The organism is Brevundimonas sp. UBA4553, from assembly GCF_002387245.1.
GTDB lineage: Bacteria > Pseudomonadota > Alphaproteobacteria > Caulobacterales > Caulobacteraceae > Brevundimonas.
The window spans coordinates 109527-166619 of record NZ_DGLD01000001.1 but is presented as its reverse complement, the minus strand read 5'-3'; the positions used below and the strand labels follow the sequence as shown (position 1 = coordinate 166619).

Genomic DNA, 57093 nt, shown 5'->3' with positions numbered 1-57093 from the left:
GCCGGCGGCGGCGCCGGACCTGGGTCCCATCGACGCGATCAAGAAGGCCGCCTTCCTCGACCGCGGCTCGGCGCCGGGCGGGCGCGGCTCGACCGAGTGGCGGATGGCGGAGATCCCTTCGGCCAACCTGCACGGCACGGCCAGGGATCTGGCGCGGATGATGGCGATCGTCGCGGACGGCGGGGCGCTCGATGGTCGAGCGGTCCTGTCGGAAGAGACGCTGGCTCAGGCGACGCGCGAACGCATCCACGGCCAGGACCGGGTCCTGCCCTATGTCATGAGCTGGGCGGCGGGCTTCACCCGCAATGAAGGGCTGAACGTCTTCGGGCCGAACCCGATGGCGGCGGGGCATTGCGGTTGGGGCGGCTCGATGGCCTTCGCCGATCCCGACGCCCGGATTTCAGCCGCCTATGTCATGACGCGTCAGTCGCCGCATCTGATCGGCGATCCCCGCGCCCTGCGGCTGATCGAGGCGCTCTACGCCGCGCTGTAGGGCGACCGGATTGCACGGCGCCGCGAAAAAAACAGTGCAAATGGTGCAATGAAGGTCAGCGCCCCTCTTCCGTCCGGAGAGGGCATCACAATGAGCGGGCGGACGATGTCAAAGACCGTCCCTAGTCTGGCGCAGGTTGCGGACAGGGCGAGCCGAATGGGGTCTTTTTCCTGCAATCCCTGAAATTCGTTGAGATCGGTCCCTCACGTCATGCGCAAGGTCCGTGTGATCGCCTCAGGCGTCGGGGCCCCAGGCCAGCTGATCATGGACGATGCGCCAGCCGTCTTCGGTGCGGCGCAGGACGCGGGTGAAGAGGCCCCGGTGGGTCTTGCCGTCGCGGCGCATCACCACCCGGCCCGAAACCACCGTGGTGTTGACATCGAACTGAAGGGTTTCAAACCATTCATAGGTCATCTGGCCCAGGCCGCCGGGCTGGGCGGCGCGCGCCTGCAGGGCCGCGCGCACGGCGTCAGGGCCCTTGACCGGCGTGTCGCCCAGGAAGACCAGCAGGGGCTCGTCCGCCACATAGGTGGCCATGACCGCCTCAACGTCGCCCGAGGACCAGGCCTCGGCGGCGGCGTCCAGGGTGTTGCTGACGGCGTCGAAGGTCTCGGCCGTGGTCGGCACCGCGACTGGCGGCAGGACCGCAGCGGGCGCTTCCGTCCGGGCGGTGCGGATCACTTCGTCGCCCTGCGTCCCTATGCTCTGGGCGCAGGCGGTCGAGCCGGTCGTCAGGGCGACGGCCACGACAAGGGAACGGGCGAGGACGGCGAGGGAACGTGCGCGGATCATCCCCCCTTCTAGGCTGGAACGCCGTCCAAGCTCAACGCGGACGGCGCGTGGCGTCATCCAGGGCCGCCATGCGGTCCTCGGCGGGATCGTCCAGCAGGCCGGGTTCGGGCGCAACGATGGTCTCGGCGGTTCGGGCGCCGCGCCGGACCTTGACCACCGCGCCGACGGCGAAGACCACGGCCCCCAGCCAGATGAAGGCGAAGGAGGCGATGCGCAGGGCTCCGAGCGCCTCGCCCTGGATCATGCCGATGAAGAAGACGATGGTCGGGGCCAGGAACTGCAGGAAGCCCATGCTGGACAGGGGCATGCGCCGCGCCGCCCAGGCGAAGAGGGCCAGGGGAATGACCGTGGCCGGACCGGCGAACAGCAGCCAGAAGGTGGCGGCGGGCGAGGCGGTGAAATGGCCCTGCCCCGTCATCTCGATGAAGATCACCCAGGCCAGTCCGGGGGCGGCCAGCAAGAGGCATTCCATGAAGAGCCCGGTCTGTGCGTCGACCGAAACGCGCTTCCTGATGATGCCGTAGCCCGCGAAGCTGAAGGCCAGCAGCAGCGACACCCAGGGGGCGTGGCCGAGGGCCAGGGTCTGCAGCACCACGCCGACGGCGGCCAGGGCGATGGCGGCGGTGCCGAACCGGTCGATCCGTTCACGGAACAACCAGGCCCCGGCGGCCATGTTGAGCAGGGGGTTGAGGTAGTAGCCGAGCGAGGCGTCCAGCGTCCGCCCGTTGTTCACCGCCACCACATAGGTGGTCCAGTTGGTTGCGATCAGAACTGCCGACAGGGCCAGCCAGCCCAGAACCCGGGGCTGGCGGAAGACGGCGACCACCTGGGTCCACTGGCGCGCGACGAGCACCAGCAGCAGAGCCCACAGCACGCCCCAGACGGCGCGGTGGCCCATGATTTCCCAGGCGTCGGCGCCCTGATGCGCCATCTGCTGGAAGACCAGGGGAATGAAGCCCCAGAGCAGGTAACAGCCCACCCCCGCCATCAGGGCGGCGCGGGCTTCGGACGAGGACTGGGAGGAGGACGCGGTCACCGGGCGGACCTTTCGGCCTCCGCCGCGCCAAGCGCGACGGAGACTTCAAGAGAAACACAAAGCCCCTCAAGCAGCCCCGCGCCGCGCGCGGGGCGTTAGGGGCCCCTTCTTACACCGTCAGGCTGCGGTAGCCGCTGGACGGGGTGATGACGCCGGTCTCGTCCAGCAACTGGGCGATCTGGACGGCGTTCAGGGCCGCGCCCTTGCGCAGGTTGTCGCCAACGACCCAGAAGCTGAGGCCGTTCTCGACGGTCGGGTCCTTGCGGATGCGGCTGACGTAGACGGCGTGCTCGCCGGCCACGTCGACCGGAGTGACGTATCCGTCGTGCTCCAGCTTGTCGATGACCAGGACGCCCGGGGCCTCGCGCAGGATCTCGCGGGCCTCGTCCGGCTCGATCGGGCGATCAAACTCGACGGTCACGGATTCCGAGTGGCCGACGAAGACAGGCACGCGGACGCAGGTGACGGTCAGCTTGATCGACGGGTCGATCATCTTGTGGGTCTCGTCCCACATCTTGGCTTCCTCGTCGGTGTAGCCGTCGTCGCGGAAGGAACCGATGTAGGGGATGACGTTGAAGGCGATCTGCTTGGGGAACTTCTTGGGCGTGGCGTCGCCCAGGCCGTAGATGGCCTTGGTCTGGTTCCACAGCTCGTCCATGCCTTCCTTGCCGGCGCCCGACACGGATTGATAGGTCGAGACCACCACGCGCTTGGCCTTGGCCGCGTCATGCAGGGGCTTCAGCGCCACGACCAGCTGGGCCGTCGAGCAGTTGGGGTTGGCGACGATGTTCTTCTTGCGCGCCAGCTTGACCGCGTCGGGGTTCACCTCCGGCACGATCAGGGGCACGTCGTCGTCCATGCGGAAGGCCGAGGAGTTGTCGATGACGATGGGGCCGGCCTTGCCGATCTTCTCGGACCAGGCCTTGGACACCGCGCCGCCGGCGCTCATCAGCACGACGTCGACGGTGGAGAAGTCGAACTGCTCCAGATCCTCGCACTTCAGCGTCTGATCGCCGAAAGCGACCTCCACGCCCTTGGATTTTCGAGAGGCGATCGCGTGCATCTTGTCGACGGGGAAGTTCAGTTCCTCGATGATGTTCATCATTTCGCGACCGACATTGCCGGTGGCGCCAACGACGGCGACGCGATAGCCCATGATCAGAATATCCTTAGAAGGGGCGCTGGGGAGAAAAGCGGTTCTGCATTTGGGTCTTTCGCAGGCGCGAAGCAACCAGTTTTCACCAAAATCCTGCTTCAAGGGGCGTGACGCGCCCTCGCCTTCCCTGATCCGCCCTGTGGGGCTATGCCGCTGACCATGACTTCTCGCATCCGCAACGCCTATGACATCCGCGTCGAGGAAGGCGTCATCGCCCCCGATCCGCAGCAGCTGGAGCTGCTGGCCGAACTGGAACGGCTGGAGACGGATCTGGCGAAGAAGGGCCTGTTCGGCCGCCCGCCCGAGGTCAGGGGCATCTACATCTGGGGGCCGCCGGGACGCGGCAAGTCCATGCTGATGGACCTCTTCTACTCGGCCACGCCCGAGCAGAAGAAGGTCCGCGCCCACTTCCACGCCTTCATGGCCCGCATCCACGACCTGGTGAAACAGTGGCGCGAGGGCGACAGCCGGACGCGCAAGACGGTGTTCGGAACCAGTAAGGGCGACGACCCCATCCCGCCGATTGCGGCCCTGATCGCCTCGGAAGCGCGACTGCTGTGCTTTGACGAGCTGCAGGTCACGGACATCGCCGACGCCATGATCCTGGGCCGGTTGTTCGAGGCCCTGTTCGAAAAGCGGGTGGTCCTGGCGGTGACCTCGAACCGCGCGCCCGAAGACCTCTACAAGAACGGCATCAACCGCCAGCTCTTCCTGCCCTTCATCGATATCCTGCGCGAGCGGTGCGAGGTGGTGGAGACAGCGGGCGCGCGCGACTTCCGCCTGGACCGCATGGCCGGGGCGAAGGTCTGGTTCTCGCCGCTGGACGAGGCGGCGCGGACGGGGTTCGAGACCCTGTGGTCGGACCTCAAGGGCGGCGAGCCCGAGGAGCCGGCGGCCCTGCCGGTGCTGGGGCGTCAGGTGCGGGTGCAGCGCACGGTCGGCGGCATGGCGCGCGCCAGCTTCAGCGAACTGTGCGGCTCGCCGCTGGGGCCGCAGGACTATCTGGCCATCGCCCGGCGTTTCCACACCCTGTTCCTGTCCGACGTGCCGAGGCTCAGCCCCGCCAACCATCACGAGGCGCGGCGTCTGGTGACCCTGATCGACGCGCTTTACGAGGCCAAGACCCGGCTGGTGGTCCTGGCCGAGGCCGAGCCCGAGGCCCTCTACGCCGAGGGCGTCGGGGCGTTCGAGTTCGAGCGCACGGTGTCGCGCCTGAACGAAATGCGCAGCGCGTCCTGGCTGGAGCAGCGGGGCGAGGACGATGAGGCGCCGGAGCCGGTTCACGCCTGACACGGCCGCTCTCCACGCACGAAAAAGGGCCGCATCCGAGGATGCGGCCCTTTCCAATGCAGACGCCTAAGCGCTCAAGCAGCAAGCCGCCGCGCGGCTCGCGTTGGCGCCCTTAGGCCAGCGAAGGCTCGATGTCCTTGCAGGCCTGGATCAGGCCGTTCACCGACTCGACCGACTTGGCGAACATGGCCTTCTCGTCGTCGTTGGTGGTGAACTCGACGATCTTCTCGACGCCGTTCGCGCCGATCAGGGCCGGGACGCCGACGTAGAGGTCGGACAGGCCGTACTCGCCCGACAGCCAGACGGCGCAGGGCAGGACGCGCTTCTGGTCCAGCAGGTAGGACTTGGCCATGGCGATGGCGCTTTCGGCCGGGGCGTAGAAGGCCGAGCCGGTCTTCAGCAGGGCCACGATCTCGCCGCCGCCCTTGCGGGTGCGCTCGACGATGGCGTCCAGATCGGCTTGCGACAGGAAGCCGGCGGCGACGGCGTCCGGCAGCGGCAGGCCGCCGACGGTCGAGTGGCGCACCATCGGCACCATGTCGTCGCCGTGACCGCCCAGGGTCCAGGCGTGGATGTCCTGCACCGAGACGCCGGTCTTTTCAGCCAGGAAGTAGGCGAAGCGCGCCGAGTCCAGCACGCCGGCCATGCCGACGACCTTCTCCTTGGGCAGGCCCGAGAACTTCTGCAGGGCCCAGACCATGGCGTCGAGCGGGTTGGTGATGCAGATGACGAAGGCGTTGGGGGCGTGCTGCTTGATGCCCTCGCCGACGGCCTTCATGACTTTCAGGTTGATGCCGATCAGGTCGTCGCGGCTCATGCCCGGCTTGCGCGGCACGCCGGCGGTGACGATGCAGACGTCGGCGCCCGCGATGTCGGCGTAGTCGTTGGCTCCCTTCAGGGCCACGTCCTGACCGAAGACGGCCGAGGCCTCGGCGATGTCGAGGGCTTTGCCTTGCGGCGTGCCTTCGGCGATGTCGAACAGGATGACGTCGCCCAGCGCTTCGCGCGCGGCCACGTGGGCCAGGGTTCCGCCGATCATTCCGGCGCCGATAAGGGCGATCTTCGCGCGAGCCATACAGGTCTCTCCAGTCGATGTTGCGTGTGCGAAACGGTACTCGATGGCGGGCGGTCTAGACCCGCAGCGGAGCGGGAGCAAGCGTCGGGCGTTGCGCCTTTCGTCGGCCCCTGCGAGGGTCGCCGGATCCAGAGAGACGCGATGACCCCTGCGGAAGACGATCACCAGTACGATGCCCGCGTCCTGGCCGAGGCCGAGGTCTGGCGCGAACGCCAGCTGCGCCGTCCCGGCCTGTGGGACACGGCCACGCGAGCGACGCAGGACCGGATCAACGGGATCATTCCCGAACGGGTGCACCAGATCGTGACCTCGGGCGTCGAGATGACGACGCGAGGCATCCTGACCGGGGCCGAGTGGACCACGGCCAAGCCCCTGCTGCATGGCGATCTGCGGACCCGCGAGGCGCTGATCCAGACCCGCGTCGACCTCTATCGCACCACGGCCAGCGTCGAGGGCGGGGTGGCGGGCGCCGGCGGCTTCCTGCTGGCGGCGGCGGATTTTCCGGCCCTTCTGGCCATCAAGGTCAAGCTTCTGGCCGAGATCGGCGCCCTGTACGGCCACTCGGGCAAGACCCTTCCCGAGCGGCTTTATCTGTTGCGCATCTTCCAGCTGGCCTTTTCCAGCGCCCGACATCGGCCCGAGGCCCTGGCCGCGTTGGAGGCCGCGGGCAAGGGATTGCACCAGCCCGAACGCATCCAGGACTTCGACTGGCGCAGGTTCCAGCTGGAGTATCGCGACTACATCGACCTGGCCAAGATGGCGCAGCTGATCCCCGTCATCGGGGCGCCGATCGGGGCCGTGGTCAACTGGCGGCTGACCACGCGGCTGGCGACGACGGCGATGAACGCCTATCGCCTGCGCTGGTTCGAGGACGAGCATCTGACATGACCGATTTCAAAGCCGATCCCGCTTTCGAGGCCGGGTCCGTCTTCGCCGTCGACTGGCCGCTGTGCCAGGTGCGGCTGCAGGACGACGCTCGCTTTCCCTGGCTGATCCTGCTGCCCCGGGCGGAGGACGCGGTCGAGCTGGACGACCTGACGCCGGCCCAGCGCGCGGCCCTGATGGAGGAGATCGTGCGGGCGGGCGCCCTGGTGCGCGCCCTGGGTCAGGCGGTTGACCGGCCGGTGGACAAGCTGAACACCGCCGCCCTGGGCAACGTCACCCGCCAGTTGCACGTCCACGTCGTCGGCCGACGCCGCGACGACGGCCTGTGGCCCGATCCGATCTGGGGGCGGCCCGGCGCGCTTCGGTTGTCGGAGCCCGTCAAGGCGGCGTTTTTGCGAGCCGTTCGCGAGGCCTGATCAGGAAATTGCGATCCGCGGCGCTTATCCGCCCCGCTTCGTTGACACCCGGCCTTTGCGGTCACTAAAGCCTATCGCACTGCAACCGGGCCTGTTTTTCCACAGGTTTTTTGAGAATCATTCGCATGTCGAACCTTCCCCAGGGTGCGGGCGACCCGACTGGCCGCTACGTCCGCCATCCCAACGGCCACGTCGCGCCGATGTCGCCCTTCACCGACGTCTGGCGGTGGCACGTGACCATGACGGCCTCCATCCTGTTCCGCGTCACGATCGGCGCGGCCACGATCGGCGCCGTCCTGCTGCTGGGCTGGGTCGCGGCCGTCGCGGCGGGTCCCGAGGCCTACGCCAAGGTTCTGGCCTGCTCGGCCTCGCCTTTCGGCCTGTTCATCTGGTTCGGCCTGTCGCTGGTCCTCTTCTCCTTCCTGCTGAACGGCGCCCGCCACCTGATCAACGACGCCGGCAAGGGCCTTGATCTGAAGTCCGCCAATCTGATGGCCAACATCGCGGTCTGGGGCCCTCTGGTCGTGACCGTGCTGTTCTGGGTCGTCCTGTTCGCCGCCGGAAAGGTTTCGCTGTGAGCGCCGCCCCCAAGTTCAAGAACCATGTGAAGATCTCCGAGCGCCACGGCGCCGGCGAGTGGAAGATCGAGAAGCTGGCCCTGCTGGCGCTGATGCCGCTGGGCCTGTGGGTCCTGTCATCGGGCTTCACCCTGGCGGGCGCCGGCTATGAGGCCGTGACCGCCTGGTTCGGAAACGCCCTGAACGCCGGCCTTCTGGGCCTGACCGCCATCATCTTCTTCCTGTTCGCCAGCCTGGCCTGGAAGGTGATCATCGAGGACTACGTCCCCGCGCCCTCGGCCCGGACGACCCTGATCAACCTGTCGAACCTCGTCTTCCTCGTGCTGGCCGCCGCCAGCATCTTCTTCATCGTGCGTGTGGCGATGGGCTCCGCCCCGCTGCCCGCCGGAGTCTGATCCCGTCATGGCTGCTTACGAGCTTATCGATCACGAATACGACGTCGTCGTCGTCGGCGCGGGCGGTTCCGGCCTGCGCGCGGCCCTCGGCGCCGCCCAGCAGGGCCTGAAGGTCGCCTGCGTCACCAAGGTCTTTCCCACCCGCTCGCACACCGTGGCCGCCCAGGGCGGCATCTCGGCCTCGCTGGGCAACATGGGCGAGGACAGCTGGCAGTGGCACATGTACGACACCGTCAAGGGGTCGGACTGGCTGGGCGACCAGGACGCCATCGAATACCTGGTCCGTAACGCGCCCAAGGCCGTCTACGAGCTGGAACACTGGGGCGTGCCTTTCAGCCGCACCGAAGAAGGCAAGATCTACCAGCGCGCCTTCGGCGGCATGACCCGCAACTTCGGCGAAGGCCCGGTGCAGCGCACCTGCGCCGCCGCCGACCGCACCGGCCACGCCATCCTGCACACCCTGTACGGCCAGTCGGTCCGTCGCGAGGTGAAGTTCTTCGTCGAATACTTCGCCCTGGACCTGATCATGCAGGACGGCGCCTGCACCGGCGTCACCGCCCTGCAGCTCGACACCGGCCAGATGCACCAGTTCCGCGCCAAGATGGTGGTGCTGGCGACCGGCGGTTACGGCCGCGCCTACTTCTCGGCCACCTCGGCCCACACCTGCACCGGCGACGGCAACGCCATGGTGCTGCGCGCCGGCCTGCCGCTGCAGGACATGGAGTTCGTGCAGTTCCACCCGACCGGCATCTATGGCGCCGGCTGCCTGATCACTGAAGGCGCCCGCGGCGAGGGCGGCTACCTGACCAACTCGGAAGGCGAGCGCTTCATGGAGCGCTATGCGCCGACCGTGAAGGACCTGGCCCCGCGCGACATGGTTTCGCGCTCCATGACCATCGAAATCCGCGAAGGTCGCGGGGTCGGTCCGAACAAGGACCACATCTTCCTGCACCTGGACCACCTGGATCCCAAGATCCTGCACCAGCGTCTGCCGGGCATCTCGGAGTCGGCCAAGATCTTCGCCGGCGTCGACGTGACCAAGGAGCCGATCCCGGTCCTGCCGACCGTCCACTACAACATGGGCGGCATCCCGACGAACTATCACGGCGAAGTGCTGACCCTGCGCGACGGCAACCCCGACAGCGTGGTTCCGGGCCTGATGGCCGTGGGCGAGGCCGCCTGCGTCTCGGTGCACGGCGCCAACCGTCTGGGCTCCAACTCCCTGACCGACCTGGTGGTGTTCGGCCGCGCCGTCGGCCTGCGCTGCGGCGAGGTCGTGGACAAGAACTCGGCCGTGCCCTCGGCCTCCAAGGCCCAGACCGACGCCCACCTGGCCCGTCTGGACCGCTTCCGCAACGCCTCGGGTTCGACCCCGACCGCCAAGCTGCGCCTTGAAATGCAGCGGGCCATGCAGTCGGACGCCGCCGTCTTCCGCACCGGCAAGACCCTGGACGAGGGCGTGGCCAAGCTGCGCGCGATCGACGCCGCCGGCGCCGACATCAAGACCACGGATCGCGGCCTGATCTGGAACACGGATCTGATGGAGACCCTGGAGTACGACAACCTGATCGCCCAGGCCCTGGTCACCATCGAAGGCGCGGCCAACCGCACGGAATCGCGCGGCGCCCACGCTCGCGAGGACTATCCGGACCGCGACGACGTCAACTGGATGAAGCACACCCTGGCGTGGAAGCGTCCGGGCGAAGGCGTCCAGATCGATTACCGTCCGGTGCACAAGTACACGATGACCGACGACGTCTCGTACATCGAGCCCAAGGCTCGGGTTTACTAAGGGAGAGCAGACAGATGGTTCAACTCACCCTCCCGCGCGGCTCCAAGCCCACGACCGGCAAGGTCCACAAGGCCCCGGCCGGCGCCAAGAACGTCAAGACCTACAAGGTCTACCGCTATGACCCGGAGACGGATTCCGATCCGCGCTGGGACAGCTTCGAGGTCTCGTCCGACGATCACGGCCCCATGCTTCTGGACGCCCTGATCCACATCAAGAACGAGATCGACCCGACCCTGTCCTTCCGTCGCTCGTGCCGTGAAGGCATCTGCGGCTCGTGCTCGATGAACATCGACGGTCGCAACACCCTGGCCTGCACCAAGGGCATGGACGAGTGCTCGTCGCACAACATCACCATCGCCCCCCTGCCCCACCAGCCGGTGGTCAAGGACCTGGTGACGGACCTGAGCCTGTTCTACGCCCAGTACGACTCGATCCAGCCCTATCTCCAGTCCGACGATCCCGATCCGGAGACGGAACGCCTGCAGTCGCCGGCCGACCGCGAGAAGCTGGATGGTCTGTACGAGTGCATCCTGTGCGCCTGCTGCTCGACCTCCTGCCCCAGCTACTGGTGGAACCAGGAAGAGTACCTCGGCCCGGCGGCCCTGCTGCAGTCCTACCGCTGGATCTCGGACAGCCGCGACGACGCGACCCAGAAGCGCCTCGACGACCTCGAGGACCCCTTCAAGCTGTATCGCTGCCACACGATCATGAACTGCGCCCAGGTCTGCCCCAAGGGGCTGAACCCGGCCAAGGCGATCGCCGAGACCAAGAAGCTGATGGTGGCCCCGAGCCGCAAGCGCGCGGCGGCCTAGGCCTTCAGGCTTACCGATCCGAAACGCCCCCGGCGCCGTCAGGCTCCGGGGGTTTTTCATGCCCGTCGTGCGGCGGGGCTTGCCTCCCGCGCGGCCTGGGCTAAGACGCCTGCATGGCCAAGATCACCTACATCGAGCACGACGGGACCGAGCATGCGGTCGAGGTCAAGAACGGCCTCAGCGTCATGGAAGGCGCGATCCGCAACAATGTGCCGGGCATCGACGCCGACTGCGGCGGCGCCTGCGCCTGCGCCACCTGCCATGTCTATGTCGACGAGGCCTTCGCCGCCGAGACGGGTCGCCCCTCGGCCATGGAGGAGTCGATGCTCGACTTCGCCGAGAACGTCGAGCCGAACAGCCGCCTGTCCTGCCAGATCCGCGTCAGCGACGACCTGGACGGCCTGATCGTGCGCCTGCCGCAAAGCCAACACTGAGATGATCGACGCCCGGCTGCTGGACGCGGTCGGGGCCTTGATCAACGCCCATTCACAGCAGGGATTGGCGCGGCCCGGCCACATCCCGCTGATCGGCATCGCCGGGGCGCAAGGGTCGGGCAAGACCACGCTGGCCCGCCTCGCCGCCGAATGTTTCGGTGCGGCGCATCTATCGCTAGACGACGTCTATCTGACCAAGGCCGAGCGTGAGACCAGGGGCCGGGCGGTCCATCCCCTGTTCGCTGTGCGCGGCCCGCCCGGCACGCATGATCTGAGGCTGCTGGAACGGACGGTGGAAGCCCTGCGCGACGCCGGGCCCGACAGCCGAACGCCGCTGCCCGCCTTCGACAAGCTTTCCGACGACCGCCGCCCCGAGGCGCAATGGCCTGTGTTCACAGGCCGCCCGTCGGCGGTCCTGGTGGACGGCTGGTGCCTGGGGGCGACGGCGCAAGGCCAGGCGGAACTGGCGACGCCGATCAATGCGCTGGAAGACAGGCGGGACGGGCAGGGGGTGTGGCGACGCGCCGTCAACGAAGCGTTGGCCGGGCCCTATGCCGACCTGTTCGCCCGCTTCGACGCCGTTCTGTTCCTGAAGGCGCCGTCGTTCGGCGCCGTGCTGGACTGGCGCTGCGAGCAGGAGGCGGAGCTGATGGGCCTGCCGTCCGCCGACCTGCCGCCCGCGCGTCGCGCCGATCTGGCCGTCTTCATTCAGGCGTTCGAGCGGATCAGCCGCCATATGCTGGCCGGCGGGGTGCGGGCGGATGTGCCCTTCGCCCTGAACCTCGACCGCACAGTCAGTCCGCCGGCATCCGGCCGTAGTTGACGGCGATGCGGCCGATCAGGCCCTTGACGATCAGGTCGACCGGCGTGCCCTCGCGATAGTCGCCCTCGGCGACGAAGTTGACGCGGTCTTCCGAGATCAGGCGGTGGATCTTGTTGTGGTCCCGGGGGGTGTTGTCGGGGTCATAGACGGCGATGGAGAAGCCGCCCTTGGTGTGCATCATCTTCATGGTCGGGACGTCGGTGTCGCCGTCGCCGAGAAAGATCATCCGGTCGAACGGGATGGGGCGTTCCTCGTCGGGGATGAAGCGGTTGATGCGCTCGTCGTCCCAGTGGTTGTGCACGCCCTTGTTGATGCGGAACAGGTACTGGGTCTTGGTGGTGTAGTTGACGCCCACCGCCGGCCAGACCGCGACCTCGTCGGCGTCGTAGGCGTACTTGGACGCGAAGACGTGGGTGAAGGCCTCGGCGATGGGGCAGCCCTGGATCATCTCCTCCAGACCGGCGGAGATGATGTAGTGCTCGATCTCCAGGCCGTACTGGGCGCCGAATTCGTTCATGCGGTCGAACCAGCTGCGGTCTCGCAGGCCCTCGAACAAGGCCACGTCGCGGCCGTGGTCCTGCAGCGTCTGTCGCGTGACGGGATTGCCCTGCTCGCGCGCGGCCAGCAGCATCATTTGCATATACATGAGGATGCCGTCGCCGTCGGAGGCGATGGTCCGGGGACGGACGGTCTCGTTCCAGAACTGGGCCGGCGTCATCCCGATCGAGGGGATGAAGCTGACCTCCTGCATATTGCCCCGCGCCAGGGTGCCATCGAAATCATAGATGATGGCGGTCTTGAGCAGGGGGCGGGTGGTGTCGGCCATGGGGACGTCCTAGAGGGCTTGGACAGGCCCTCTAGCACGACATGGGCGAAACATCAGCCCAGCAGCAGTTCCGGGGCCGCCGTGGGGGCCGTGGCCTCAACCGGCAGGTGCAGGATGAAGGCCGCGCCCTTGCCCGGTTCGGACTGAACCTCGGCCCAGCCGCCGTGCAGCTCGACCAGGGCCTTGACCAGAGCCAGGGCCACGCCCGGCCCGCCGCGCTCACGCCGCACGAAGCGGTCGAAGACGTGGGCCTGCAGGTGATAGGGAATGCCCCGGCCCGTGTCCTCGACGCGAATGCGGACCTCGCCTGCGCCGACCTCGGCGGTCAGGGTCACGGCCCCGCCTTCGGATACGGCGCGGCAGGCGTTCTCCAGCAGGTGATCGACGGCCTGACCGATACGTCGAGCATCGGCGCGAACCGGTTTCAGACGGGGCGGACAGGCGACCGTCAGGGCGGCGCCCCGGCCCTCGACCTTGCCGCGCACCTTGTCTGCGCAGGCCTCCAGCAGATCGCAGACCCGCATGTCGCCCAGTGTCAACTCCATCTCGCCCGCGTCAATCTGGGCCATGTCCAGCACGTCGTCGATGGAGCGGGCCAGATGGCTGGCGGCGACACGAATGGCCCCGGCGTGCTGGCGGCTGCGCTCGGGCAGGTCGCCCATGGCCTCCAGCAGTTCGGAATAGCCGACGATGGTGGTCAGCGGCGTGCGCAGCTCATACGAAACGCTGCCGACGAACTCGCGCTTCAGCGCCTGGCTTTCGGCCAGCGCCGCTTCCTTGGCGGCCAGGGCACGCTCCAGCTCGCGGCGGGCGGTGACGTCGGAGAAGGCGACCAGGGTGGCGCCGTCGGGCAGGGGACGCGTCTGCCAGGCGACGACACGGTCGTCGTCGGTGCGGCCCTCGCCCGAGATCGGCACGCGGCTTTCGGGGTCGGGATCGGCGACGCGCGCCTTCAGCCCCAGCCACAGGGCGGCGTCGTCCAGCACCGGGCGGCACAGGGCGGCCACGGCGTCGAAGTCGCCGGCCTCGGCCAACTGGTCGGCGGTCACGCCCCAGAAGGTCTCGAAGGCGTCGTTGTTCAGCCGCAGCCGACCGTCCGATCCGAAGACGGCGACCGCGTCGTTCAGCTTGTCCAGCGTCGCGGTCTGGACCTGGATCTGGGCGTTGTAGCGGCTGCGCAGCTGCAGCTCGTCGGTGATGTCCGAGAAGATCAGCAGGATGCCGCCCAGGGGGTGAGGCTGACGCACCACCCGCAGGGTCCGGCCGTCGGGCAGGGACCAGGAGTCGTCGGGCGCAGCGGTCGCCGCGCCGTAGAAGTCCAGTTCACGCGCCTTCCACCCCGCGTAGTCGATGACCTCGGGCAGCTGGCGCTTCTGGCGCAGGCGGTCCAGCAGCTCGGCATGGGTCGGACGTTCGTCCAGCCAGGCCGGGTCGATGTTGAACAGTTGCTGGAAGGCGGTGTTGTGGAAGGCCAGCCGCTTGGCCGGGCCGAAGATGGCCACCGCGTCGGCCAGGTGGTTCAGGGTCTCGTCGTGGGCCTCGACATGGCGGCGCAGGGTGTCGCGCGTCTCCTCGGCCTCGGTCATGTCGATGGCGAAGGCGATGACGGCGCCACGACCGCCCGCCAGAGGCTCGGCCAGGATGCGCCAGGCGCGGCGGCGACCGTCCGACGACACCCAGCGGAAGCCGTCCTGACGCGCGTTCAGGCGCGAGGCCTCGGCCACGATGAGGTCGGCGCCGCGATCAAAGCTCAGCCCCGTCTCGCGGGCTTCGACCAGGGTTTCGGCGCGGACCTCCGTCAGCCAGGCCTTGTTGGCCCAGACCAGTTGCCCGGCGCCGTCGATCACCCAGGTCGGCGCCGGCGAAGCCTCCGCCAGAGCGCCCAGGCCCGCGTCGGCCGCCGTCTCGGCGCCGCCAAGTCTGGACAGCCGCAGCCAGGCCGAGCCGCCGAGCGCGCGCCCTTCGACCGCCCAGGCGCCGTCTGCGGATTCCAGCAGGGTCTCGAACGCCTCGCCGCGCTCAACCAGCCCCGCCATATGGCCTGTATGGGTTTCGTGCAGGGCCTGAACGATGGCCTCGGCGGCGGCGATGCCCTCGCGTCCCGGCGCCAGAACGGCCAGGGCCTCCGGAGCGCCGAACACCGACTGGGCCCCGCCTTCCGGCGTCAGGGCCAGCCGCACGTCATCGAAGACGTTGAGCGCCCCCTCGCAGGCGGCTGCGTGAGCGCGCTCGCCCGCCAGCCAGGCCTCGACCTCGGCCTCGCGCGCGCCCAGACGCTTGCGCAGCCGCCAGGCCCAGGCGCTGATCGCCAGCGCCAGGCCGGCTGCGCCCGCAGTGGCCACATAGGCGATGTCGGCCTCGGCCATCCTGTCCCCGGAAAATTCACCCATTCGCCGGCCGGCGCCATGCGGACGCCGACCGATTCGCGTTTACCATACCCTGATTGCGCGATTTGCGATGCGGCGAGACGGCCGATTGCGGCGCAGCCGCTCGCGGGCGATATCCAGGGCATGACCCAGACGTGGAACGACCAGTCCGCCCCTTCGCTCGACGACTTCGCCCGCCTGGCCGAAGCGGCCTTTGCTGATCTGCCTGACCTGTTCCGACAGGCGGCCGGCGAGGTGGTGATCCGCGTCGACGACTTCGCCGACGAGGAGACGCTGAAGGACCTGGAGATCGAAGATCCCTTCGAGCTGACCGGCCTCTATTCCGGGGTTCATATCGGCGAGCGGGACGGCATGGGCCCCGCCCCCGAGCCCTCGCGCATCTTTCTGTATCGTCGCCCCATCCTCGACGAATGGTGCGAGCGCGGCGACGTGGGCCTGGCCGAGATCATCGCCCATGTCCTGATCCACGAGATCGGCCACCACCTCGGCCTCGACGACGACCAGATCCACCATATCGAGGACGAGGATTGAGGCGCCCGCCCGCCGTGAGCTAGCGCGAGGGGAAGCCCGTACGATCAAAGCTCGCCTTCTCGCTGTTCGGCAGGATCACCACGGCGTCGAAGGCGTAGATGAAGTCGCGCAGGGCCGCCTGATGTTCGACCGGAACCTGGGCGACGAACAGGCTGGCGGTCGGATGCAGCGCGCGCAGGTCGATGACGACCGGCTGATCCGGGGTGGACGACAGGGGCGCCATCCACGACGGCTCGCGCGTGTGCTCACCCTGCGCCAGGACGTAGACGCTGTAGGATTCAGCGTCGTTGGCGATAGCGAACTCGTGGATGAAGTTTCCGATCGGGAAGGCCTGGTTCGGATTGCGCCCGCGATACATGTGCCAGGCGCCCATTTTGAACAGGGCGCGGGGCGTGCGGCCGGCGGCTTCGGCGGCGCGATACTGGCGCAGGAAGAGGCGCTTCATCAGCGCCTCGCGCACGGTGTTGTTATACAGGCCGACCGGCTCGCCCGCCCGAGCGCGACGGTAATAGGAGTAGATTTCGGCCGAGGTCGTCAGCGTCTCCAGCAGGAAGGCCGCCCGCGAGTCGGGCGCGGCGGCGAAGGCCGTCGTCAGGGCCTGGAGCCGAGGCAGGGTTTCGACGTCCCCATGCAGGAAGGCCCCGAACTGATCGCGCCGCGTCTCGAGAGACCTCACCTGGGTCAGCAGGGTCTCGACCTGAGCGCGCACGGCGGCGTTGGGCGCGAGGGTCGTCAGTTCTTCGAGAAGAGGCTCGGCGCCCTGCACCTGTTCTATGCCCCATAGGTCAGCCACGCCCGCCGCATGGGCCATCAGCTCCAGATCCTGATCCGAGGCGAAGCCGATATGGTTGGGATAGCGACGGGCCAGATCGGCCGCCGCCTCGGCCCTGCCGCGGTTGGCGGGCAGTTTCAGCGTGTCGACGGCGACCGGGTCCACCTCGACCACCAGGGTGTCGAAAGCGCGCCAGTCCCGCAGACTGTCGAACAGGGCCCCGACGAACCTGGGAGTGTCGCGGTCGTTGTGGGTCTCGCCCACCAGGACGAACTGGGCCTTCTGCGTCTGGTCGCGGAGGAAGTCGGCGCCGGGACCGGACAGGCCGCCGTCAAAGGCGATCGGCCGGGTATTGGCCTCAAGAAGGGCCGAAGCCCGGGCGGCGGACGCGGCAGCAGCAGCGGCGACTTCTTCTGGCGTCTTGTCTTGCGCGAGCGCAGACCCGGCCGTGCAGGCGAGGGCGGCCAGGGCCGCGAACATCAATTTCATACTGGAGCGAATCCTGCTGAGCGGGGAGGCGATCCAGTATGAACTCAGGCCCATCGCGAGATCGAACCGAGCTTAGCCATTCGGCCGAACGATGTCATCCGCCGGAAGGATCTAGCCCTCGATCCGCTCCAGCTTCGCTACGAAGAAGCCGTCCACGCCGCCGCGTTCAGCCCATTGCGAGGGCAGGATGCGCAGCCAACCTTCGGGGGTCAGGGCCTCGTCGGGGGCGCCGACCTCGGAGGGGACCGCGGCGACGGTGCGGAAGGCCGGGTTGCGGCGCAGGAAGGCGATGACCTGGGTCTCGCCCTCTTCGCGCTCCAGCGAGCAGACGCAATAGACCAGACGCCCGCCGGGCTTCACCTTGTCAGCGGCGACGTCCAGCAGGCGGTGCTGCACGTCGGCCAGCTTGGCCACCTCGGCGGGGCGGGTGGCGCGCAGCACTTCGGGGTTGCGGCGATAGGTGCCGGTGGCGGTGCAGGGCGCGTCCAGCAGGACGGCGTCGAAGGTGCGTTCGTCCTCCCAGTCTTCCGCCGGGACGGCGACGACCTCGACCGGCAGGCCGGTGCGGTCGAAATTCTGTTTCAGGCGCTTCAGGCGGGCCGGCGATCGGTCCAGGGCCGTGACCTCGGCGCCCGCAGCCGCCAGTTGCAGGGTCTTGCCGCCCGGCGCGGCGCACATGTCCAGCACCGTCTCGCCCGGTCTGGCGCCGAGAAGACGGGCGGGGACCGCCGCAGCGGCGTCTTGAACCCACCAGTCGCCGGCGTCGAAGCCCGGCCAGGCGGCCACATCGCCGCGCTTGCCGGTGCGGACCGTGCCGCCGGGCAGGACCTCGCCCTCGACGTCCTGCGCCAGGACGGCCAGATCGACGCCGGGCTTGGCGCTGAGATCGGTGGCGGGTTCGTCACGGGTGGCCAGGGCCAGGCCGACCAGGGCAGCCTCGCCATAGGCGCCCTTCCAGCGGGCGGCCAACCAATCGGGCAGGTTGGATTCAGCCGTCGTCAGGCCGGGACCGTCACGACCGACGCCGCGCAGGACCGCGTTGACCAGGTTCTTGTAGGGGCGGGTCTTGGCGTCGCGTTCGGCCAGCTTCACGGCCGTGGAGACGGCGGCGAAGGCGGGCGTCTCCAGCACCAGGGTCTGGGCCAGGGCGATGCGGAGGATGGTGCGCACCGGCGCCGGGGGCGCCTTCTGCAGACGGCGATCCAGAATCTGGTCGATCTCGCCCAGACGGCGCAGCGCGGCCATGGCCACGGCGCGCGCGAAGGCGCGGTCGGGACCCGCCAGATCCTTGGCCGGCGACTGGGCCAGGGCCTCGTCCATGCCGGCCCGCTTCTCCAGCGCCGCGTTCAGCAGGACGCCGGCGACCAGACGGGCCTCGACCCCGATGTCCGCGTGGGGATCGTCGGCGACCACCTCGGGCTGGGCCTCGCGACGCGGGCGCGACTTCTCGGCCATGCGGCGACCGCGCGCAGCCGAACTCTTACCCTTGGGGGCGCCACCACTCATACGGATACCTGCGTGCCCAGCTCGACCACGCGGCCGGGAGGGATATGGAAGAAGTCGGTCGGGTTGGCCGCGTTGCGCATCAGGAAGATGAACAGCTTGTCTTGCCACAACGGCATCCCCTGACGCGCCGACGGCACGACCGAGCGACGGCCGAGGAAGAAGCTGGTCGACATGATGTCGAACTTCAGCCCCTGCCGGCGGCACAGGCCCAGGGCGCGCGGCACGTTCGGCGTCTCCATGAAGCCGTAGGTGATGGTCAGCCGTTTGAAGTCGTCGCTGATCGGCTCCATCGACACCCGCTGGCTGTCGGAAACGCGCGGGCGGTCGGCGGTGTGGACGGTCAGGATGACGTTCTTCTCGTGCAGAACCTTGTTGTGCTTGAGGTTGTGCATCAGGGCCACCGGCGCGACCTCGGGATCCGAGGTCAGGAAGATGGCCGTGCCCGGCGCGCGGTGCGGCGGACGGGCCTTGAGCATCTCGATCAGGTCATGCAGCGGCAGGCTGTCCTTGCGAGTCTTCTCGGTCAGGATCTGGGTGCCGCGCACCCAGGTCCACATGATCAGCACCAGACCGCCGCCCAGCACCAGAGGCATCCAGGCGCCGTCGGGGATCTTGAGCAGGTTGGAGGTCAGGAAGACCGCGTCGATGAAGCCGAAGGGAATGAGGACCGCCAGAACGGCCCACATCGGCCAGCGCCACTTCTTGGTCACTACCGAGAAAGACATCAGGGTGTTGACCAGCATGGTGCCGGTGACGGCCACGCCATAGGCCGCCGTCAGGTTGTGCGACGACTGGAAGGTCAGCAGCAGGAAGAGCACGCCGATCATCAGCAGGCTGTTGACCGCGGGCACATAGATCTGGCCGGCCAGGGTCTCGGAGGTGTTGCGGATGTCGATACGGGGCAGGAGGCCCAGCTGGACCGCCTGCTGCGTCACCGAGAAGGCGCCGGTGATGACCGCTTGACTGGCGATGACCGTGGCCGCCGTGGCCAGGATCAGCATGGGCCAGTAGATCACCTGCGGCACCATGTTCCAGAACGGGTTGTCGGCTGCGCCCGGGTTGTCCAGCAGGAAGGCGCCCTGGCCCAGATAGTTGAGCGTCAGGCAGGGCAGGACCACGAACAGCCAGCCCTGACGGATCGGCGCCTTGCCGAAATGGCCCATGTCCGCATAGAGGGCCTCGGCCCCCGTGACGGCAAGGAAGACGCTGCCGAGGATGACGAAGCCTAGGAAGCCGTCCTTGAGCAGCAGCTCGACGCCATACAGCGGCGACAGGGCGCGCAGGATCGAGATGTCGTCGAAGATGTGCGTCAGGCCCAGAACGCCCAGGCTGAGGAACCAGACGGCGGTGATCGGGCCGAACAGCTTGGCCAGACCGGCCGTGCCGCGCGACTGGACCAGGAAGAGGGCGATCAGAATGCCCGCCGAGATCGGCAGGATGAAGGGGTCCAGTTCGCCGTTCAGGCCCGGCGCGTCCTTCAGCCCTTCGACCGCCGACAGCACCGAAATGGCCGGAGTGATGACGCCGTCGGCGTAAAACAGCGCTGCGCCGCAGACGCCGAGAATGAACAGCCAGGCGCTGCGTCGACCGATCGCGTGCTGGGCCAGGGCCATCAGCGACAGGGTGCCGCCCTCGCCCTTGTTGTCCGCCCGCATCAGGAACATGACGTATTTGAACGTCACCACGATCATCAGCGCCCAGAAGGCGAGGGAGACGACGCCGATAATGGCCAGCTCCCCGCCGACGCCCTTCTGAGCGTGACCGATGGCCTCGCGCAGGGCGTAGATGGGGCTGGTGCCGATGTCGCCGAACACCACGCCGATGGCGCCCAGGATCAGGGCGCGATGCGTCGCCTTGCCGTGTCCGAGGGGACTCGGAGTCTGGGCGTTCGGTTGTTCGGAAGCTTTTGCGGCGGACGTCTCGGCGTCGCCGCGGGGCGTGTCCCCGGCCATGCATAACCTCCGGGTCGCGCGAAGGGCGCGCCCATCAAGAGCCGCGGGCCTTTAGACCCTTTCGGTCAGCGGTTCAATCGCGCGCGGGTTCCACCCGACGGGCGGCGGACAGAATGCGACGGTCCGCCTTGGCCTGAACCAGGACTACGACGTTGTCTTGCGTGGCGGAATCGGTCGGAAGCACGAAAAGGGCCGGTCGGCCCGTCCAGTCGCCCAGCCGCTTCACCTCGCGCACCACATTGATGTGACGCACCGCCTGGCCCCGATTGTCGCCCTGCCGGACCTCGACCGTCTGCAGACCCGGCTGATAGACCACGGCCATGACCTCGGCCCCGCCGGCGGGCGGGCGACCCGAGCCGACACCGACCCGGTCGCCGGTCTCGCGGAACTCGATCTCGGGCGGCCAGAGGCGGCTGGCGGCCTCGGCGTCGATGGCGGCTTGCAGTTCGGGCGGTCGGGCGCCCGACAGATGTCGCCGTCCGTCGATCACCACCTGGGGCGTCGAGACGTTTCTCAGTTTCAGCGCCTGACGATAGGCCTGCTGGCGCGCGGTGAATTCGGGCTTGGCGAAGGTGTCCGACCAGCCCAGATAATCCCAGTAGCCGACGCCATAGGTAAGGGCGATGACGCCGGGCTCGTCCGCCACCGCCTCCAGCGTGCGGTTGGCGTCGGGACAGCCGGAACAGCCCTGGGCCGTGAACAGCTCGACCACGACGGGCTGGACGGGAGCGTCGCGCTCGAACGGCGGGGCGGCCGCGCCGGTCAGCAGGCCGGCCCCGCCCAGAGCCGCCGCCATCATCCCGATCCTGATCGAACCCCGTGCCGTCATCCGGCGATCCTACCCCCTCGATGCGTCTGCGCTGCTCATAAGTCCGTGAAGGGTGGAACCGCCTCAGTCCATCAACTGCTGGCTGAGATAGACGTAGTGCCGCGCCCAGCGGCGGGCGTTGGCGACCGGGTCGGCGTCGTTGGAGTGGCCGCCGGCGGTGTCCTCGAAATAGAGGTGGTCGTGGCCCTGATCGCCCAGACGCGCCGCGAACTTGCGGGCGTGGCCGGGGTGGACCCGGTCGTCGCGCGTGTTCGTGGTGATGTAGACGCGCGGGTATTTCACCTCGGGCCGCAGCTGCTGATAGGCCGAATAGCGGGCGATGAACTCCGCGTCGCCGGGAATGCGCGGGTCGCCGTACTCGCCGATCCACGAGGCGCCGGCCGGCAGGTCCTGATAGCGCAGCATGTCGATCAAGGGGCTCTCGATCACCGCCGCGTTGAACAGCTCCGGGTGCTGGGTGATCGACACGCTCGTCAGGACCCCGCCGTTCGAGCGGCCATAGATGCCCAGGTGGCGCGGGCTGGTGATCCTGCGCTGCTCCAGATCGCGGGCCACGGCGGCGAAGTCGTCGAAGGCGCGCTGGCGGTTCTCGCGCAGGGCCGCCTGGTGCCAGCCGGGGCCGAACTCGCCGCCGCCGCGGATATTGGCCTGAACGAAGACCCCTCCGTTCTCCAGCCACAGCTTGCCCATCTCGGGCTTGTAGGCCGGCGGGAAACTGGCCTGGAAGCCGCCGTAGCCGAACAGGATGGTCGGGCCTGTCCCGTCCATCGCCAGATCCTTCGGACGAGTGACGAAGTAGGGGATCTTGGTCCCGTCGGTCGAGGTCGCCTCGAACTGCTCGACCACATGGGTCGAGGCGTCGAACTTGGCGGGGGCCGATTTCAGCTCGCTCAGGGCGCCGGTGGCGACATCGGCCAGACTGAGGGTCGGCGGCGTCAGGAAGCCCTGGGTCGAGACGAAGACCTGGCCCTTGGCCTTGGAGCTGTCGCCCAGACCCACGGCGCTGTTGGCGGGGACGGCGATGTCGGTGCGAGGCCAGCCCCATTCGCCCCTATCCTCGAACACGGCCAGGCGGCCCACGACGTTGTCGTTGATCACCACCACGACGCGATCGGCCATGATCTGCACGCTGGCGATCGACTGACGCTCGGACGGCGCAAAGATCACGGGCGCGCCATTGGTGATGACAATATCGCCCGAGGTCTGCGGATGCAGGCAAGGCAGGCAGAAGGCCAGCAGCGATCCGGCCTTGTAATCACGCCCCAGGACGCTCCAGTCCTGCTCGTTGGAGAAGACCAGTCGACCGCCGATCACCCCCTCGACGGACACCCGCTCCGGCAGGTTCAGCTTGACCGTCTTGCCGTCGACCAGTTCCCAGATTTCCGAGCGGAAGGTGTCCAGCGGGCGGCTGAACAGGACAGCCTCGACCACGCCGGCCTTGTCACGGAAGACCATGGGCGAGACGCCGTAGCCGCCGTCGGACTGTTGGCCGCGATAGACCTCGGTCGCGTGGGCCAGAGGGTGGCCGCGCGTCAGGGATTTGACGATGAAGGGATAGCCCGACTCCGTCATCGTGCCGGGGCCGAAGTCGGTGGCGATCAGCAGGGTGTCGCGGTCCAGCCATGTCAGGCGGTGCTTGCCTTCGGGAATGACGAAGCCGCCCTCCACGAAGGTCTTGGTGGTCAGGTCAAACTCGCGGACGGTCACGGCGTCCTTGCCGCCGTCCGACAGGTTGATCAGGCAGCGGGTCTCGTCCGGCGCCAGGCAGTTGGCGCCCTTGAACACCCAGTCGCGGCCCTCCGCCTTCGCCAGGGCGTCGATGTCCAGCAGGGTCTCCCACTGCGGCTGGGCGGTGCGATAGCTGTCCAGCGTCGTGCGGCGCCAGACGCCCTTGGGATTGGCCGCGTCCTGCCAGAAATTGCCAAGACCTTCGCCCAGGAAGCTGACACCGGGGATGCGGTCGGTGGCCGTCAGGATGGCCTCGGCCTGCTGGCGGAAGGGCTCGTAGCGACGGTCCCCGGTCAGAGCCGACAGAGCTTTTTCGTTCGAGGCGGCGACGAAGGCCCGGGCCTCGGCGCCGTCGACCTCTTCCAGCGCCAGATGGTCGTCAGCGGCCTTGACCCCCTCGGGCGTCAGGTCGCGCGGAAAGTGCGGCGGCGGGTTGGTCGCGGCGGCTGCGGCCGGGTCGCCGGGCGCATGGGTCAGGCCTCCCTCAGCAAGGGCCGGACCAGCGGCGAGGATCAGCACCGGCAGGGCGGCGGTGAGGAAGAGGGACTTCATGGTTTTCTCCGCTCATCCCCGCGGAGGCGGGGACCCAGAACTTTGGCCAGACGAGCCGCCGCCGAGGTGTTCGCTCATGTCCCAGGTCCGAGCGCGTGGCTCAAACCTGGGTCCCCGCCTCCGCGGGGATGAACGGCAGAGACACCTACTGTTGCGCCGGTTCGTCCATCAGACGACGCGTCAGGTAGGTGTACTCCAGCGCGATGCGGCGGGCCGTTTCACGCAGGTTGGCGCCGGCCGCGTGGCCGCCGTCGGTGTTTTCATAGAAGAGGACGGGATAGCCCAGCTCTTCCAGTCGCGCCGCCGCCTTGCGGGCGTGGCCGGGGTGGACGCGGTCGTCCTTGGTCGAGGTGTGGATGAAGACCTCGGGATAGGGTTGGCCCGCCGCCAGTCGCTGATAGGGCGAGTATGCCTCGATCCAGGCGCGCTGTTCGGGGATGTCCGGGTTGCCGTACTCGCCGATCCACGACGCGCCGGCCAGCAGCTTGTGGAAGCGCAGCATGTCGAACAGGGGCACCTGGATGACCGCTGCGTTGATCAGGTCCGGGCGCTGGGTCAGCATGGCGCCCATGAAGAGGCCGCCCTGCGAGCCGCCCATGATCCCGAGGTGCGGCTGGGAGGTGATGTTGCGCGCGATCAGGTCCTGGGCCACGGCCTGGAAGTCCTCGTGGGCGCGCTGGCGGTTTTCCTGCTGGGCCGCCTGGTGCCATTTCGGACCGAACTCGCCGCCGCCGCGCGTATTGGCGATGACATAGACGCCGCCGCGCTCGAGCCACAGCTTGCCGACGGTCGGCGAATAGCCTGGCAGCAGCGACGACTGGAAGCCGCCGTAGCCGTAGAGCAGGGTCGGGTTCGATCCGTCCATGGCCATGGCGTCCTTGTGGACGACGAAGTAGGGGATCATCGTGCCGTCGGCCGAGCGGGCCTCGAACTGATCCACCCGCATGCCGGTCGCGTCGAACTTGGCCGGCAGGGACTTGGTCAGGGCGACCGCGCCCGTTGACGCATCGGCCAGGTAGAGGCTGGACGGGTTCAGGTAGCCGGCGACGGTGACGAAGATCTTGTCGTCCTGCTCCGAGGCCGAGCCCACGCCGACGGTGACGTTCTGGGGCAGGTCCAGGCGCGTGCGCGCCCATTCGCCCGCGGGGTTCGGGCGGTAGACGTAGACCGAGCCGCGCACGTTTTCATACAGCGCCACGACCAGGGTGTTGCGGGTGGCGTTGATGCCCTCGATCGCCTCGCGCTCGCCGGGTCGGATGACCAGCTGCGCCGGGGTCTTGGGGTCGGCCAGCCAGGCCTGGAGGTTCCAGGCGATGACGTCGCCGGTCTTGAACGCCTGACCCGAGGGCGCGGTCCAGTCCTGATCGGTGGTCACCACCATCTGGCCGGCGACCAGGGCGTTGATGTTGCCCTTCAGCGGCAGCTCCAGCTGGGTCGTCGTGCCGTCGGCGTTCAGGCGCCAGGTTTCGCTCTCGTAGAAGTTGATCCCGCGGTTCAGCAGAACCGCCTGAACCACGCCGTCGGCGTCGCGCAGGGTGTAGCCAGAGACCGAGACGTCGGTCTTCTGGCCCGCGAAGACCTCGACCGCCTGATCGACGGTCTGGCCGCGCTTCAGCAGGCGCACGGTGCGCGGATAGCCGGAGTCGGTCAGCGAGCCTTCGCCGAAGTCGCGCGAGATCAGGATGGTGTCCTTGTCGATCCAGGCGGCGCCGCCCTTGGATTCCGGCAGGCTGATGCCGCCCTCGACGAAGGTTTTCGTGACGCTGTCGAACTCGCGGATGGTCACCGCGTCCTTGCCGCCGTTCGACAGGGACAGCAGGCAGTAGCGCTCTTCGGGCGGCAGGCAGGTCACGCCCTTGTAGACCCAGTTGGCGCCCTCGGCGGCCGACAGGGCGTCGACGTCCAGGATGGTCTCCCATTGCGGCGCGTCGGTGCGATAGGAGTCCAGAGTCGTGCGGCGCCAGATGCCGCGCACGTGGGTCGCGTCCTGCCAGAAGTTGTCGACATGACCGTCATGGGTGAAGCCAGGCGACGGGATGCGGTCACGCGCCTGAACGATGTCCAGGGCCTGCTGGTGCAGAGCCTCATAGCGCGGGTCGCCTTGCAGCGTGCCGAGCGAGGTCTGGTTGTGGGCCTTGACCCAGTCCATGGCGCGCTCGCCTTCGACCTCTTCCAGCCAGATGTAGGGATCGGTCGCGTCGCTGGTGGCGAAGCCGGGCGCGGTCGAGGCCGCAGCGGGCGATTCAGCAGGATGGGCCATGGCGACGGGTGCGGCTCCGGCGGCGAGAAGAAGGGCGGCGGCAGACGCCAGTGTGCGGATCATGTTTCATTTCCCAACAGAATTGGGCCCCAACAGAAATCTGGCGGCACCTTGGCGAGGCGCGACGGCGGCGGCAAGCGGCGGAAATCTTACAAGCCTGTCATCTTTCGTCGCAGCGCGGCTCAGTCGCCGTCGTCGGGGATGCACAGGATCTGGCCGCAGGCCTTGCAGTGGACGGCGTCGGGATCGTGCTTCTGCAGGCCGCAGGTCGGGCAGGGGAACTTGACCTTGTGCGGCCGGATCAGGGTCTGGGCCAGCCGGATGAACAGGGTGATGCCCACCAGCATGACGACGATGGAGATGACCCGCCCGCCGTTGCCCGGCAGGGTGATGTCGCCGAATCCGGTCGTCGTCAGGGTGGCCACAGTGAAATAGAGGGCGTCCAGATAGCCGTTGATATGCTCGGCCTTGCCCCGGAAATAGGCGTAGACGAAGCCGGTCACAACGAAGACGAAGGTGATCAGGGCCGCCAGGGCCCGGGTGATCTCCTCGACCCGCGTATCGTCGAAGCGACGGCCGATGGTGCGCCAGAACAGATCGCTGTTCAGCAGGCTCCACAGCCGCAGCAGCCGCAGGAAACCGAGGTTGGCCAGCCAGACCGGGAACAGCAGGGTCGCCAGCACGAACAGATCGACCCAGACGATCGGCCGCTTCAGCCAGTCGCGGATGTCGGAATAGGCGTAGGCCCGCGCCGCCAGGTCCAGCCCCAGAATGGCGGCGATCAGATAGTCGGCGACATAGAAGGCCCAGCCCGCCTCCCGGAGAATGGGCGTGGCCAGGAAGAAGCCGATGATGATCAGGTCGACGACGATGACCATCAGGCGGAACTTGACCGCCGCCGGCTGGGTCCCGTGATAGAGATAGCGTAGCCGCGCCCTCAGCCGCAGACCTTCGGATTGACCGGTTTGGATTTGATCGGGCGCCATCGTCGCCAGCGATACATGAACCGGCGAAAAATCCTATATGAAGGCGATCATGACCCAGGCTGCTCGCCCCTATATCCGCATGAACGGCGCCGGAAACGCCTTCATCGTCGTTCAGGCCTTCGAGGAGGGCTTTCACCCCGACGAGGCCCAGGTGCGCGCCCTGGCCGACCCGGCGGCGGGCCTGGGCGGCTTCGATCAGCTGATCGGCGTCGAACCGTCCGAGACGGCCGACGCCTTCATGCGGGTGTGGAACGCCGACGGCTCCATGGTCGAGACCTGCGGCAACGCCCTGCGCTGCGTCGGCTGGCTGCTGCTGGAGGCCACCGACAAGGAAGAGGTGGTGATCGACACCCTCGGGGGACCGACCACGGCGCGGCGCGCTGGCGATCATCTGGTGACCGTGGATATGGGCGCGCCGCGTCTGGAGTGGGATCAGGTGCCGCTGGCCGAGGAGATGGACACGCGCGGCATCGAACTCCAGGTCGGGCCGATCGACGCCCCCCTGCTGCACACGCCGGGCGCGGTCTCGATGGGCAACCCCCACGTGGTCTTCTTCACGGACCGGCAGGACGACGCCTTCGTGCGCGGATCGGGTTCGCTGGTCGAGCATCACCCCCTGTTCCCGCAGGGCGTCAACGTCGGCTTCGCCAGGGTGCTGGACCGCGACCATATCCGGCTGCGGGTGTGGGAGCGGGGCGCGGGTTTGACCCTGGCCTGCGGCACCGGCGCCTGCGCCGCCCTGGTGGCCACGGCCCGGCGAGGTCTGACCGAGCGCAAGGCGACAGTGGTCGTCGACGGCGGCGAGCTGACGATCGACTGGGACGAGACTTCCGGCCACGTCTTCATGACCGGCCCGGTCGAGGTCGAGCGCACGGGGCTTTTGCCACAGGCCTGAGCAATCGACCCTGACGCGGCGTCAACGGTTGTCCCCACCCGTCCCACGATCTAGGAACAAGGAGCGCCTGCCCTTCCCGAGATCGAAATGCCCGAACTGACCGACAAACAGACCTTCTCTGACGACGACGCGCTGGAGTTCCACAGCGATCCGATCCCGGGCAAGATCTCCATGGCGCCGACCAAGCCGATGGCGACCCAGCGCGACCTGTCGCTGGCCTATTCGCCGGGCGTGGCCGTGCCGGTCCTGGCCATCGCCGCCGATGCGGACAAGGCCTACGACTACACCTCCAAGGGCAATATGGTCGCCGTCATCTCGAACGGCACCGCCATCCTCGGTCTGGGCAATCTGGGCCACATGGCGTCCAAGCCGGTGATGGAGGGCAAGTCGGTCCTGTTCAAACGCTTCGCCGACGTCGACAGCTTCGACGTCGAAGTGAAGACCACCGACCCGGACGAGTTCGTCACCGTGGTCAAGAACATCGGCGACACCTGGGGCGGCATCAACCTGGAGGATATCAAGTCCCCGGAGTGCTTCGAGATCGAGGCCCAGCTTCAGGACCTGCTGGACATCCCGGTCTTCCATGACGACCAGCACGGCACGGCCATCATCTCGACCGCCGGCCTGATCAACGCGGCCCATATCGTCGGCAAGAAGCTGGAGGACCTCAAGGTCGTCCTGTCGGGCGCCGGGGCCGCCGGCCTGTCGTCCATCGCCCTGATGAAGGCCGCCGGGGTCAAGGCCGAGAACACCGTCATCTGCGACCGTGAAGGCGTGATCTACAAGGGGCGCTCGAACGTCTCGCAATGGCAGGCCGCGCACGCCACCGACACCCATCTGCGGACCCTGGCCGAAGCCATGGTCGGGGCCGACGTGGTGCTGGGCCTGTCCGCCAAGGGCGCGATCTCGAAGGATATGGTCGCCTCCATGGCGCCCAACCCGATCATCTTCGCCATGGCCAACCCCGACCCGGAAATCACGCCGGAAGACGTCAAGTCGGTGCGCTCGGACGCCATCATCGCCACTGGCCGCTCGGACTATGTGAACCAGGTCAACAACGTCCTGGCCTTCCCCTACCTGTTCCGCGGCGCGCTGGACGTGCGCGCACGCCAGATCAACCACGAGATGAAGATCGCCTGCGCCCACGCCCTGGCGGCGCTGGCGCGCGAGGACGTGCCGGACGAGGTCGCCGCCGCCTATCGCGGACGCAAGCTGAAGTTCGGCCCCGAATACATCATCCCGACCCCCTTCGACCCGCGCCTGATCTGGTACATCCCGCCCTTCATCGCCCAGACGGCGATGGAAACCGGCGTGGCGCGCAAGCCGATCGCCGACATGGACGCCTACCGCATCTCGCTGAAGCAGCGGGTCGATCCGTCCGCCGCCCTGATGCAGAAGATCTCCTCGGCCGTGCGCTCGGGTCCCAAGCAGCGCGTGGTCTTCGCCGAGGGCGAGGAGCAGGCGGTCATTCGCGCCGCCTGGGCCTTCAAGCAGGCCGAGCTGGGCACGCCCATCCTGGTCGGCCGTGAGGACCTGATACGTCAGAACGCCGCCGAAGCCGGCCTGAACTTCGACGAGCTGGGCATCGAGATCGTCAACGCCCGCACCTCGGGCAACAACGTCGAATACACCGACTGGCTATATGAGCGCCTGAACCGCCGCGGCTATCTGCGTCGCGACGTGCAGCGCATGATTAACCAGGACCGCAACTACTTCGGCGCCACCATGATCGCCCGGGGTCAGGCCGACTGCATGGTCACCGGCGTGACCCGCAACTTCAACATGGCCCTGAAGGAGGTCCGTCGCGTCCTCGACGTCACGGACCGGATGATCGGCCTGTCGATCCTGCTGGCCAAGGGCCGCACCCTGTTCGTGGCCGACACCTCGATCCACGAACTGCCCAACGCCGCCGAACTGGCCGAGATCGCCATCAAGGCCGCAGCCACGGTCAAGAAGCTGGGCCGCACGCCGCGTGTCGCCTTCCTGTCCTACTCGACCTTCGGCGATCCTCCCGGCGATCGCGGCGAGAAGGTCCGCGAGGCCATCCGCATCCTGGACAGCATGGCCGTCGACTTCGAATACGAGGGCGAAATGCCGCCCGAACTGGCGCTGAATCCGGAAGCGCGCGCCAACTATCCCTTCATGCGCCTGACCGGCGACGCCAACGTCCTGGTCATGCCGGCGATCCATTCGGCGGCCATCTCGACCCGTCTGGTGCAGTCGCTGGGCGGCGCCACCGTGATCGGCCCCCTGCTGGTCGGCCTGGAGAAGTCGGTGCAGATCGTGCCCCTGGGCGCCTCGGTCAACGAGATCATCACCGCCGCCACCTTCGCCGCCTATGCCGAAGGAGCGCCGGTCGAGGAGTGACCGGACCCGACAACGAACACGACGGGAGGCGGCCTTCGGGCCGCCTCCTTGCGTTTCAGCCTCAGGCCTCGGGATTCAGGCGGCGACGCTCCACCGTCAGGCGCACCCATTCCATGGCGCAGAACACCACGGCGATGACGCCCAGCCAGGCTGCGATCACGAACATGGCCGCATAACCCTGACGCTCGATCAGCTCGCCCAGAGCCCCCCGTCCCAAGGTGCCGATCAGCAGGGCCAGGGAGGTGAAGACGGCGAACTGGACGGCGCCGAACATCTTGTTCGACAAGGCCGAGAGATAGGCGACGAAAGCCGCGCCGGCGAAGCCGCCGGCGATGTTCTCGCCCGCGATGGCCAGCATCAGCCGCGCCAGGGGCTCGCCGACGTGGAACAGGCCGAACAGCTTGTAGAGACCGGTCGCGGTCATGAAGCCGTGGATCACCGGGGCGCCGAGCGCCAGATCCATCATCAGCAGGTTGGTCGCCGCCGACAGGGCCGCGCCCAGCAACAGGCTGGCCATGCGGCCGATGACCAGCAGGGCCCAGCCGCCCAGGCCGATGCCCAGGATGGTCATGACCACGCCGAAGGTCTTGGAGGCGAGGGCGATCTCGGTCTTGGTGTGACCCAGGGCGCCGCCCGTGTCGCCCATGTAGAAGGGGAAGGCGAAGGGCCCCCAGACGCCGTCGGTGATGCGGTAGGTCAGGATCAGGCCCAGAACGATGACCGCCCCCCAGCCCAGGCGCCCCATCAGCTCGACCAGGGGCGCCAGGATGGCGTCATACAGGGTGTTGATGAAGGGCGGAGCGTCCCGTTCAGCCTGAACGGCTCCAACCTTGCCGCCGCGCCAGACGATCAGCCCCGCCAGAAGGGCCGGCAGGATGACCGCGCCGCCGACGATCCACGGCCCCCAGGTGGCGGTGAACTCCCCCGCGCTGGGCGCCGGGGTCACGCTGAGCGCCGTGACCATGAAGCGGACCAGCATGAAGGCCGCCCAGGCCCAGGCGCCCAGGGTGACGGCCAGCGCGATCATGCGCAGACGCGGCGAGCCGATGCGTTCGCGAGCGATGGCCTGCCGGGCCGCCGGCTTGGGCTCCGGCGCGATCAAGGTTCCCAGAACGCCCAGTCCCATCAGCCCCGCGCCGATGACGAAGGTCGCCGACCAGCCCACCGTGTCGGCCAGCACCAGGGCGCCCGCGCCGCCGACGAGGGCCGCCGTGCGGAAGCCCAGCTGATAGACGGTCGACAGCAGATCCACCGGGACGCGTTCGTCCGCAACCTCGATCCGCCAAGTGTCGATGACGATGTCCTGCGTCGCCGAGGCGAAGGCGCCCAGCGCCGCCGCCCCTGCCAGCAGGGCGATGGCGCCCGTGCCCGGATGCGACAGGGCAATGGTCAGCAGCGCCCCCACCAGGACGACCTGGCAGAGGATCAGCCACGACCGACGACGCCCCATCCGGCCGATGATGGGCGGGGTCAGGCCGACCGACGGCGACCACAGGAATTTGAAAGCGCCGAACAGCCCCACCCAGGACAGGACGCCGATGGTGGCCACCGAGACGCCTGCATCCGACAGCCAGGCGTTCAGGGTGCCGAACAGCATGGCGAAGGGCAGGCCGGCGGAAAAGCCGAGCAGCAGCATGGCCAGAGTGCGCCGCTCGCGGAAGGCCGCCTTCAGGACGCCCAGGCCTTTCGGCGACGGCTGCAAGGCCGCGACCTCGGAAGCGGGCGTCTTGGTCTCGGTCATGCAGGTCTCCGGCGGACGCCGCCGGATACGGGCGGTCGTGGTTACTGAGCCCCGACCTTGGCGCGGTTGCCGACGTTCGTCCAGCGGGTCAGGGTTGCGCGCAGGGCGTCAGCTTCCAGCGGCTTGGTGAGATGGTCGTTCATGCCCGCCTCCAGACAGGCGATCCGGTCCTCGGCGAAGGCGTTGGCGGTCAGGGCCACGATGGGGGTGCGTTCGCCTCGCGCCCGCAGCGCCCGCGCCGCGCCGGGTCCGTCCAGACGCGGCATCCGCATATCCATGAAGATCAGGTCGAAGCGGGCGTCCTTCAGGGTCTGCAAGGCTTCCTGGCCGTCGGCGGCGGTCTGGACCACGCAACCCTCGCGGCGCAGCAGGGTCTTGGCCAGCAGGGCCCCGACCGGATTGTCCTCGACCAGCAGGACCCGCAGACCCTTGAAGGCCACCGGCGTGACGCGATCGTCATCCGAGGCGCGGGCGGTCGCGGGCGTCAGACCCTTGCGACGACCGGTGGCGGCCTGAACCCGCTCGGCCAGAGAGGCGCGCCGTAGCGGCTTGATCAGATAGCCGTGAAAGCCCGCCGACCTGTAGCGGTCGATCAGGTCGCGCTCGCTCGGCCTCAGCAGGATGATGGCCTCCCCCTGGGACGGGCGCACCATCAGGACGCCGTCCTCGGCCATGGCGTGGTCGATCAGGGTCACGCCCGCCTGCCGGGCGACGCGACCGCCGGACGCCTCGATCTGGGCCGTCGCGGCCTGACGCACGAAGGGATCAGCGGTGCGCACGGCCACGACCACGCCGTCCAGAAGCTGTGCGCGCGGCGACGCGTCGACCGCGGCCGGGAAGGGCGCTTCGAAGCGAAAACGGGCGCCGGGGCCGTCGGGCCGGTCGGACACCGCCACGGTCCCGCCCATGGCCTGGGCCAGACGGCGCACGACCGCCAGACCCAGACCCGCGCCGTCGAAGCGGGCGGCGTCCGAGGCGTCGGCGTGACCGAACTCGTCGAAGATGCGTGTTCGCGCCTCCTCCGGCACGCCGGGACCTGTGTCGTCGACGACAAAGGCCAGGCGCGGGCGGGCGGCGGTTCCACCGGCGCGCTCGACCGTCAGGCGCACCCCGCCCCGGTCGGTGAATTTCACAGCGTTGCCCGCCAGATTGAACAGGACCTGACGCAGGCGCCCCTCGTCGGCGATCACGTCGGGGGCGTCGGCCGCCACGGACCAGACGATCTCCAGACCCTTGTCGTGGGCCTTGGGGCTGAGCAGTTCGGCCACGCCGCGCGTCAGACCCTCCAGATCGACCGGGGCGGAATCGAACTCCAGCGCGCCGGCCTCCAGCCGGGCGAAGTCCAGCAGGTCGTTGACCAGGCCCAGCAGATGCTCGGCCGACTTCTGCGCGGCGTCGGCGTAGGCGCGCTGGGCGCCGTCCAGCTTGGTCCGCGACAGGAGGCCCAGCATGCCGATCACTCCGTTCAACGGGGTGCGCATCTCATGGCTCATCAGCCGCAGGAATTGCTGCTCCGGCGCAGCGGAGCTGGCGGCGGAGTTGATTTCGGTCGGTGCGTGCGTTCTGCGTGCCTGTCCCATGGTCGGCACCCTAACGACCAAGGGTTAAGCGTGGCCGAACGAGAATTCTCGCTTTCAGAAAGCGGGCGCCTCGCTGCGGCCTGCGGTCTGGCGGTCGAAATCCCCTTGGGCGCCGACTGTCGCGCGGCGATACATCAAGGCCTCAGCGACGTGGCGGCGCAGCACGCCCGTCGAGCCGTCCAGATCGGCGATGGTGCGCGCCAGCCGCAGGGTGCGTGTCCAGCCGCGCGCGGTCAGCCCCCCCGCCTCGCCCGCCCGCATAAGAAGGGCGCGGCCTGCCTCGTCCGGCGCAGCGAAGCGGTCCAGGGTCTCGCCCGACGCGCGGGCGTTGATCCCCTGGTCGCGCGCCTTCTCCGGATCGAAGCCCGCCGCGCGGACACGCTCCTCCTGCTGGGCGCGGGCCGTGGCGACGCGGGCAGCGGCCTCGGCTGTGCCCTCGGCGGGGGCGGGCAGGGCCATATCGGCGGCCGTGACCGGCGGGGTCTCCACGGTCAGGTCGATGCGGTCGAACATCGGGCCGGAGATGCGGTTCTGATAGTCGCGCTGACAGCGGGGCGCCTTGCCGCAAGCGCCGCGCCCGGCGCCGCCCAGACCGCAGCGGCACGGGTTCATCGCCGCCACCAGCTGGAACCGGGCCGGATAGCGGACATGGGCGTTGGCGCGCGCCACCACGATCTCGCCCGTCTCCAGCGGCTGACGCAGGCTGTCGAGCGCCTGGGCCGAATACTCCGGCAATTCGTCGAGGAACAGGACGCCGTTGTGCGCCAACGAGGCCTCGCCCGGCTTGGCCCGCAGGCCGCCGCCGGTCAGGGCGGCCATGGAGGCGGAATGATGCGGCGCGCGGAAGGGCCGGTCGCGCGTCAGGGCGCCGCGCTGGATCAGCCCCGCCACCGACCAGACCATAGATGTCTCCAGCAGTTCCTGCGGCGTCAGCGGCGGCAGAAGGCCCGGCAGACGCTGGGCCATCATCGACTTGCCCGAGCCGGGCGGACCGATGAAGAGGAGGTTGTGGCCGCCCGCCGCCGCGATCTCCAAAGCGCGCTTGGCGCTCTCCTGACCCTTGACCTCGCGCAGGTCGGGGATCGCGCCGCCCGCCGTCACCGGGCCCGGTTCGGGCGCCCTCAAAATCTGCGTACCTCGGAAATGATTGATCAGGCCGATCAGGGAGCGAGGGGCCAGGATAGCCGTATCGCCCGCCCAGGCCGCCTCGGGGCCGTTGGCCTCGGGACAGATGAGCCCCAGCCCCATGGCCCCCGCCGCCATCGCCGCCGGCAGGGTTCCGCCCACGGCCGCGATCTGGCCGTCCAGCCCCAGTTCCCCGACCGCCGCCCAGCCGTCGAGGGCGTCCGGCGCGATCACCCCCATGGAGGCCAGCAGGGCCAGGGCGATGGGCAGGTCGAAATGACTGCCTTCCTTGGGCAGGTCGGCGGGGGCAAGGTTGGCGATGACCTTCTTGGGCGGCAGGGCCAGGCCGATGCCGGCGAAGGCGCCGCGCACCCGTTCACGGCTCTCGGCCACCGCCTTGTCCGGCAGGCCGACGATGGCGAAGGCCCCGGCGGGCGTCGCCACCTGCTGCACCTCGACATCGACCCGTCGCGCTTCGACTCCGTCGAAGGCGACCGTCACCACCCGCGCGACCATGGGTTCCCTCCCGTTGACCGGAAGAGAACAAATCACGAACTCACAGCAACCGCAAGAGCGACGTTATGCGACCCGTCTCAGGCCGCTTGGGCCTTCTTCTTCTCGATCACGTCCCACATCAGCGCCGTGGCGTCGACGCCGCTGAACTTGAGCAGTTGCTGGGCGCCGGTGGGGGAGGTCACGTTGATCTCGGTCAGGTAGTCGCCGATCACGTCGATGCCGACGAAGATCAGGCCGCGCTCCTTCAGATAGGGGCCGATGGCGGCGCAGATCTCCAGATCGCGCGGGGTCAGGTCGACCGGGGCCGCCGTGCCGCCGACGCGCAGGTTAGAGCGCACCTGATCCTTGGCCGGGATGCGGTTGATGGCGCCCACCGCCTCGCCGTCGATCAGGATGATGCGCTTGTCGCCCTTGGACACGGCGGGGATGAATTTCTGGATCACCAGCGGGTCGCGCGACCCGGCGGCGTGGATCTCGATCAGGGCTTCCAGATTGGGGTCGTCAGCCTTCAGACGCACCACGCCCGACCCGGCGGCGCCGTGCAGAGGTTTCAGCACCACATCGCCGTGGCGGCGGTGAAAGTCGACCAGGGCGACCGGGTCCGAAGACACCAGGGTCGGCGGCTGCAGGCCGGGGAAGAGGGTGGCGATCAGCTTCTCGGGCGCCGATCGCACCTCGGCCGGGTTGTTGACCACCAGGGTCCCGGGATGCACCCGCTCCAGCAGATAGGTGGCGGTGACATAGGCCATGTCGAAGGGCGGGTCCTGACGCATCAGGATGACGTCCACGTCCTCAGCCAGATCGAGGATCACCTCAGGGCCGAAGTCGGCGTGATCGCCCTGGACCGCGTTCACCGTCACCGGACGGGCGCGGCAGAACAGACGGCCCTCGTCCAGCGACAGGGTGCGGAAGTCGTAGATCCACAGCTTGTGGCCGCGGGCCTGACCCGACAGGGCCATCAGGAAGGTGGTGTCGGACTCGACGTTCACCGCCTCAAGCGGGTCCATCTGGATGGCGACGTTCAGCATGGGTGGTCCTTGGTAAGTGGCGCTATCGCTCGCGTCGCGGGCGCTGTCTGCGTGAGCGCCGCCTGTGAAGCTCAGGCCCCTACTTGAGGGCGCCAGGCACGCGCCGCAAGGCTTCAGTTCAGACGCATCCGCACCCGGTCCATGGTGGCGCGGTGGGCGTCGGCGGGACCATCGACGGCCCGGGCGCGCGACAGGGCGTCGAGCGCGCCGGTCAGGGCCCCCTGCTTCTCGCGCGCGGCGGCGACGTCCAGCCAGGGGCGATGATCCTCGGGATCGAGGAGGGCGCGGCGGAGCGCCGAACGTTCCGCGCCCTCGAAGTCCTCGGCCCGCAAGGCGCGACTGAACAGGACGTTCTGCAGCCGGATCAGGGCCTCGCGGTCGCTGACCGGAGCCATCAGCAGGTCCAGCCGATCGGCGACGTGCGGCGTCAGACCAGCCAGCAGAGCGCGTCGGGTCAGTTCGCTGGGCAGGACCAGGCGGCCCTGGCTGAAGGGATCCAGCGCGACCGGCCCCTCGGGAGTCTCCACCCGCAGCAGGACGTGGCCGGGAAAGTCCACAGCCGCCGCCTTCAGGCCCGCACGACGCGCCGCGTCGAGGTAGAAGACCACCAGAACGGCCGACAGGCCGCGCCGACGCTCGGCCACGTCGATGACGTCGGTGTTGCCGGGATGATCGTGGGTGAGCAGGTCGCCGTTCAGGCGCAGGTCGGCGGCCATGGTCTCGGCCAGGGCGTCGTCGGGGCCCTCATGCGCGGCGCGTTCGCGGACCCTCTGGGCCGCCTGCTGGGCCAGCAAACGGACCGGTTCGGGGTCGCGGAACGGATAGTCGTGGATGGCGCAGGCGATGGCGCATTCGAGCAGCGGAAAGCCGTCGTCCTCGGCGGTTCCCGCCTGGGCCAGAATGGTCTCCGCCTCTTCCCGGGTCACCGGATGTCCGCTCCTGTCGTCGTCACGCCGCGAAGATGGCGCGGAAATCGTCCGGGAGCCAGCGCCACCATATCAATCCGCAGATCCAGCCCCTGGAGCGACGGCCTTCCCCGGGCGACCGCCTGCCCAGCGGCGGCCAGACGACCCTGCTGTTCGGGGGCCAGAGAAAGGATGGCCGCCTCAAGGCTGGCGCGCCGCTTGACCTCGACCACCGCCAGGGTGCGGCCCCGTCGGGCCAGGATGTCGATCTCGCCGCCCCGCGTCTTCAGCCGAAAGGCGAGGATCTGATAACCCTTGAGCATCAGCCACAGGGCGGCGATCCATTCGGCGGCGTGGCCCTGCCGGTGCGACCGCCCGCCAAGCGCCTGACGCCATCCCGCCTTCGCCTGTCGAGGCGACCGGGACGGCGACAGCGGCGGCCGCAAGCGGGGCTTCAACCCCGGCCCTGCATTTCCAGCGCCCGCTTGTAGAGCGGCTTGCGCGGCAGGTTCAGCGCCTTCGACACCTCGGCCGCGGCTTCGCCCGGCGGCAGGCGGGTCATGGCCTCGGTCAGGGCGGCGTCGGCGTCGGCGGCGCTGGCGACCTCGGCCTCGCCAGGACCGATGACGATGACGATCTCGCCCTTGGGCGCGTCGCAGCGCGGGTCGGCGGCCAGGTCCGACAGGCTTCCGCGGACAGCCTCCTCATAGAGCTTGGTCAGTTCGCGGGTGACGGCGGCGGGGCGGTCGCCCAGCACGGCGGCCATGTCGGTCAGGCTGTCCTTCAGGCGCGGCCCGCTCTCAAAGAAGACCAGGGTCTGACGTCCGGTGCGCAGCTCCTCCAGCATCGTCTTTCGTGCCCCCGACTTGGGCGGCAGGAAGCCCGCGAACAGCACCCGGTCGGCCGGCAGGCCCGCCAGACACAGGGCGGCCAGCAGGCTGGAGGCGCCGGGGACGGGATGAACGGGCAGGCCCTCCGCGATCGCGGCGCGGGCCACGACATAGCCGGGGTCCGACACCAGGGGCGTGCCGGCGTCGGAGACCAGGGCCACCACCTCGCCCGCCCTCAGCCGCTCGACCGCGATCTCGGCGGCGCGCGCCGAGGCGTGATCGTCGCAGCGCTCCAGCCTGGCGCGCAGGCCATAGGCGGTCAGCAGCTTGGCCGTGACGCGGGTGTCCTCGGCCAGAACCAGGTCGGCGGCGGCCAGAACGTCGAGCGCGCGCAGGGTCATGTCGCGCAGGTTGCCGATGGGCGTGGCCACCAGATAGAGGCCGGGCGCGACGGAGCGCGCGGGCGGGGCGGTCGGTGGAAAAAGTGCGGCGTCTGACATCGGCCGGACCCTGCCAGTCCGGCGGCGTCGGGTCTAGGTCAGCAAGGCCCGCAGCACGGCGTCCAGCACCGGGCGGCCGGTGGCTGTGGCGGCGACATGACCCTCGGCAAGGGTGAGGAAGCCGTCGGCGATCAGGTCAGCCAGGGGGCCGGCCGTCTCGGACAGGCCCAGGGCGTGCAGCAGCGTCAGCGGCGCCCCCTCGACGGTGCGCAGGCCCAGCAGGACCCGCTCCTCGGCGGCGCCGAGGGCGTCCAGCGCCTCGCGCTCGGCCCAGGGGGCGCCGGCGGCCACGCCCGCCACATAGTCGGCGATGCGGCGATGGGCGACGGTGGCGGTGCGCTCGCCGGCCAGCGTCAGCCGCCCGTGGGCGCCGGGGCCGAGGCCCAGATAGTCGCCGCCGCGCCAGACGTGCAGGTTGTGGCTCGAACGCGCCGCAACGTCGCGGGCGTGATTGGACACCTCATAGGCCTCGAACCCGGCGCCCTCGAGCACGGCCTGCGTGGCCTCGTAAAGCGCCGCGGCCAGATCCTCGTCCGGCGGGGTCAGGGTTCCGCGCGCGAGGGCCCGGCCGAAGGCGGTCGTCGGCTCTATGGTCAGCTGATAGGGCGAGACGTGCTCGAACCCCAGGTCCAGCGCCGTGGTCAGCTCCGCCGTCCAGTCCGCGACCGACTGGCCCGGCCGGGCGTAGATCAGATCGATCGACAGGCGCGGGAAGGCGCGCGCCGCCGTCTCGACCGCGCGCCGGGCCTCAGCCGCAGAATGGTCGCGGCCGAGGAAGGCCAGCGCGGCGTCGTCGAACGACTGCACCCCCATGGACAGGCGGTTGATACCGGCGTCGGCCAGGGCGGCGTAACGCCCCGCCTCGGCGTCGGTGGGGTTGGCCTCCAGGGTGATCTCGATCTCGCCGTCGGGTGGAAAGAGGGTCCTGGCCTGCGTGATCACCGCCGCCACCGCCTCGGGCGGCATCAGAGAGGGCGTGCCGCCGCCGAAGAAGATGGAGGCCAGACGCCGCGGTCCGACCAGGGCGGCCTGGGCCGTCATGTCCGTCAGAATGGCGTCGACCAGTCCGGCCTGCTCCTCGATCCGCCCCCGGTCGCGCACGACGTTGAAGTCGCAATAGGGACAGATGCGGGCGCAGTAGGGCCAGTGAACGTAAAGGGCGAGAGTGTCTTTCTGGTCTCCGACGCCTCGCTCGCGGCGCGCGGTTGATTGAGGGCGCGCCTCAGTCAATCAGCGCGGCCTTGAGCCGGGCGAAGGCGCGGGCGCGATGGCTGATCGCGTCCTTCTCCGCATCTTCCATTTCGGCGAAGGTCCTGTCCGACCCTTCCGGGCGGAAGATGGGATCATAACCGTGGCCCCGGTCGCCGCGCGGCGGGAAGACCAGCTCTCCGTCGAGGCGCCCCTCGACCACCACGCAGGGACCGTCGGGCCAGGCGACGGCCAGCGCCGAAGTGAACCAGGCGCGACGGTCCGTCGAGCCGATCTCCTCCAGCCGTTCCTCGACCTTCTTCATGGCCAGGACGAAATCCTTGCCCGGTCCGGCCCAGCGCGCCGAGAAGATACCCGGCGCCCCGTCCAGCGCCGCGACCGACAGGCCGGAGTCGTCGGCCAGGGCGACCTCGCCCGAGGCCTCGGCCGCATGACGGGCCTTCAGCATGGCGTTGCCCACGAAGGTGCTCTCGGTCTCGTCCGGTTCGGGCAGGTTGAGGCTGCCGGCCGTGACGATCCTGTAATTTCCGTCCAGCAGCGCTTCGATCTCGCGCGCCTTGCCCGGATTGTGGGTCGCGGCCACCAGCCGCATCCCCTTGATCAGCTTGAGATTCATGCGGTCACCTTAGTCCCGTCCGATGCATTGCGGAAGTTTAACATCGTTAAACGATATGTAACGTGCTTTTCGAGGGGGCATGGCGCATCTTCATTCTCAAGAACGGGGGTCGCACCGTTCAGACGAAGCAGCCAAGACGCAACGTTCACCCAGCGACACAACAGAAACGCACAAAAAACGTGCAACAACGGAGAGATACGATGCAAGCGATGAAAACCTCGATCTGGATGGACCGCGTCGGCCACGGCTTCTTCAACGCCCTTCTGCTGGCCGCCCTGCCCACCGCCGCCGTCGCCCTGATCATCCAGAGCCTGTGATCCGACACTGGATCACATTGGGGGCTTTGACGATCAGCATGAACACCGCGAAGAATAGCGCCGCGTGAGGGTTTACCGGACCCCGCGCGGCGATCGCCGCCAGAACCATCCGGCCTGAGACCTTGACCGCATGAACCTCCCGAAACTGGCTTCCATCGGGATTCGTGCGCCACGCCTGACCGGCGCCAACCTGCGCCCCCCCTTGCGGACCCTGGGTCCGGGTTCCGTATCCAGCCTGCTGAAGATCGCGCTGGATGTGGCCTATGTCCTGCTGGCCCTGATCACCGGCGTGCTGCTGCTGCTCTGGGTCGCCTCCATCTTCATCCCGCTCGACAACATCAACGTCACCGTCACGGACGGCGACAACGGCCGGCAGATGCCGCTGACCCGCCCGCTGCTGCTTTTCGGCGTCGGAGCCATGACCGCCTATTTCGGCGGCTTCCTGATGATCCTGCGCGGCCTGAGAAAGATTTTCCGCACCCTGACCCTGGGCGATCCCTTCCAGCCCGACAACGTGCGCCGTCTGCGCCAGATCGGCCTGATCCTGGCCATCGTGACCGGCGGCGTCTGGCTGGCGCAGGGCCTGGTGGCCGCGCGTCTGGCCCCCGGCGTCATGGAGCCGCAAGGGATCAGCGACCTGCTCACCCCGGTCTTCTCCATCCTCGTCGTCTTCGTCCTGGCGGAGGTGTTCCGCGAAGGCGCGCGCCTGCGCCGCGAATCCGAACTGACGATCTGATCTCGAAACGTTAAGCTGACCCCATGGCCATCCGCGTCCAACTCGACCGCATCCTCGCCGAACGGCGCATGTCGCTGACGGAGCTCGCCGACCGCGTCGGGGTGACCGTGGCCAATCTGTCGATCCTCAAGACCGGCAAGGCCCGCGCCGTGCGCTTCTCGACCCTGGACGCCCTGTGCCGCGAACTGGACTGCCAGCCGGGCGATCTGCTGGCCCACGAACCCGGACCCGGCGACACCCTCGACGACGAGGACTGAGGTGGCCCGCAAAGGCCCGCCCGCCTCGTCCGACGACGACAAGCGCATCTGGGCCCGCGTCACGGGCACGGTGACCCCGCCCACGCGGCGCAAGGCCGCTCGTGTCACGCCCGGCGCCGTCCTGCCCGACCCCGAAGCCGCGCCGGTCGCAGCCCGGCCCGCCCGCGGCGTCGCCGGCAAGAAACGCGTCGCACCCGATCAGACACCGACTTTCGAGGCCCTCGGGCTGATCGCGCCGGCCTCGCCCCCGTCGGCCCGCGCCCGGCCAACGCCGGAGGAACTGGAGCCGCGTCGCCAGCGCCGCCTGTCGCGAGAGCGCGATCCGATCGAGGCGCGCATCGACTTGCACGGCTTCGGCCGCTTCGAGGCGGAAGATCAGCTGCGCGGCTTCCTGATCGGTTGCCAGATGCGCGGCCTGCGTTCGGTTCTAGTCATCACCGGTCAGGGCCGGCGCGGCGGCGGGATCATCCGCGGCTCGGTCCACGACTGGCTGACCGGGCCGCACCTGCGCGGGGTGGTGTCCGGCTTCGCCTCGGCCCACCGCCGCCACGGCGGCGACGGCGCCCTCTACGTCACGCTGAAGCCGCGCTGAGCGGCCACCTCAAGCCTAGCCCTGGGCGTTGCGGATCGCCGCCGCCCCCGCGACCGGCGCGACCACCATGGCGAATAGGACATAGGCGGCCAGCAGGGCCAGGGCCGAAAGCGGGTCGCCGCCGTCCGCCGCCCGGGTCAGGGCGCCCGCCCCGAAAACCACCGGCGGAATGAACAGCGGCAGGACCACCACCGCGATCAGCAGACCACCGCGCCTGGCCCCCAGGGCGAGGGCCGCCCCCAGCGCCCCGGTGAAGGCGAAGCCCAGACCGCCGAGCGCCGCCGCCGCCGCCGTCAGCCCGATCAGGTGGGCGGGCTGGCCCAGCGCCAGGGCCGCGATCGGGGCCGCAATCGCCAGGGGCAGACCGGTCGCCAGCCATTGGGCCAGGGCCTTGATCGCCACGGTCGCTTCCAGCGGCAGGGGGCCGAGCGCCAGAAGGTCCAGGGCTCCATCTTCGAGATCACGCTCGAACAGGCGCTCCAGCGACAGCAGCGACGCCAGGGCCAGGGCCATCCAGGTGGCGCCTGAGGCCGCCGGGGCCAGAACGCGCGGATCGCCGCCCGCCGCCAGCGGCAGGATGGCGGTCAGGCACAGCATGAAGCCGCAGGCCAGCAGGGGGCCGCCGCCGCCGCCCCAGGCCAGCGACAGCTCGCGGCCGAACAGAACGCGGACGGCTCTCATGAGAGGCCGCCAAGATCAAGATTGCGCGCCGGGACGGGCAGGGGGTCGTGCACCGCCGCCAGGATCATCCCACCGGACGCCAGATGCACCGCCATCATCTCGGCGGCCACCGCGCGCCATCGGGCGTCCAGCGGCGCCAGGGGTTCATCCAGCAGCCACAGGGCGCGCGGCGCGGCCGCCAGTCGGGCCAGCGACAGGCGGCGCTTCTGTCCCGCCGACAGCTTGCGCGTCTCCAGATCCATCAGGGGCGATAGGGAAAGGCGGGCGATGGCCGCCGTGCGCGCAGCGTCGGCTCCGCCTAGCCAGGCCGTCTGGAAGTCGAACTCCTGCCGCGCGGTCCGCGTCGGCTTCAGGCCCTCGAGGTGGCCCAGCAGGTGAACGCCGTCACGTCGCGCCCCGTCCGAATCCAGCGCCTCGCCGTTCGCGTCGCGGAAGGCGATCGTCCCCTCGTCCGGCCGTATGAACCCCGCCACGGCCCGCAGCAGACTGGTCTTGCCGGCGCCGTTGGCCCCGGTCAGTGCCACGGCCTCGCCCGCCGAAAGGCGCAGCGACAGGCCCTGGAACAGGACGCGCTCGCCGCGCGACAGGCTCAGGGACTGGATTTCGACCGCCTTCAGCATGACCCCGCCGACTTGCGAACCCTTCTCAATGTCCATGACAAGGGTGTGGATACATGGACGCCCCCCGCACACAGGACTATATGCGCAAGCGCCGCAGCAGGCTTTCGCCGCGCGCGCCCGGGACCTGTGCGCCCTGGCGTCCAGCGCGCGAAGGCGCAACCGAATTGTCGGGCGGCGTTAGTCAGAGGACTTCTCCATGCCGTCGATCGACAGCCTCAAGACCCGTCAGGACCTTTCGGTCGGGCGCAAGAAATACGCCTATTACAGCCTTCCCGCCGCCGAGGAAGCCGGTCTGGTCGGGATTTCCCGTCTGCCGCGCTCGATGAAGGTGCTTCTCGAGAACCTGCTGCGCAACGAAGACGGCGTCTCGGTCACCGAGGACGACCTGAAGGCCGTCGCCGCCTGGATCGAGAACAAGGGCGCCGTCGAGCACGAGATCGCCTTCCGCCCGGCTCGCGTCCTGATGCAGGACTTCACCGGCGTTCCCGCCGTGGTCGATCTGGCCGCGATGCGCGACGCCATGGCCAAGCTGGGCGCCGACGCCGCCAAGATCAATCCGCTGGTCCCTGTCGACCTGGTCATCGACCACTCGGTCATGGTCGACCACTTCGGCGACGCCAAGGCCTTCGGCCAGAACGTCGAGCGCGAGTATGAGCGCAACATCGAGCGCTACAACTTCCTGCGCTGGGGCTCCTCGGCCTTCAACAACTTCCGCGTCGTTCCGCCCGGCACCGGCATCTGCCACCAGGTGAACCTTGAGAACCTGGCCCAGACCGTCTGGACCCTGGACGAGGGCAAGAAGACGGTCGCCTATCCCGACACCGTCGTCGGCACCGACAGCCACACCACCATGATCAACGGCCTGGCCGTCCTGGGCTGGGGCGTCGGCGGCATCGAGGCCGAGGCCGCCATGCTGGGCCAGCCGATCCCGATGCTGATCCCGGAAGTCGTCGGCTTCAAGCTGACCGGCAAGCTGCCGGAAGGCGCCACCGCCACCGACCTCGTGCTGACTGTCACCCAGATGCTGCGCAAGAAGGGCGTGGTCGGCAAGTTCGTGGAATTCTTCGGCGACGCCATCGCCGGGATGACCATCGAGGATCAGGCCACCATCGCCAACATGGCCCCGGAATACGGCGCCACCTGCGGCTTCTTCCCGGTGTCGCGCGCGACCATCGACTATCTGGCGGCCACCGGCCGCGACAAGGCGCGCGTCGCCCTGGTCGAAGCCTACGCCAAGGCTCAGGGCCTGTGGATCGACGAGACCTCGGAAGACCCGGTCTTCACCGACGTGCTGGAACTGGACATCTCGACGGTCGTGCCGTCGCTGGCCGGTCCCAAGCGCCCGCAGGACCGCGTTGAACTGACCGTCGCCGCCCCGGCGTTCGAAACCGCCCTGGCCGAGGTCTTCGGCCGCCCGACCGACGCCGAACGCGCCGCCGTGGAAGGCGAGAAGTTCACCGTGGGCGACGGCGACGTGGTCATCGCCGCCATCACCTCCTGCACCAACACCTCCAACCCCTCGGTCCTGATCGCCGCCGGTCTGGTGGCGCGCAAGGCCCACGCCCTGGGCCTGAAGGTCAAGCCCTGGGTCAAGACCTCGCTGGCCCCCGGCTCGCAGGTCGTCACCGACTATCTGACCGACGCCGGCCTCCAGAAGGATCTGGACGCCATGGGCTTCAACCTGGTCGGCTACGGCTGCACCACCTGCATCGGCAACTCGGGCCCTCTGGACCCGGCCATCTCGAAGGCGATCAACGACAACGGCCTGGTCGCGACCTCGGTCCTGTCGGGCAACCGCAACTTCGAAGGCCGCGTGAACCCCGACGTCCAGGCCAACTACCTGGCCTCGCCGCCGCTGGTCGTGGCCTACGCCATCGCCGGTTCGATGCGCATCGACATCACCAAGGATGCAATCGGTCAGGACAAGAAGGGCAAGGACGTCTTCCTGAAGGACATCTGGCCGACCTCGCAGGAGATCGCCGACATCCAGAAGAAGTCAGTCACCCCGGCCATGTTCGCCAAGCGCTACAAGGACGTCTTCAAGGGCGACAAGCACTGGCAGGCCATCAAGGTCACCGGCGGTCAGACCTATGAGTGGGAAGACACCTCCACCTACGTCCAGAACCCGCCCTACTTCGAGGGTCTGTCGATGGAGCCGGCCCCGGTCAGCGACATCGTGGAGGCCCGCATCCTGGGCATCTTCGGCGACTCGATCACCACCGACCACATCAGCCCGGCCGGTTCGATCAAGAAGGCCTCGCCCGCCGGCGTCTATCTGACCAACCACGGCGTCGACGCTCTGGACTTCAACAGCTACGGCGCCCGCCGCGGCAACCACGAAGTCATGATGCGCGGCACCTTCGCCAACATCCGCATCCGCAACAAGATCACCCCGGACATCGAGGGCGGCGTCACCAAGCACTTCCCGTCGGGCGACACCATGTCGATCTATGACGCGGCCATGCGCTACCAGTCGGAAGGCCGTCCCCTGGTCGTCTTCGCCGGCAAGGAATACGGCACCGGCTCGTCGCGCGACTGGGCGGCCAAGGGCACGCGCCTGCTGGGCGTCCGCGCCGTCATCGCCGAAAGCTACGAGCGCATCCACCGCTCGAACCTGGTCGGCATGGGCGTGGTGCCGCTGCAGTTCAAGCAGGACGGCTGGCAGAAGCTGGGCCTGACCGGCGAGGAGATCGTCACCATCCGCGGCCTGACCGACGCCAACATCGGCAAGCTGAAGCCGCGTCAGGACCTGTGGGTCGAGATGTTCCGCCCCTCGGACGGCAAGATGGCCCGCTTCCCGGTCCGCTGCCGCATCGATAACCAGACCGAGCTGGACTACCTGCTGGCCGGCGGCGTCATGCCCTACGTCCTGCGCAACCTGGCCGGCGGCCCGCAAGCCCAGGCGCCCGCCGCCGCCGAGTAAGGCGAGGCTTCAGGCTAAAAACTGGAAAGGCCGGTGGAGCGATCCACCGGCCTTTTTCTTCGGCCATCCACCGCCTCTTGCCTCATGCGTTTGGCGTCACGAACGGCTACAAGACACCGATGTTGCGCCTGTCAGAACTCAAGCTGCCTCTCGATCACCCGCCGGAGGCCTTGCCCGCCGCGATCGCTACCCGCCTGGGCGTGCCGCCGAGTGACGTCATTTCCTGGTCAGTCTGGAAACGGGCGCACGACGCACGTCGGAAGTCTGCGATCCTGAAGGTCTATATTGTTGACGTCGAGGTCAGGGATGAGGCCGCATTGCTGGCCCGCTTCAAGGACGACGTGCACGTGCAGCCCGCGCCAGACGTCGCCTATCGTCCGGTTGCCGTCGCGCCCAAAGACCAGCGCCTGAGGCCCGTCGTGATCGGAGCCGGGCCCTGCGGCTTGTTCGCCGGGCTGATCCTGGCCGAAATGGGCTTCAAGCCCATTATCCTCGACCGCGGCAAGGTGGTGCGGGAACGCACGAAGGACACCTGGGAGCTTTGGCGCAAGAGCAAACTACACCCGGAATCCAACGTGCAGTTCGGCGAGGGCGGCGCCGGCACCTTCTCCGACGGCAAGCTCTACAGCCAGATCAAGGACCCGCGCTTCCTGGCCCGCAAGGTCCTGACCGAGTTCGTCGCGGCGGGCGCGCCGGAAGAGATCCTGACCGAAGCGCATCCGCACATCGGCACCTTCCGTCTGGTGACCATGGTCGAGGCCATGCGCGAAAAGATCGAGGCCCTGGGCGGCGAGTACCGGTTCGAGCACCGGGTGGTGGACATCGAGCTGGACAAGGGCGCGATCCGGGGCGTGCGTCTGCACACCGGCGAGGTTCTGGAGGCGGACCATGTGGTCTTCGCCATCGGCCATTCGTCGCGCGACACCTTCCAGACCCTGTACGAGCGTGGCGTCCATATCGAGGCCAAGCCCTTCTCGATCGGCTTCCGCATCGAGCATCCGCAGTCGTGGATCGACCGGGCCCTGTTCGGGCCCTGCGCCGGACATCCCGATCTGGGGGCGGCCGCCTATTCGCTTTCGCACCATTGTTCGAACGGCCGGACCGTCTACAGCTTCTGCATGTGCCCGGGCGGGACGGTGGTGGCGGCGACCAGCGAGCCGGGCCGCGTCGTCACCAACGGCATGAGCCAGTATTCGCGCAACGAGCGGAACGCCAACTCCGGATTCGTGGTCGGCATCTCGCCCGAGGACTATCCCAGCGACCACCCGCTGGCGGGGATCGAGCTGCAACGGGATCTGGAGACCCGCGCCTATACGGCGGGCGGCGGCGACTATTTCGCGCCGGGCCAGCTGGTCGGCGACTTCCTGGCGGGACGGCCCTCGACCGCACTGGGCGAGGTCGTGCCCAGCTATAGGCCAGGCGTTCGCCCGACTGATCTGGCCCCGCTTATGCCGGACTATGTGATCGCGGCGATGCGCGAGGCCCTGCCTGTCTTCGGCCGCAAAATCCCTCGCTATGACGACGCCCAAGCGGTGCTGACGGGGGTGGAGACGCGCAGTTCCTCGCCCATCCGCATGACGCGCGGCGCGGACTTCCAGAGCCTGAACGTGCGCGGTCTGTTTCCCGCCGGCGAGGGCGCGGGCTATGCCGGGGGCATCCTGTCGGCCGCCGTCGATGGCATCAAGGTCGCGGAGGCTGTCGCCCGATCAATGATCGGACAGACGGCGACCTAGACCCCATGAAAACGGCCGATGGATCGCTCCATCGGCCGTTTGTCTTTCAGCCTATCGCCCGCCTTATTCGGCCGCGACGCGATCCGCGTATTCGGGGATCTGGTCGAAGTTCATGTAGCGGTAGACCTCGTCGCGGTCGGCGTCGATGACGCCCATCTCGGCCATGTATTCGGCCACGGTGGGGATGCGGCCCATCTTGGAGGCGACAGCGGCCAGTTCGGCCGAGGCCAGGTAGACGTTCGAGCCCTTGCCCAGACGGTTGGGGAAGTTGCGGGTCGAGGTCGAGACCACGGTCGCGCCCTCCTTCACCTGGGCCTGGTTGCCCATGCACAGCGAGCAGCCCGGCATCTCCATGCGGGCGCCGGCGCCGCCGAGGGTCGAGTAGTGGCCCTCCTTGGTCAGCTCGGACGCGTCCATCTTGGTCGGCGGGGCCACCCACAGACGGGTCGGGATGTCCTTCTTGCCCTTCAGCAGCAGCGAGGCCGCGCGGAAGTGGCCGATGTTGGTCATGCACGAACCGATGAAGACCTCGTCGATCGGGGTCTCCTGCACCGCCGACAGAAGGCGTGCGTCGTCGGGGTCGTTGGGGGCGCACAGGATGGGCTCCTTGACGTCCGCCAGGTCGATCTCGATGACGTGGGCGTATTCGGCGTCGGCGTCGGCCTCCAGCAGGTTCGGCGCGGCCAGCCAGGCCTCCATGGCGTCGATGCGGCGCTGAAGCGTGCGGGCGTCGGCGTAGCCGTCGGCGATCATGTTCTTCATGAGCACGATGTTCGAAGTCATGTACTCGATGATCGGCTCCTTGTTCAGCTTGACGGTGCAACCCGCCGCCGAACGCTCGGCCGAGGCGTCGGTCAGTTCGAACGCCTGCTCCACCTTCAGGTCAGGCAGGCCCTCGATCTCGAGGATGCGGCCCGAGAACTCATTGACCTTGCCGGCCTTGGCCACCGTCAGCAGGCCCTGCTGGATGGCGTAGTAGGGGATGGCGTGAACCAGGTCGCGCAGGGTTATGCCGGGCTGCATCTCGCCCTTGAAGCGGACCAGGATCGACTCCGGCATGTCCAGCGGCATGACGCCGGTGGCGGCGCCGAAGGCCACCAGGCCCGAACCCGCCGGGAAGGAGATGCCGATGGGGAAGCGGGTGTGGCTGTCGCCGCCGGTGCCGACGGTGTCGGGCAACAGCAGGCGGTTCAGCCAGGAGTGGATCACGCCGTCGCCGGGGCGCAGGGCCACGCCGCCGCGGTTGGAGATGAACTGCGGCAGTTCACGGTGCGTCTTGACGTCGACCGGCTTGGGATAGGCGGCGGTATGGCAGAAGGACTGCATCACCATGTCGGCCGAGAAGCCGAGGCAGGCCAGGTCCTTCAGCTCGTCGCGGGTCATCGGGCCGGTCGTGTCCTGCGAGCCGACCGTGGTCATGCGCGGTTCGCAATAGGTGCCCGGACGGATGCCCTGACCCTCCGGCAGACCGCAGGCGCGGCCGACCATCTTCTGAGCGACGGTGAAGCCCTTGCCGCTGTCTTCGGGGGTCACGGGCAGTCGGAACTCGGTCGAGGCGGCCAGGCCCAGGGCCTCGCGGGCGCGGGCGGTCAGCGAGCGGCCGATGATCAGGTTGATGCGGCCGCCGGCTTGCACTTCGTCCAGCAGGACCTGCGACTTCAGCTCGAAGTCGGCGACCTTTTCGCCGTTCTTCTCGATCCTGCCCTCATAGGGATAGATGTCGATGACGTCGCCCATGTTCAGGCTGGTCACGTCGACCTCGATCGGCAGGGCGCCGCTGTCTTCCTGGGTGTTGAAGAAGATCGGGGCGATCTTGCCGCCCAGGGTCACGCCGCCGAAACGCTTGTTCGGCACGAAGGGAATGTCCTGACCGGTGGCCCAGATGACGCTGTTGGTCGCCGACTTGCGCGACGAGCCGGTGCCGACCACGTCGCCGACATAGGCGACCAGATGACCCTTGGCCTTCAGGTCCTCGATGAACTGCATCGGGCCGCGCACGCCGTCCTGCTCGGGCGTGATGCCCGGACGCGCGTTCTTCAGCATGGCCAGGTAGTGCAGCGGAATGTCGGGGCGCGACCAGGCGTCGGGCGCCGGCGACAGGTCGTCGGTGTTGGTCTCGCCGGTCACCTTGAAGACGGTGACGGTGATCTTGTCGGCGACCTTGTCGCGCGAGGTGAACCACTCGGCCTCGGCCCAGGACTTCAGCACGGCCTGGGCGTTGGCGTTGCCGCCCTTGGCCAGTTCGGCGACGTCGTGGAAGAAGTCGAACATCAGCAGGGTCTTCTTCAGACCCTCGGCGGCGACGGCGCCGACCACCGCATCGTTCAGCAGATCGATCAGCGGCTTGACGTTATAGCCGCCGACCATGGTGCCCAGCAGTTCGGTCGCACGCTCGCGCGACAGCGACGGCACGGCGAAGTCGCCATGGGCCACGGCGGACAGGAAGGAGGCCTTGACCTTGGCCGCGTCGTCCACGCCCGGCGGCACGCGATGGGTCAGCAGGTCCAGAAGTTCGTGCTCGGCGACGCCCGCCGGCGGCGCCTTGATCAGCTCGATCAGGTCGGCGGTCTGCTCGGCCGACAGCGGCAGCGGCGGAATGCCCAGGGCCGCGCGTTCGGCGACGTGAAGACGATAGGTTTCGAGCATGAGCGGCCTTCCTTGGTCCAGTCGCGACATGACCGGCCCGTCGGCCCGCCAAAACCGCGCGTGGCCTTTCCCACATAAGGGTCAGGGTCGCAAGGGAAGGGGACCCGTTCGACCTTCGACCTCCGTCGTAGACAGCGAATCGTTCGCCGACCGTTGTTTGTCGGCTGAGAAAAGGCTTAGCTTGCCTCCTGCTGCAAGTATCTGGCCCCGGAGCTTTCTGAATGCGCGGTCTCGGCGTGGGTCTGACGGTTCTGGTTCTCGCCTTCGCCCTATTCGCGGGGCTGCTGGCCTCCAAGCGCGAAGGCTTTTTCGATCCCGTCCTCTACCGGACCAACTATCCCTGCTCGCTCGAAGCACGTGAAACGCCGGGTCCGCTGGATCCCGACATCGAAAGCTGGTTCGCCGCCCCGCTGCGTAGCGTCGGCGAGCGGCCGCTCTGGAACGCGAAGTTTGACGGAAAAACCACGCTCCGCTTCACCTTCCTGCCAGCCTTTGTCGAGCCCGTCATTGTTCGGATCGACGACCTTTACGGGCCCTCCCCCCGCCTGACGGCGACGCGCCATGTCGATCAGGTTCACGTGGATGCGGGGCCTGATCACTTCGTCCGCGACTTATCGAAGGAGGATGTGGCCCCGCTCATCGCACTGATCAGCAACAGCGCCGTTCTTGATCTTGCCCCGGATTCCTGCATCTCAGGTGTCGATGGCGCAGTCTATCTGATCGAAGCCAATGGCCCGAGTGGCTATCGCTTTATCAATCGCTGGAGCGTCGAAGAGGGCGCAGTCTATGATCTGGCCAACGCCATGTACCGCCTGACCGGCTGGCCCAACGGGCGGCAAGGTCCGGACCGCAGCGATATCGATTGGCCGCCTCGCACGGATACCGCGGAAAGCTGATCGCCTCGCCGTTCAATCCAGCTTGAGCGCCTCGGCCAGCAGGCGGGCTTCGGCGGCGCGGCTTGAGCCGGCGCGCCAGGCGACGACGATTTCGCGGCGGGGGGCGTCGGCGGAAATGGGGCGGACCACGACGCCGGGGTTGTCGGCCAGACCGGCCTGAACCGCCATCTGCGGCAGGAAACTGACGCCGAGCCCTGAGGACACCATCTGGACCAAGGTATGCAGAGAGGTGGCGGCGAAGACGTCTTCGCCGCGCGGGGCCTCGATGTTGACGGCGGCCAGGGCCTGATCGCGCAGGCAGTGACCGTCCTCCAGCAGGATCAGGTCGTCGGCCTTCAACATGCCTTCCGGGATCGGCCCGGCGCCTGCCAGCGGATGGCCGACCGGGGCGGCGGCCAGGATCTCGTCATCGCCGATGCGGGCGTGGTCGATGCCCGGCGCCTCATAGGGCAGGGCGATGACGGCGGCGTCCAGCTGTCCCGCCTTCAGCCCGGCGATCAGGCGCGGGGTCAGGTCCTCGCGGATGAAAAGGCGCAGGGCCGGGTGACGGTCGCGCAGGCCGGGCAGGGCGCGCGGCAGCAGGAAGGGGGCGACAGTGGGGATGATCCCCAGGCGGAACCGGCCCGACAGGGGCTTGCCCGCATTGCGCGCCGCCTCGACCAGATCCTCGGTGCGGGCCAGGACGTCCTCGGCGCGCTTTACCGCCTCGGCGCCGACGGCGGTCAGCTGGACCGCGCCGCGCGTGCGCTCGACGACGGCGGCGCCCAGGATCTTCTCCAGTTCCTGCACCCCGGCCGACAGGGCCGGCTGGCTGACGTGGGCCGCCTCGGCGGCGCGGCTGAACGAGGCGTGCTCGGCCAGGAGCTTGAGATAGTGGAGCTGTCGCAGGGTGGGGAGCATTCGCCCCACATAGGCGCGCCCTATGGTGTTTTCAAAGACAATCGAAGTCATTGATGAGCAGGACGCCGCGAGCCGATCAGCCCGCGGCGTCCCTCGCCTCTAGTTCAGGTCGAACCGGTCGGCGTTCATCACCTTGGTCCAGGCCGCCACGAAGTCACGAACGAACTTCTCGCCGGCGTCGGCCGAGGCGTAGACCTCGGACAGGGCCCGCAGCTGCGAGTTGGAACCGAACACCAGATCGGTGCGGGTCGCGGTCCAGCGCTCCTCGCCGGTCAGGCGATCGGAACCGACGAAGGTCTCGTCGCCCTCGCCGTCCACCTGTTTCCAGCCGGTCTTCATGTCCAGCAGGTTGACGAAGAAGTCGTTGGTCAGCTGACCCGGCCGGTCGGTGAAGACGCCGTGCTTCGACCCGCCATGGTTGGCGCCCAGCACCCGCAAGCCGCCGACCAGCACGGCCATCTCCGGCGCCGTCAGGCCCAGAAGCTGAGCCCGGTCGATCAGCAGCTCCTCGGTCGGGACGTTGAAGCGCACCTGCAGATAATTGCGGAAACCGTCAGCCCGGGGTTCCAGCACCTTGAAGCCCTCGACGTCGGTCTGCTCGGCCGAGGCGTCGGTGCGGCCGGGCGTGAAGGGAACGGCGACCTCATGACCGCCGGCCTTCGCCGCCTGCTCCACCCCGACCACGCCGCCGAGGACGATCAGGTCGGCGATCGAGACATTGGCGCCCGAGGCCGCCTTGAGGTCCTCATAGACCTGGAGCACGCGAGCCAGCTTCGCCGGTTCATTGACGTCCCAGTCCTTTTGCGGCGCCAGGCGCAGGCGCCCGCCATTGGCGCCGCCGCGATGGTCCGAGCCGCGATAGGTCACGGCCGAGGCCCAGGCCGTCGACACCAGCTGGGCGACCGACAGGCCGGAGGCGGCGATAGCGGCCTTCAGCGCGGCCACGTCGGCGTCCGACAGCGCCGGCCCCGCATGCGCCGGGATCGGGTCCTGCCAGATCAGGTCCTCGGCCGGCACGTCGGCGCCGAGATAGCGGGCCCTGGGTCCCATGTCGCGGTGGCACAGCTTGAACCAGGCGCGGGCGAACTGGTCGCCGAAATAGGCCGGATCGGCGCGGAACCGCTCCATGATCTTGCGGTACTCGGGGTCGATCTTGAACGCCATGTCGGCGGTCGTCATCATCGTTGGCACGCGCTTGCCGGGCGTGTGGGCGGCGGGGGCCAGGGTCTCGGGCGGATTGCCGACCGGCTGCCACTGCTTGGCGCCCGCCGGACTACGAACCAGTTCGTAGTCGTGGTCCAGCAGCATGTCGAAGAAGGTCATGTCCCAGGTGATCGGCGTCGGGGTCCAGGCGCCCTCGATGCCCGACGTGATCGTATGGTCGCCGATTCCGCTCTCGTGGCCCGAGATCCAGCCGAGACCCTGTTGGGCGATGTCGGCGCCCTCGGGACTGACGCCCACCTTGGAGGCGTCGCCGGCGCCATGGGCCTTGCCGAAGGTGTGCCCCCCGGCGGTCAGGGCGGCCGTCTCCTCGTCTTTCATGCCCATGCGAGCGAAGGTTTCGCGAATGTCGCGCGCCGACTGCAGAGCCTCCGGCACGCCGCCCGGTCCCTCCGGGTTGACGTAGATGAGGCCCATCTGGATGGCGGCCAGGGGCTCCTCCAGGGCCATCTGCTTGTCAGGCTGAATTCGGGTCTCGTTGCCCTCCTCGCCGACCCACTGTTCCTCGGTGCCCCAGTAGACATCCTTTTCCGGCTCCCAGACGTCGGCGCGGCCGCCGCCGAAGCCGAAGACCGGTCCGCCCATGCTTTCGATGGCGACAGTGCCGGCCAGGATCATCAGATCGGCCCAGCTGAGCTTGGCGCCGTACTTCTGCTTGATCGGCCACAAAAGGCGCCGGGCCTTGTCCAGGTTGCCGTTGTCCGGCCAGGAGTTGAGCGGGGCGAAACGCTGCTGGCCCGCGCCGGCGCCGCCGCGACCGTCGCCGGTGCGATAGGTGCCCGCCGAGTGCCAGGCCATACGGATGAAGAAGGGGCCATAGTGGCCATAGTCCGCCGGCCACCAAGGCTGACTGTCGGTCATCAGGGCGGTCAGGTCGCGCTTCACCGCCGCCAGGTCCAGCGACTTGAAAGCGGCGGCGTAGTCGAAGTCGTCGCCCATGGGATCGCCGGACTTGCCCTGCTGATGCAGGATGTCCATCGCCATCTGGTTGGGCCACCAGTCGCGATTGGTGCGACCGAGCAGGGAGCGCAAGGCGCCCGGCTCTTTCCTGGGATCGTGGAGAGGGGTGGGGCCGCCTGCTTGTCCGTCCATGACTTTCCTCCTCGTTGGCTGATTATCACCGGAGCCTACGCCCGGTTCCCCACCAAAGGAAAATCGATAAACTTTGTCACCATCAGCAATGAAACTTATGGCGAGGCTTCTACTCGACCCGTGGCTGTCCATAACGAAAATCTATTCGTGATTGTGAAATCATCGATTTGACTTCCAGCCTTCCACCCCCCATCTGAGGCCCATCGGCGATGCGTCTCCCCGCGACGCCGGCTGTCTCATATTGTCAGAATGGAGCTCCACTATGCTGGGCGTCGGTCAAAAACTGCCTGAATTCAAGATCACTGGCGTGAAGCCGGGCTTCAACGACCATGAAGAAAACGGCGTCTCGGCGTTCGAAACGCTGACGCAGGACAGCTTTGACGGCAAGTGGAAGGTCATCTTCTTCTACCCGAAGGACTTCACCTTCGTCTGCCCGACCGAAATCGCCGCCTTCGCCAAGCTGGGCAAGGATTTCGAGGATCGCGACACCGTCGTCCTCGGCGGCTCGACCGATAACGAATTCGTCAAGCTGGCCTGGCGCCGCGACCACTCGGACCTGAACAAGCTGCCGATCTGGCAGTTCGCCGACACCGGCGGCAAGTTCGCTCGCGAACTGGGCATCCTGGACGAAGACAACGGCGTCGCCCTGCGCGCCACCTTCGTGGTCGATCCGCACAACGTCGTGCAGCACGTCTACGTCACCAACCTGAACGTGGGCCGTTCGCCGGAAGACACGCTTCGCGTGGTCGATGCTCTGCAGACCGACGAGCTGTGCGCCTGCAACCGCCCTGTCGGCGGCGAGACCCTGGCCGCTTAAGTACTGGCCAAGGAAGGCCCGGACCGCGTTCGTAATGGTCCGGGCCGCCCCTCTTTGAAGGCGGCGGCGGGCGACCGTCGCCGCCTTTTTCATGCTCGACGCTCCGCCCTGACGGCGCGCGTCGGCAGCCCCTATATTGTATTCGGCGCAAGCGGCGCCGTTGAGCAGAAGGAAGTTCTCATGTCCATCGACGCCCTGCGCGACCTCATCCCGGCCTATGGCAAGGACATCTCCCTGAACCTGTCGTCGCTGGCCAATGAGACGGTGCTGAACGACCAACAAAAGTGGGGCTGCTTCCTGGCCTCGGCCCACGCCATCGGCGTCGCCCCGGCCGTCAAGGCCATCGAGGCCGCGGCCGCCGCCGTCCTGACCCCCGAAGCGATGAACGCCGCCAAGGCCGCCGCCGCCATCATGGGCATGAACAACATCTACTACCGCTCGCTGCACCTGATGAAGAACAACGAGTACACGACCCTGCCGGCCAAGCTGCGCATGAACGTCATCGCCAATCCGGGCGTCGAGAAGCTGGACTTCGAACTGTGGTCGACCGCCGTCTCGGCCATCAACGGCTGCGGCGCCTGCCTGGACGCCCACGAAGGCGAACTGCGCAAGCACGGCGTCCCGAACGTGCAGGTTCAGGCCGCTCTGCGCATCGGCGCCGTGGTCCACGCCGCCAGCCGGATCGTCGCCTCGGAAGCCGCCCTGGCGGGCTGATCCCGTCAACATCGCCAGACAGCAGAAAGGCGCGGAGCGATCCGCGCCTTTTTCAATTCCGGCCTTGAAGGCTTCAGTCCTTGTCGGCGGGGCTCTCGTGGCCGGCCATTTCGCGCATCATGTCCAGCACCAGCTTCTGCTGTCGCACCGACAGCTGCGGCGCCAGGCGACCGATCTCGATGCTCTGACGCGTCGTGGGAAAGTCGTGGACAAAGGCCTCCGTCTCGCCCTCGGCCATGCCCGGCGTTGGCGTGGTCAGCCCTTCGAAGAAGTAGCCGATATCGACCTTGAAGAAGCGGGCGATGTCCCAGAGCTTGGAGGCGGAAACCCGGTTGGCGCCCTTCTCGTACTTCTGGATCTGCTGGAAGGTCAGGCCCAGGGCTCGCCCCAGATCACTCTGATTATACCCGAGAGCGATGCGCTTTTCGCAAACCCGCCGTCCGACATGACGGTCCACCGGATGGGGACCATCCTCTACAGCGCCTCTGACCATCACGCGTTCTCGCTGAAATCTACGCCCGAACTCAAGTGTGCTGAAATGCGACGGATCGCGAGGGCTGTCATTACAATTCGCCCGACGCGGGTGTCCTGACCGCGCGCCATCCTCTAGTGCCCGTCCTCGTCTCTGAGGGCTTTGATCACCGCCAGGAGGGTTCGCTGGCGCGCTTCGGGAAGCTTTCTGGCGGCCGATCCGATCCGTTGAACGAGGGGGTGGCCGACAGACGGCGGACCGACGAAGACCGTCTCGGCCCCGTCGCTCATGCCCGGTTGTCGCGGCTGCAGAACGATACTGGACGGCAGGCCCTCGTAGATCTCCGCCACCTCCACATTCATCGCCTTG

The 57093-nt window shown here is 68.3% G+C and carries 50 protein-coding genes (2 of these 50 running past the window's edge); 21 read left to right on the top strand and 29 right to left on the bottom strand.

The features are described 5' to 3' along the window. Positions 1 to 493, top strand: the final stretch of a protein-coding gene (locus B4A39_RS00830; RefSeq protein WP_292032221.1) for a serine hydrolase domain-containing protein. The gene continues 653 nt to the left of window position 1, outside the view; the window shows 493 of its 1146 coding nt (coding positions 654-1146); its start codon lies beyond the left edge, outside the window; its stop codon occupies positions 491 to 493. 234 nt (positions 494 to 727) lie between these two features. On the opposite strand, the gene B4A39_RS00825 is transcribed toward B4A39_RS00830, so the two are convergent. The 3 genes from B4A39_RS00825 to B4A39_RS00815 form a co-directional block, all read right to left on the bottom strand. Further along, positions 728 to 1285 carry a YybH family protein gene (locus B4A39_RS00825; protein ID WP_292032219.1) on the bottom strand — a complete coding sequence of 186 codons (558 nt, stop codon included), beginning with the start codon at positions 1283 to 1285 and terminating at the stop codon, positions 728 to 730. A gap of 31 nt (positions 1286 to 1316) precedes the next feature. After that, positions 1317 to 2273 carry an EamA family transporter RarD gene (gene rarD / locus B4A39_RS00820; RefSeq protein ID WP_409449579.1) on the bottom strand — a complete coding sequence of 319 codons (957 nt, stop codon included), beginning with the start codon at positions 2271 to 2273 and terminating at the stop codon, positions 1317 to 1319. A 157-nt stretch (positions 2274 to 2430) separates the two neighbouring features. Continuing rightward, positions 2431 to 3477: an aspartate-semialdehyde dehydrogenase gene (locus B4A39_RS00815; protein WP_292032215.1), complete on the bottom strand. Its 1047-nt coding sequence runs from the start codon at positions 3475 to 3477 to the stop codon at positions 2431 to 2433. 159 nt (positions 3478 to 3636) lie between these two features. Here B4A39_RS00815 and zapE point away from each other — a divergent pair, with 159 nt between their 5' ends. Further along, positions 3637 to 4767, top strand: a complete 1131-nt coding sequence (gene zapE, locus B4A39_RS00810; protein WP_292032214.1) for a cell division protein ZapE — start codon at positions 3637 to 3639, stop codon at positions 4765 to 4767. Positions 4768 to 4879: 112 nt separating this feature from the next. Here the strand turns inward: zapE and mdh are convergent, their stop codons facing one another. After that, the gene (gene mdh / locus B4A39_RS00805) at positions 4880 to 5842 is read right to left on the bottom strand and encodes a malate dehydrogenase (RefSeq protein WP_292032212.1); all 963 of its coding nucleotides are present in this window, start codon (positions 5840 to 5842) and stop codon (positions 4880 to 4882) included. 141 nt (positions 5843 to 5983) lie between these two features. Between mdh and B4A39_RS00800 the strand changes: the two genes are divergently transcribed. The 8 genes from B4A39_RS00800 (at position 5984) to B4A39_RS00765 (ending at position 11977) form a co-directional block, all read left to right on the top strand. Then, a complete protein-coding gene (locus tag B4A39_RS00800) occupies positions 5984 to 6730 on the top strand; it encodes an EcsC family protein (RefSeq protein WP_292032210.1) in 747 nt (248 codons plus the stop codon). Then, entirely contained in the window at positions 6727 to 7143 is a 417-nt protein-coding gene (locus B4A39_RS00795) for an HIT domain-containing protein (RefSeq protein ID WP_292032208.1), read from the top strand. The genes B4A39_RS00800 and B4A39_RS00795 overlap by 4 nt, the downstream gene beginning before the upstream one ends. A gap of 125 nt (positions 7144 to 7268) precedes the next feature. Next, positions 7269 to 7721, top strand: coding sequence for a succinate dehydrogenase, cytochrome b556 subunit (gene sdhC / locus B4A39_RS00790; RefSeq protein WP_292032205.1), 453 nt, complete (start codon positions 7269 to 7271; stop codon positions 7719 to 7721). Continuing rightward, positions 7718 to 8116: a succinate dehydrogenase, hydrophobic membrane anchor protein gene (locus B4A39_RS00785; RefSeq protein WP_292032203.1), complete on the top strand. Its 399-nt coding sequence runs from the start codon at positions 7718 to 7720 to the stop codon at positions 8114 to 8116. The genes sdhC and B4A39_RS00785 overlap by 4 nt, the downstream gene beginning before the upstream one ends. A gap of 7 nt (positions 8117 to 8123) precedes the next feature. Beyond that, positions 8124 to 9908 carry a succinate dehydrogenase flavoprotein subunit gene (gene sdhA, locus B4A39_RS00780; RefSeq protein WP_292032201.1) on the top strand — a complete coding sequence of 595 codons (1785 nt, stop codon included), beginning with the start codon at positions 8124 to 8126 and terminating at the stop codon, positions 9906 to 9908. A 14-nt stretch (positions 9909 to 9922) separates the two neighbouring features. Continuing rightward, positions 9923 to 10720, top strand: a complete 798-nt coding sequence (locus B4A39_RS00775) for a succinate dehydrogenase iron-sulfur subunit (RefSeq protein WP_184266994.1) — start codon at positions 9923 to 9925, stop codon at positions 10718 to 10720. Positions 10721 to 10833: 113 nt separating this feature from the next. Continuing rightward, entirely contained in the window at positions 10834 to 11154 is a 321-nt protein-coding gene (locus B4A39_RS00770) for a 2Fe-2S iron-sulfur cluster-binding protein (protein ID WP_292032194.1), read from the top strand. Position 11155: 1 nt separating this feature from the next. Beyond that, positions 11156 to 11977, top strand: coding sequence for a kinase (locus B4A39_RS00765; RefSeq protein ID WP_292032192.1), 822 nt, complete (start codon positions 11156 to 11158; stop codon positions 11975 to 11977). Here the strand turns inward: B4A39_RS00765 and B4A39_RS00760 are convergent. Next, positions 11949 to 12803 (bottom strand): HAD family hydrolase, encoded by an 855-nt coding sequence (locus B4A39_RS00760; protein ID WP_292032189.1) that lies wholly within the window; start codon positions 12801 to 12803, stop codon positions 11949 to 11951. The two genes, B4A39_RS00765 and B4A39_RS00760, sit on opposite strands and share 29 nt — an antisense overlap. 53 nt (positions 12804 to 12856) lie before the next feature. Next, positions 12857 to 15169, bottom strand: coding sequence for a sensor histidine kinase (locus tag B4A39_RS00755; RefSeq protein WP_409449578.1), 2313 nt, complete (start codon positions 15167 to 15169; stop codon positions 12857 to 12859). 144 nt (positions 15170 to 15313) lie between these two features. On the opposite strand from B4A39_RS00755, the gene B4A39_RS00750 reads away from it, so the two are divergent. Then, entirely contained in the window at positions 15314 to 15721 is a 408-nt protein-coding gene (locus B4A39_RS00750) for a metallopeptidase family protein (RefSeq protein WP_292032185.1), read from the top strand. 19 nt (positions 15722 to 15740) lie between these two features. Here the strand turns inward: B4A39_RS00750 and B4A39_RS00745 are convergent, their stop codons facing one another. From B4A39_RS00745 to B4A39_RS00715, 7 genes are all read right to left on the bottom strand, one after another. After that, the gene (locus B4A39_RS00745; protein WP_292032183.1) at positions 15741 to 16982 is read right to left on the bottom strand and encodes a hypothetical protein; all 1242 of its coding nucleotides are present in this window, start codon (positions 16980 to 16982) and stop codon (positions 15741 to 15743) included. 111 nt (positions 16983 to 17093) lie between these two features. Then, complete coding sequence (locus B4A39_RS00740; protein ID WP_292032180.1) at positions 17094 to 18488, bottom strand: RsmB/NOP family class I SAM-dependent RNA methyltransferase; 1395 nt, start codon at positions 18486 to 18488, stop codon at positions 17094 to 17096. After that, positions 18485 to 20440: a potassium transporter Kup gene (locus B4A39_RS00735; protein ID WP_292032177.1), complete on the bottom strand. Its 1956-nt coding sequence runs from the start codon at positions 20438 to 20440 to the stop codon at positions 18485 to 18487. Before B4A39_RS00735 ends, B4A39_RS00740 begins: the two co-directional genes overlap by 4 nt. 73 nt (positions 20441 to 20513) lie before the next feature. After that, entirely contained in the window at positions 20514 to 21269 is a 756-nt protein-coding gene (locus tag B4A39_RS00730) for a DUF1223 domain-containing protein (protein WP_292032175.1), read from the bottom strand. A 63-nt stretch (positions 21270 to 21332) separates the two neighbouring features. Beyond that, the gene (locus tag B4A39_RS00725; protein WP_292032173.1) at positions 21333 to 23549 is read right to left on the bottom strand and encodes a prolyl oligopeptidase family serine peptidase; all 2217 of its coding nucleotides are present in this window, start codon (positions 23547 to 23549) and stop codon (positions 21333 to 21335) included. Between the two features lie 145 nt (positions 23550 to 23694). Beyond that, positions 23695 to 25872: a prolyl oligopeptidase family serine peptidase gene (locus B4A39_RS00720; RefSeq protein ID WP_292032171.1), complete on the bottom strand. Its 2178-nt coding sequence runs from the start codon at positions 25870 to 25872 to the stop codon at positions 23695 to 23697. A gap of 119 nt (positions 25873 to 25991) precedes the next feature. Further along, positions 25992 to 26795 (bottom strand): potassium channel family protein, encoded by an 804-nt coding sequence (locus B4A39_RS00715; protein ID WP_292032169.1) that lies wholly within the window; start codon positions 26793 to 26795, stop codon positions 25992 to 25994. Between the two features lie 49 nt (positions 26796 to 26844). On the opposite strand from B4A39_RS00715, the gene dapF reads away from it, so the two are divergent. Both dapF and B4A39_RS00705 read left to right on the top strand, forming a co-directional pair. Further along, positions 26845 to 27690, top strand: coding sequence for a diaminopimelate epimerase (dapF, locus tag B4A39_RS00710; RefSeq protein ID WP_292032167.1), 846 nt, complete (start codon positions 26845 to 26847; stop codon positions 27688 to 27690). 87 nt (positions 27691 to 27777) lie between these two features. Next, on the top strand, positions 27778 to 30057 hold the full coding sequence (locus B4A39_RS00705; RefSeq protein ID WP_292032166.1) for an NADP-dependent malic enzyme: 2280 nt from the start codon (positions 27778 to 27780) through the stop codon (positions 30055 to 30057). Positions 30058 to 30118: 61 nt separating this feature from the next. Here the strand turns inward: B4A39_RS00705 and B4A39_RS00700 are convergent, their stop codons facing one another. From B4A39_RS00700 to rdgB, 9 genes are all read right to left on the bottom strand, one after another. Next, positions 30119 to 31798, bottom strand: coding sequence for an AmpG family muropeptide MFS transporter (locus B4A39_RS00700; RefSeq protein ID WP_292032164.1), 1680 nt, complete (start codon positions 31796 to 31798; stop codon positions 30119 to 30121). Between the two features lie 41 nt (positions 31799 to 31839). Continuing rightward, a complete protein-coding gene (locus B4A39_RS00695) occupies positions 31840 to 33378 on the bottom strand; it encodes a response regulator (RefSeq protein ID WP_292032163.1) in 1539 nt (512 codons plus the stop codon). 54 nt (positions 33379 to 33432) lie between these two features. Continuing rightward, complete coding sequence (locus tag B4A39_RS00690) at positions 33433 to 35019, bottom strand: YifB family Mg chelatase-like AAA ATPase (RefSeq protein ID WP_292032160.1); 1587 nt, start codon at positions 35017 to 35019, stop codon at positions 33433 to 33435. Between the two features lie 77 nt (positions 35020 to 35096). Beyond that, positions 35097 to 36047, bottom strand: coding sequence for a glutathione synthase (gene gshB / locus B4A39_RS00685; protein WP_292032158.1), 951 nt, complete (start codon positions 36045 to 36047; stop codon positions 35097 to 35099). Positions 36048 to 36160: 113 nt separating this feature from the next. Then, positions 36161 to 36973, bottom strand: a complete 813-nt coding sequence (locus B4A39_RS00680) for a SirB1 family protein (RefSeq protein ID WP_292032155.1) — start codon at positions 36971 to 36973, stop codon at positions 36161 to 36163. Beyond that, positions 36970 to 37398, bottom strand: coding sequence for a YraN family protein (locus tag B4A39_RS00675; protein ID WP_292032153.1), 429 nt, complete (start codon positions 37396 to 37398; stop codon positions 36970 to 36972). Before B4A39_RS00675 ends, B4A39_RS00680 begins: the two co-directional genes overlap by 4 nt. Before the next feature lie 8 nt (positions 37399 to 37406). Then, positions 37407 to 38282: a 16S rRNA (cytidine(1402)-2'-O)-methyltransferase gene (rsmI, locus tag B4A39_RS00670; RefSeq protein ID WP_292032151.1), complete on the bottom strand. Its 876-nt coding sequence runs from the start codon at positions 38280 to 38282 to the stop codon at positions 37407 to 37409. Positions 38283 to 38315: 33 nt separating this feature from the next. Further along, a complete protein-coding gene (gene hemW / locus B4A39_RS00665; protein ID WP_292032149.1) occupies positions 38316 to 39512 on the bottom strand; it encodes a radical SAM family heme chaperone HemW in 1197 nt (398 codons plus the stop codon). Further along, complete coding sequence (gene rdgB / locus B4A39_RS00660; protein WP_292032147.1) at positions 39505 to 40107, bottom strand: RdgB/HAM1 family non-canonical purine NTP pyrophosphatase; 603 nt, start codon at positions 40105 to 40107, stop codon at positions 39505 to 39507. The genes hemW and rdgB overlap by 8 nt, the downstream gene beginning before the upstream one ends. 447 nt (positions 40108 to 40554) lie before the next feature. Here rdgB and B4A39_RS00655 point away from each other — a divergent pair, with 447 nt between their 5' ends. Genes B4A39_RS00655 through B4A39_RS00645 form a run of 3 tightly spaced genes read left to right on the top strand, consistent with a single transcriptional unit; the run spans position 40555 to position 42009 of the window. Beyond that, on the top strand, positions 40555 to 41160 hold the full coding sequence (locus B4A39_RS00655) for a DUF2975 domain-containing protein (protein WP_292032145.1): 606 nt from the start codon (positions 40555 to 40557) through the stop codon (positions 41158 to 41160). A 23-nt stretch (positions 41161 to 41183) separates the two neighbouring features. Beyond that, a complete protein-coding gene (locus B4A39_RS00650; protein ID WP_292032143.1) occupies positions 41184 to 41417 on the top strand; it encodes a helix-turn-helix domain-containing protein in 234 nt (77 codons plus the stop codon). A gap of 1 nt (position 41418) precedes the next feature. Continuing rightward, positions 41419 to 42009, top strand: coding sequence for a Smr/MutS family protein (locus B4A39_RS00645; protein ID WP_292032142.1), 591 nt, complete (start codon positions 41419 to 41421; stop codon positions 42007 to 42009). A gap of 15 nt (positions 42010 to 42024) precedes the next feature. Here the strand turns inward: B4A39_RS00645 and ccmB are convergent, their stop codons facing one another. Both ccmB and ccmA read right to left on the bottom strand, forming a co-directional pair. Next, entirely contained in the window at positions 42025 to 42690 is a 666-nt protein-coding gene (ccmB, locus tag B4A39_RS00640; RefSeq protein ID WP_292032141.1) for a heme exporter protein CcmB, read from the bottom strand. Then, on the bottom strand, positions 42687 to 43310 hold the full coding sequence (gene ccmA / locus B4A39_RS00635) for a heme ABC exporter ATP-binding protein CcmA (protein WP_292032437.1): 624 nt from the start codon (positions 43308 to 43310) through the stop codon (positions 42687 to 42689). The genes ccmB and ccmA overlap by 4 nt, the downstream gene beginning before the upstream one ends. Before the next feature lie 196 nt (positions 43311 to 43506). On the opposite strand from ccmA, the gene acnA reads away from it, so the two are divergent. Together acnA and B4A39_RS00625 are read left to right on the top strand one after the other, a co-directional pair. Beyond that, positions 43507 to 46233: an aconitate hydratase AcnA gene (gene acnA, locus B4A39_RS00630; protein WP_292032139.1), complete on the top strand. Its 2727-nt coding sequence runs from the start codon at positions 43507 to 43509 to the stop codon at positions 46231 to 46233. 119 nt (positions 46234 to 46352) lie between these two features. Beyond that, positions 46353 to 47966, top strand: a complete 1614-nt coding sequence (locus B4A39_RS00625) for an NAD(P)/FAD-dependent oxidoreductase (RefSeq protein WP_292032137.1) — start codon at positions 46353 to 46355, stop codon at positions 47964 to 47966. Between the two features lie 63 nt (positions 47967 to 48029). On the opposite strand, the gene acnB is transcribed toward B4A39_RS00625, so the two are convergent. Beyond that, positions 48030 to 50612 carry a bifunctional aconitate hydratase 2/2-methylisocitrate dehydratase gene (gene acnB, locus B4A39_RS00620; protein WP_292032134.1) on the bottom strand — a complete coding sequence of 861 codons (2583 nt, stop codon included), beginning with the start codon at positions 50610 to 50612 and terminating at the stop codon, positions 48030 to 48032. A 221-nt stretch (positions 50613 to 50833) separates the two neighbouring features. On the opposite strand from acnB, the gene B4A39_RS00615 reads away from it, so the two are divergent. Next, positions 50834 to 51508: a hypothetical protein gene (locus B4A39_RS00615; protein ID WP_292032132.1), complete on the top strand. Its 675-nt coding sequence runs from the start codon at positions 50834 to 50836 to the stop codon at positions 51506 to 51508. 12 nt (positions 51509 to 51520) lie between these two features. On the opposite strand, the gene B4A39_RS00610 is transcribed toward B4A39_RS00615, so the two are convergent. Together B4A39_RS00610 and katG are read right to left on the bottom strand one after the other, a co-directional pair. Beyond that, positions 51521 to 52408, bottom strand: coding sequence for a hydrogen peroxide-inducible genes activator (locus B4A39_RS00610; RefSeq protein WP_292032130.1), 888 nt, complete (start codon positions 52406 to 52408; stop codon positions 51521 to 51523). 99 nt (positions 52409 to 52507) lie between these two features. Further along, complete coding sequence (katG, locus tag B4A39_RS00605) at positions 52508 to 54721, bottom strand: catalase/peroxidase HPI (RefSeq protein WP_292032128.1); 2214 nt, start codon at positions 54719 to 54721, stop codon at positions 52508 to 52510. A gap of 262 nt (positions 54722 to 54983) precedes the next feature. On the opposite strand from katG, the gene B4A39_RS00600 reads away from it, so the two are divergent. Together B4A39_RS00600 and B4A39_RS00595 are read left to right on the top strand one after the other, a co-directional pair. Further along, a complete protein-coding gene (locus B4A39_RS00600) occupies positions 54984 to 55538 on the top strand; it encodes a peroxiredoxin (protein ID WP_292032125.1) in 555 nt (184 codons plus the stop codon). Positions 55539 to 55718: 180 nt separating this feature from the next. Continuing rightward, the gene (locus B4A39_RS00595; protein WP_292032124.1) at positions 55719 to 56252 is read left to right on the top strand and encodes a carboxymuconolactone decarboxylase family protein; all 534 of its coding nucleotides are present in this window, start codon (positions 55719 to 55721) and stop codon (positions 56250 to 56252) included. 73 nt (positions 56253 to 56325) lie between these two features. Here the strand turns inward: B4A39_RS00595 and B4A39_RS00590 are convergent, their stop codons facing one another. Both B4A39_RS00590 and B4A39_RS00585 read right to left on the bottom strand, forming a co-directional pair. Further along, positions 56326 to 56745, bottom strand: coding sequence for a helix-turn-helix domain-containing protein (locus B4A39_RS00590; protein ID WP_292032122.1), 420 nt, complete (start codon positions 56743 to 56745; stop codon positions 56326 to 56328). 113 nt (positions 56746 to 56858) lie between these two features. Then, positions 56859 to 57093, bottom strand: partial view of a helix-turn-helix domain-containing protein gene (locus B4A39_RS00585; protein ID WP_292032120.1) — the 3' portion only. 209 nt of this gene lie beyond the right edge of the window; the window shows 235 of its 444 coding nt (coding positions 210-444); its start codon lies off the right edge, out of view; it ends in the stop codon at positions 56859 to 56861.

Bases quoted from the DNA above. Each gene is read 5' to 3' on its own strand.
- B4A39_RS00825 (WP_292032219.1), bottom strand. From the start codon at position 1,285: ATGATCCGCGCACGTTCCCTCGCCGTCCTCGCCCGTTCCCTTGTCGTG.
- rarD (WP_409449579.1), bottom strand. From the start codon at position 2,273: ATGGCGGGGGTGGGCTGTTACCTGCTCTGGGGCTTCATTCCCCTGGTC.
- B4A39_RS00815 (WP_292032215.1), bottom strand. From the start codon at position 3,477: ATGGGCTATCGCGTCGCCGTCGTTGGCGCCACCGGCAATGTCGGTCGC.
- zapE (WP_292032214.1), top strand. From the start codon at position 3,637: ATGACTTCTCGCATCCGCAACGCCTATGACATCCGCGTCGAGGAAGGC.
- mdh (WP_292032212.1), bottom strand. From the start codon at position 5,842: ATGGCTCGCGCGAAGATCGCCCTTATCGGCGCCGGAATGATCGGCGGA.
- B4A39_RS00800 (WP_292032210.1), top strand. From the start codon at position 5,984: ATGACCCCTGCGGAAGACGATCACCAGTACGATGCCCGCGTCCTGGCC.
- B4A39_RS00795 (WP_292032208.1), top strand. From the start codon at position 6,727: ATGACCGATTTCAAAGCCGATCCCGCTTTCGAGGCCGGGTCCGTCTTC.
- sdhC (WP_292032205.1), top strand. From the start codon at position 7,269: ATGTCGAACCTTCCCCAGGGTGCGGGCGACCCGACTGGCCGCTACGTC.
- sdhA (WP_292032201.1), top strand. From the start codon at position 8,124: ATGGCTGCTTACGAGCTTATCGATCACGAATACGACGTCGTCGTCGTC.
- B4A39_RS00775 (WP_184266994.1), top strand. From the start codon at position 9,923: ATGGTTCAACTCACCCTCCCGCGCGGCTCCAAGCCCACGACCGGCAAG.
- B4A39_RS00770 (WP_292032194.1), top strand. From the start codon at position 10,834: ATGGCCAAGATCACCTACATCGAGCACGACGGGACCGAGCATGCGGTC.
- B4A39_RS00765 (WP_292032192.1), top strand. From the start codon at position 11,156: ATGATCGACGCCCGGCTGCTGGACGCGGTCGGGGCCTTGATCAACGCC.
- B4A39_RS00760 (WP_292032189.1), bottom strand. From the start codon at position 12,803: ATGGCCGACACCACCCGCCCCCTGCTCAAGACCGCCATCATCTATGAT.
- B4A39_RS00755 (WP_409449578.1), bottom strand. From the start codon at position 15,169: ATGGCCGAGGCCGACATCGCCTATGTGGCCACTGCGGGCGCAGCCGGC.
- B4A39_RS00750 (WP_292032185.1), top strand. From the start codon at position 15,314: ATGACCCAGACGTGGAACGACCAGTCCGCCCCTTCGCTCGACGACTTC.
- B4A39_RS00745 (WP_292032183.1), bottom strand. From the start codon at position 16,982: ATGAAATTGATGTTCGCGGCCCTGGCCGCCCTCGCCTGCACGGCCGGG.
- B4A39_RS00740 (WP_292032180.1), bottom strand. From the start codon at position 18,488: ATGAGTGGTGGCGCCCCCAAGGGTAAGAGTTCGGCTGCGCGCGGTCGC.
- B4A39_RS00735 (WP_292032177.1), bottom strand. From the start codon at position 20,440: ATGGCCGGGGACACGCCCCGCGGCGACGCCGAGACGTCCGCCGCAAAA.
- B4A39_RS00730 (WP_292032175.1), bottom strand. From the start codon at position 21,269: ATGACGGCACGGGGTTCGATCAGGATCGGGATGATGGCGGCGGCTCTG.
- B4A39_RS00725 (WP_292032173.1), bottom strand. From the start codon at position 23,549: ATGAAGTCCCTCTTCCTCACCGCCGCCCTGCCGGTGCTGATCCTCGCC.
- B4A39_RS00720 (WP_292032171.1), bottom strand. From the start codon at position 25,872: ATGATCCGCACACTGGCGTCTGCCGCCGCCCTTCTTCTCGCCGCCGGA.
- B4A39_RS00715 (WP_292032169.1), bottom strand. From the start codon at position 26,795: ATGGCGCCCGATCAAATCCAAACCGGTCAATCCGAAGGTCTGCGGCTG.
- dapF (WP_292032167.1), top strand. From the start codon at position 26,845: ATGACCCAGGCTGCTCGCCCCTATATCCGCATGAACGGCGCCGGAAAC.
- B4A39_RS00705 (WP_292032166.1), top strand. From the start codon at position 27,778: ATGCCCGAACTGACCGACAAACAGACCTTCTCTGACGACGACGCGCTG.
- B4A39_RS00700 (WP_292032164.1), bottom strand. From the start codon at position 31,798: ATGACCGAGACCAAGACGCCCGCTTCCGAGGTCGCGGCCTTGCAGCCG.
- B4A39_RS00695 (WP_292032163.1), bottom strand. From the start codon at position 33,378: ATGGGACAGGCACGCAGAACGCACGCACCGACCGAAATCAACTCCGCC.
- B4A39_RS00690 (WP_292032160.1), bottom strand. From the start codon at position 35,019: ATGGTCGCGCGGGTGGTGACGGTCGCCTTCGACGGAGTCGAAGCGCGA.
- gshB (WP_292032158.1), bottom strand. From the start codon at position 36,047: ATGCTGAACGTCGCCATCCAGATGGACCCGCTTGAGGCGGTGAACGTC.
- rsmI (WP_292032151.1), bottom strand. From the start codon at position 38,282: ATGTCAGACGCCGCACTTTTTCCACCGACCGCCCCGCCCGCGCGCTCC.
- rdgB (WP_292032147.1), bottom strand. From the start codon at position 40,107: ATGAATCTCAAGCTGATCAAGGGGATGCGGCTGGTGGCCGCGACCCAC.
- B4A39_RS00655 (WP_292032145.1), top strand. From the start codon at position 40,555: ATGAACCTCCCGAAACTGGCTTCCATCGGGATTCGTGCGCCACGCCTG.
- B4A39_RS00650 (WP_292032143.1), top strand. From the start codon at position 41,184: ATGGCCATCCGCGTCCAACTCGACCGCATCCTCGCCGAACGGCGCATG.
- ccmB (WP_292032141.1), bottom strand. From the start codon at position 42,690: ATGAGAGCCGTCCGCGTTCTGTTCGGCCGCGAGCTGTCGCTGGCCTGG.
- ccmA (WP_292032437.1), bottom strand. From the start codon at position 43,310: ATGCTGAAGGCGGTCGAAATCCAGTCCCTGAGCCTGTCGCGCGGCGAG.
- acnA (WP_292032139.1), top strand. From the start codon at position 43,507: ATGCCGTCGATCGACAGCCTCAAGACCCGTCAGGACCTTTCGGTCGGG.
- B4A39_RS00625 (WP_292032137.1), top strand. From the start codon at position 46,353: ATGTTGCGCCTGTCAGAACTCAAGCTGCCTCTCGATCACCCGCCGGAG.
- acnB (WP_292032134.1), bottom strand. From the start codon at position 50,612: ATGCTCGAAACCTATCGTCTTCACGTCGCCGAACGCGCGGCCCTGGGC.
- B4A39_RS00615 (WP_292032132.1), top strand. From the start codon at position 50,834: ATGCGCGGTCTCGGCGTGGGTCTGACGGTTCTGGTTCTCGCCTTCGCC.
- B4A39_RS00610 (WP_292032130.1), bottom strand. From the start codon at position 52,408: ATGCTCCCCACCCTGCGACAGCTCCACTATCTCAAGCTCCTGGCCGAG.
- katG (WP_292032128.1), bottom strand. From the start codon at position 54,721: ATGGACGGACAAGCAGGCGGCCCCACCCCTCTCCACGATCCCAGGAAA.
- B4A39_RS00600 (WP_292032125.1), top strand. From the start codon at position 54,984: ATGCTGGGCGTCGGTCAAAAACTGCCTGAATTCAAGATCACTGGCGTG.
- B4A39_RS00595 (WP_292032124.1), top strand. From the start codon at position 55,719: ATGTCCATCGACGCCCTGCGCGACCTCATCCCGGCCTATGGCAAGGAC.
- B4A39_RS00590 (WP_292032122.1), bottom strand. From the start codon at position 56,745: ATGGTCAGAGGCGCTGTAGAGGATGGTCCCCATCCGGTGGACCGTCAT.